The sequence below is a fragment of the Pseudaquabacterium pictum genome (assembly GCF_005403045.1).
Taxonomy (GTDB): domain Bacteria; phylum Pseudomonadota; class Gammaproteobacteria; order Burkholderiales; family Burkholderiaceae_C; genus Pseudaquabacterium; species Pseudaquabacterium pictum.
In genome coordinates this window covers 508928-564730 of sequence record NZ_BJCL01000001.1, presented here as the reverse complement: position 1 = coordinate 564730, position 55803 = coordinate 508928, and the positions used below count along the sequence as shown (strand labels likewise).

The 55803-nt window shown below is 71.9% G+C and carries 51 protein-coding genes and 1 riboswitch (2 of these 52 only partly in view); of the genes, 24 read left to right on the top strand and 27 right to left on the bottom strand.

What is annotated here, in order from left to right; all coding sequences use genetic code 11:
* Window positions 1-1244, bottom strand: partial view of a DNA-3-methyladenine glycosylase 2 family protein gene (locus tag FFT10_RS02475; protein WP_137731173.1) — the 5' portion only. The gene continues 217 nt to the left of window position 1, outside the view; 1244 of the gene's 1461 nt are visible here — the first part of the coding sequence; it begins with the start codon at window positions 1242-1244; its stop codon lies beyond the left edge, outside the window.
* Window positions 1245-1409: 165 nt separating this feature from the next.
* Between FFT10_RS02475 and FFT10_RS02470 the strand changes: the two genes are divergently transcribed.
* Window positions 1410-2798 carry a phosphomannomutase/phosphoglucomutase gene (locus FFT10_RS02470; RefSeq protein ID WP_137731172.1) on the top strand — a complete coding sequence of 463 codons (1389 nt, stop codon included), beginning with the start codon at window positions 1410-1412 and terminating at the stop codon, window positions 2796-2798.
* Window positions 2770-4104 carry a 3-deoxy-D-manno-octulosonic acid transferase gene (locus tag FFT10_RS02465; protein ID WP_137731171.1) on the top strand — a complete coding sequence of 445 codons (1335 nt, stop codon included), beginning with the start codon at window positions 2770-2772 and terminating at the stop codon, window positions 4102-4104. The genes FFT10_RS02470 and FFT10_RS02465 overlap by 29 nt, the downstream gene beginning before the upstream one ends.
* Window positions 4105-4131: 27 nt before the next feature.
* Here FFT10_RS02465 and FFT10_RS02460 read toward each other — a convergent pair whose 3' ends face one another.
* From FFT10_RS02460 to FFT10_RS02435, 6 genes are read right to left on the bottom strand one after another with little or no spacing between them, the layout of a single operon-like run.
* Window positions 4132-5475 (bottom strand): TolC family outer membrane protein, encoded by a 1344-nt coding sequence (locus FFT10_RS02460; protein ID WP_137731170.1) that lies wholly within the window; start codon window positions 5473-5475, stop codon window positions 4132-4134.
* Between the two features lie 53 nt (window positions 5476-5528).
* Window positions 5529-5864: a rhodanese-like domain-containing protein gene (locus FFT10_RS02455; protein WP_373282457.1), complete on the bottom strand. Its 336-nt coding sequence runs from the start codon at window positions 5862-5864 to the stop codon at window positions 5529-5531.
* A gap of 14 nt (window positions 5865-5878) precedes the next feature.
* Window positions 5879-6532: a protein-L-isoaspartate O-methyltransferase family protein gene (locus FFT10_RS02450; protein ID WP_137731168.1), complete on the bottom strand. Its 654-nt coding sequence runs from the start codon at window positions 6530-6532 to the stop codon at window positions 5879-5881.
* A gap of 49 nt (window positions 6533-6581) precedes the next feature.
* On the bottom strand, window positions 6582-9746 hold the full coding sequence (locus FFT10_RS02445; RefSeq protein ID WP_137731167.1) for an efflux RND transporter permease subunit: 3165 nt from the start codon (window positions 9744-9746) through the stop codon (window positions 6582-6584).
* Between the two features lie 12 nt (window positions 9747-9758).
* Window positions 9759-10943 (bottom strand): efflux RND transporter periplasmic adaptor subunit, encoded by a 1185-nt coding sequence (locus tag FFT10_RS02440; protein ID WP_137731166.1) that lies wholly within the window; start codon window positions 10941-10943, stop codon window positions 9759-9761.
* Window positions 10943-11614: a TetR/AcrR family transcriptional regulator gene (locus FFT10_RS02435; RefSeq protein ID WP_137731165.1), complete on the bottom strand. Its 672-nt coding sequence runs from the start codon at window positions 11612-11614 to the stop codon at window positions 10943-10945. Before FFT10_RS02435 ends, FFT10_RS02440 begins: the two co-directional genes overlap by 1 nt.
* A gap of 132 nt (window positions 11615-11746) precedes the next feature.
* Between FFT10_RS02435 and FFT10_RS02430 the strand changes: the two genes are divergently transcribed.
* Window positions 11747-12604 (top strand): undecaprenyl-diphosphate phosphatase, encoded by an 858-nt coding sequence (locus tag FFT10_RS02430; RefSeq protein WP_137731164.1) that lies wholly within the window; start codon window positions 11747-11749, stop codon window positions 12602-12604.
* Window positions 12605-12616: 12 nt separating this feature from the next.
* Here the strand turns inward: FFT10_RS02430 and trmB are convergent, their stop codons facing one another.
* From trmB to nirB, 9 genes are all read right to left on the bottom strand, one after another.
* Window positions 12617-13351, bottom strand: a complete 735-nt coding sequence (gene trmB, locus FFT10_RS02425) for a tRNA (guanosine(46)-N7)-methyltransferase TrmB (protein WP_137731163.1) — start codon at window positions 13349-13351, stop codon at window positions 12617-12619.
* A gap of 35 nt (window positions 13352-13386) precedes the next feature.
* A complete protein-coding gene (locus FFT10_RS02420) occupies window positions 13387-13734 on the bottom strand; it encodes a protein tyrosine phosphatase family protein (RefSeq protein WP_137731162.1) in 348 nt (115 codons plus the stop codon).
* A 10-nt stretch (window positions 13735-13744) separates the two neighbouring features.
* Window positions 13745-14191: a GatB/YqeY domain-containing protein gene (locus tag FFT10_RS02415; protein WP_137731161.1), complete on the bottom strand. Its 447-nt coding sequence runs from the start codon at window positions 14189-14191 to the stop codon at window positions 13745-13747.
* Between the two features lie 86 nt (window positions 14192-14277).
* Window positions 14278-14490: a 30S ribosomal protein S21 gene (gene rpsU, locus FFT10_RS02410; RefSeq protein ID WP_007833691.1), complete on the bottom strand. Its 213-nt coding sequence runs from the start codon at window positions 14488-14490 to the stop codon at window positions 14278-14280.
* Window positions 14491-14692: 202 nt separating this feature from the next.
* Window positions 14693-15931 carry a BaiN/RdsA family NAD(P)/FAD-dependent oxidoreductase gene (locus FFT10_RS02405; protein ID WP_228026914.1) on the bottom strand — a complete coding sequence of 413 codons (1239 nt, stop codon included), beginning with the start codon at window positions 15929-15931 and terminating at the stop codon, window positions 14693-14695.
* Window positions 15932-15965: 34 nt separating this feature from the next.
* On the bottom strand, window positions 15966-16919 hold the full coding sequence (gene ybiB, locus FFT10_RS02400; RefSeq protein WP_137731160.1) for a DNA-binding protein YbiB: 954 nt from the start codon (window positions 16917-16919) through the stop codon (window positions 15966-15968).
* Between the two features lie 86 nt (window positions 16920-17005).
* Window positions 17006-19798 carry a nitrate reductase gene (locus tag FFT10_RS02395; RefSeq protein ID WP_137731159.1) on the bottom strand — a complete coding sequence of 931 codons (2793 nt, stop codon included), beginning with the start codon at window positions 19796-19798 and terminating at the stop codon, window positions 17006-17008.
* Between the two features lie 13 nt (window positions 19799-19811).
* Window positions 19812-20210: a nitrite reductase small subunit NirD gene (nirD, locus tag FFT10_RS02390; protein WP_137731158.1), complete on the bottom strand. Its 399-nt coding sequence runs from the start codon at window positions 20208-20210 to the stop codon at window positions 19812-19814.
* A 20-nt stretch (window positions 20211-20230) separates the two neighbouring features.
* Window positions 20231-22693 (bottom strand): nitrite reductase large subunit NirB, encoded by a 2463-nt coding sequence (nirB, locus tag FFT10_RS02385; RefSeq protein ID WP_137731157.1) that lies wholly within the window; start codon window positions 22691-22693, stop codon window positions 20231-20233.
* A gap of 347 nt (window positions 22694-23040) precedes the next feature.
* Between nirB and FFT10_RS02380 the strand changes: the two genes are divergently transcribed.
* Window positions 23041-24357, top strand: coding sequence for a type IV pili methyl-accepting chemotaxis transducer N-terminal domain-containing protein (locus FFT10_RS02380; RefSeq protein WP_162520676.1), 1317 nt, complete (start codon window positions 23041-23043; stop codon window positions 24355-24357).
* A 174-nt stretch (window positions 24358-24531) separates the two neighbouring features.
* Window positions 24532-25560 (top strand): GGDEF domain-containing protein, encoded by a 1029-nt coding sequence (locus tag FFT10_RS02375; protein WP_137731155.1) that lies wholly within the window; start codon window positions 24532-24534, stop codon window positions 25558-25560.
* Window positions 25561-25581: 21 nt separating this feature from the next.
* Here FFT10_RS02375 and FFT10_RS02370 read toward each other — a convergent pair whose 3' ends face one another.
* The 4 genes from FFT10_RS02370 to FFT10_RS02355 all read right to left on the bottom strand — a co-directional run bounded on the left by FFT10_RS02370 (window position 25582) and on the right by FFT10_RS02355 (window position 27662).
* Window positions 25582-26400, bottom strand: a complete 819-nt coding sequence (locus FFT10_RS02370) for a sulfite exporter TauE/SafE family protein (RefSeq protein ID WP_174246067.1) — start codon at window positions 26398-26400, stop codon at window positions 25582-25584.
* Window positions 26400-26864: an EVE domain-containing protein gene (locus tag FFT10_RS02365; protein ID WP_137731154.1), complete on the bottom strand. Its 465-nt coding sequence runs from the start codon at window positions 26862-26864 to the stop codon at window positions 26400-26402. The genes FFT10_RS02370 and FFT10_RS02365 overlap by 1 nt, the downstream gene beginning before the upstream one ends.
* Before the next feature lie 232 nt (window positions 26865-27096).
* Window positions 27097-27426: a cell division protein ZapA gene (locus tag FFT10_RS02360; protein WP_137731153.1), complete on the bottom strand. Its 330-nt coding sequence runs from the start codon at window positions 27424-27426 to the stop codon at window positions 27097-27099.
* Window positions 27423-27662, bottom strand: coding sequence for a DUF904 domain-containing protein (locus FFT10_RS02355; RefSeq protein WP_137731152.1), 240 nt, complete (start codon window positions 27660-27662; stop codon window positions 27423-27425). The genes FFT10_RS02360 and FFT10_RS02355 overlap by 4 nt, the downstream gene beginning before the upstream one ends.
* 118 nt (window positions 27663-27780) lie before the next feature.
* A riboswitch (cobalamin riboswitch) is annotated at window positions 27781-28031 on the top strand.
* A gap of 206 nt (window positions 28032-28237) precedes the next feature.
* Here FFT10_RS02355 and FFT10_RS02350 point away from each other — a divergent pair.
* The 16 genes from FFT10_RS02350 (at window position 28238) to FFT10_RS02275 (ending at window position 43679) form a co-directional block, all read left to right on the top strand.
* The gene (locus tag FFT10_RS02350; protein WP_228026913.1) at window positions 28238-29980 is read left to right on the top strand and encodes a TonB-dependent receptor domain-containing protein; all 1743 of its coding nucleotides are present in this window, start codon (window positions 28238-28240) and stop codon (window positions 29978-29980) included.
* Window positions 29965-31332: a cobyrinic acid a,c-diamide synthase CobB gene (locus tag FFT10_RS02345; RefSeq protein ID WP_373282456.1), complete on the top strand. Its 1368-nt coding sequence runs from the start codon at window positions 29965-29967 to the stop codon at window positions 31330-31332. Before FFT10_RS02350 ends, FFT10_RS02345 begins: the two co-directional genes overlap by 16 nt.
* Window positions 31326-31898, top strand: coding sequence for a bifunctional adenosylcobinamide kinase/adenosylcobinamide-phosphate guanylyltransferase (locus FFT10_RS02340; RefSeq protein WP_137731150.1), 573 nt, complete (start codon window positions 31326-31328; stop codon window positions 31896-31898). Before FFT10_RS02345 ends, FFT10_RS02340 begins: the two co-directional genes overlap by 7 nt.
* Window positions 31895-32773, top strand: a complete 879-nt coding sequence (locus FFT10_RS02335) for an ABC transporter substrate-binding protein (RefSeq protein WP_137731149.1) — start codon at window positions 31895-31897, stop codon at window positions 32771-32773. The genes FFT10_RS02340 and FFT10_RS02335 overlap by 4 nt, the downstream gene beginning before the upstream one ends.
* An 83-nt stretch (window positions 32774-32856) precedes the next feature.
* A complete protein-coding gene (locus FFT10_RS02330; protein ID WP_137731148.1) occupies window positions 32857-33882 on the top strand; it encodes a FecCD family ABC transporter permease in 1026 nt (341 codons plus the stop codon).
* Window positions 33879-34649: an ABC transporter ATP-binding protein gene (locus tag FFT10_RS02325; RefSeq protein ID WP_137731147.1), complete on the top strand. Its 771-nt coding sequence runs from the start codon at window positions 33879-33881 to the stop codon at window positions 34647-34649. Before FFT10_RS02330 ends, FFT10_RS02325 begins: the two co-directional genes overlap by 4 nt.
* Window positions 34650-34665: 16 nt before the next feature.
* On the top strand, window positions 34666-35232 hold the full coding sequence (gene cobO, locus FFT10_RS02320; RefSeq protein ID WP_137731146.1) for a cob(I)yrinic acid a,c-diamide adenosyltransferase: 567 nt from the start codon (window positions 34666-34668) through the stop codon (window positions 35230-35232).
* A 5-nt stretch (window positions 35233-35237) separates the two neighbouring features.
* Complete coding sequence (locus FFT10_RS02315; RefSeq protein WP_137731145.1) at window positions 35238-35672, top strand: DUF1636 family protein; 435 nt, start codon at window positions 35238-35240, stop codon at window positions 35670-35672.
* Window positions 35673-35755: 83 nt separating this feature from the next.
* Window positions 35756-36667, top strand: a complete 912-nt coding sequence (cbiB, locus tag FFT10_RS02310) for an adenosylcobinamide-phosphate synthase CbiB (protein WP_137731144.1) — start codon at window positions 35756-35758, stop codon at window positions 36665-36667.
* Window positions 36664-37671 (top strand): aminotransferase class I/II-fold pyridoxal phosphate-dependent enzyme, encoded by a 1008-nt coding sequence (locus FFT10_RS02305; protein ID WP_137731143.1) that lies wholly within the window; start codon window positions 36664-36666, stop codon window positions 37669-37671. Before cbiB ends, FFT10_RS02305 begins: the two co-directional genes overlap by 4 nt.
* On the top strand, window positions 37668-39146 hold the full coding sequence (locus FFT10_RS02300; protein WP_137731142.1) for a cobyric acid synthase: 1479 nt from the start codon (window positions 37668-37670) through the stop codon (window positions 39144-39146). Before FFT10_RS02305 ends, FFT10_RS02300 begins: the two co-directional genes overlap by 4 nt.
* Window positions 39143-40207, top strand: coding sequence for a nicotinate-nucleotide--dimethylbenzimidazole phosphoribosyltransferase (gene cobT, locus FFT10_RS02295; RefSeq protein WP_137731141.1), 1065 nt, complete (start codon window positions 39143-39145; stop codon window positions 40205-40207). Before FFT10_RS02300 ends, cobT begins: the two co-directional genes overlap by 4 nt.
* On the top strand, window positions 40204-41046 hold the full coding sequence (gene cobS / locus FFT10_RS02290) for an adenosylcobinamide-GDP ribazoletransferase (protein ID WP_162854843.1): 843 nt from the start codon (window positions 40204-40206) through the stop codon (window positions 41044-41046). Before cobT ends, cobS begins: the two co-directional genes overlap by 4 nt.
* Window positions 41039-41608: a histidine phosphatase family protein gene (locus tag FFT10_RS02285; protein ID WP_137731140.1), complete on the top strand. Its 570-nt coding sequence runs from the start codon at window positions 41039-41041 to the stop codon at window positions 41606-41608. The genes cobS and FFT10_RS02285 overlap by 8 nt, the downstream gene beginning before the upstream one ends.
* Before the next feature lie 125 nt (window positions 41609-41733).
* Window positions 41734-42165: a DUF2141 domain-containing protein gene (locus tag FFT10_RS02280; RefSeq protein ID WP_137731139.1), complete on the top strand. Its 432-nt coding sequence runs from the start codon at window positions 41734-41736 to the stop codon at window positions 42163-42165.
* A gap of 8 nt (window positions 42166-42173) precedes the next feature.
* The gene (locus FFT10_RS02275) at window positions 42174-43679 is read left to right on the top strand and encodes a carotenoid oxygenase family protein (RefSeq protein WP_137731138.1); all 1506 of its coding nucleotides are present in this window, start codon (window positions 42174-42176) and stop codon (window positions 43677-43679) included.
* A 19-nt stretch (window positions 43680-43698) separates the two neighbouring features.
* Here the strand turns inward: FFT10_RS02275 and nth are convergent, their stop codons facing one another.
* The 4 genes from nth to FFT10_RS02255 are packed head-to-tail and all read right to left on the bottom strand — an operon-like array spanning window position 43699 to window position 46658.
* Complete coding sequence (gene nth, locus FFT10_RS02270) at window positions 43699-44337, bottom strand: endonuclease III (protein ID WP_137731137.1); 639 nt, start codon at window positions 44335-44337, stop codon at window positions 43699-43701.
* Between the two features lie 26 nt (window positions 44338-44363).
* Window positions 44364-45278 carry a DMT family transporter gene (locus FFT10_RS02265; RefSeq protein ID WP_137731136.1) on the bottom strand — a complete coding sequence of 305 codons (915 nt, stop codon included), beginning with the start codon at window positions 45276-45278 and terminating at the stop codon, window positions 44364-44366.
* Window positions 45275-45943, bottom strand: a complete 669-nt coding sequence (gene rsxB, locus FFT10_RS02260; RefSeq protein WP_228026942.1) for an electron transport complex subunit RsxB — start codon at window positions 45941-45943, stop codon at window positions 45275-45277. Before rsxB ends, FFT10_RS02265 begins: the two co-directional genes overlap by 4 nt.
* A gap of 16 nt (window positions 45944-45959) precedes the next feature.
* Window positions 45960-46658, bottom strand: a complete 699-nt coding sequence (locus FFT10_RS02255; protein WP_228026911.1) for a Crp/Fnr family transcriptional regulator — start codon at window positions 46656-46658, stop codon at window positions 45960-45962.
* A gap of 140 nt (window positions 46659-46798) precedes the next feature.
* On the opposite strand from FFT10_RS02255, the gene FFT10_RS02250 reads away from it, so the two are divergent.
* Window positions 46799-49165 carry a xanthine dehydrogenase family protein molybdopterin-binding subunit gene (locus tag FFT10_RS02250; RefSeq protein ID WP_137731134.1) on the top strand — a complete coding sequence of 789 codons (2367 nt, stop codon included), beginning with the start codon at window positions 46799-46801 and terminating at the stop codon, window positions 49163-49165.
* An 11-nt stretch (window positions 49166-49176) separates the two neighbouring features.
* Window positions 49177-49659, top strand: a complete 483-nt coding sequence (locus tag FFT10_RS02245; protein WP_137731133.1) for a (2Fe-2S)-binding protein — start codon at window positions 49177-49179, stop codon at window positions 49657-49659.
* 31 nt (window positions 49660-49690) lie between these two features.
* Here the strand turns inward: FFT10_RS02245 and FFT10_RS02240 are convergent, their stop codons facing one another.
* On the bottom strand, window positions 49691-51133 hold the full coding sequence (locus FFT10_RS02240; protein ID WP_137731132.1) for a polyhydroxyalkanoate depolymerase: 1443 nt from the start codon (window positions 51131-51133) through the stop codon (window positions 49691-49693).
* A gap of 276 nt (window positions 51134-51409) precedes the next feature.
* On the bottom strand, window positions 51410-52618 hold the full coding sequence (locus FFT10_RS02235) for an amino acid aminotransferase (RefSeq protein ID WP_137731131.1): 1209 nt from the start codon (window positions 52616-52618) through the stop codon (window positions 51410-51412).
* Between the two features lie 201 nt (window positions 52619-52819).
* On the opposite strand from FFT10_RS02235, the gene uvrB reads away from it, so the two are divergent.
* Window positions 52820-54949, top strand: coding sequence for an excinuclease ABC subunit UvrB (gene uvrB / locus FFT10_RS02230; protein ID WP_137731130.1), 2130 nt, complete (start codon window positions 52820-52822; stop codon window positions 54947-54949).
* Window positions 54950-54956: 7 nt separating this feature from the next.
* Here the strand turns inward: uvrB and FFT10_RS02225 are convergent, their stop codons facing one another.
* Window positions 54957-55803 carry the 3' portion of a methyl-accepting chemotaxis protein gene (locus tag FFT10_RS02225; RefSeq protein WP_137731129.1) on the bottom strand. 710 nt of this gene lie beyond the right edge of the window, so the window shows 847 of its 1557 coding nt (coding positions 711-1557); the start codon falls outside the window, past its right edge; its stop codon occupies window positions 54957-54959.

Here is a 55803-nt window from a genome sequence, read left to right as displayed (position 1 = left end):
CTGGTCAGCGTGGCGAGCGTCGCCGCGACGTCGTCACCGGGCTGCAGCGTCAGCCGGCCCGCTGCCACCGCCTGGGCCAGGGCCTGCAGCGCGCGCACCCGCTGCCGCACGATGCCCAGGGTGCCGATGTCGGCCGGATCGGCCGCGGCGAGCACCGCGGCGCTGGGAAACAGCCGGTCGAGCCCGGGAAAGGGCGTGTCGATTGGCGCACCGAAGCGCTGCACCAGGCGCTGGCACAGCGTGCGCGCCGCGGCCACGCTGACCTGCTGGCCCAGCACCACCCGCACCGCGGTCTCGAAGCCGTCCCAGCTGCCGGGCAGGCGCAGTCCGGGCCGTGCCGGGCCGGGCACGCTGGCCAGCACCGGGTCGATGACGGCCGGGTCGGCGTCCAGGTCGAAGGCGTGGCGGGCGCGCTGCAGCAGCGCGCCCAGCGCCGGGCGCAGGCCGGGGGCGGCGGCCAGATGCAGCTCGCACCGCTGCGGCAGGAAGCGGGCTTCGATCCAGCCGGTCAGCACCTGGCCCTGGTGCGGCACGGCCAGCGTGCGGCGCAGCACCTGCCCATCCACCTGTTCCTGCCCGGGCACGGCGCGGCGGGCGGTGAAGCCCAGCAGGCCGTCCAGGTCATATGGCGGTCGCCAGGCCAGCCGCAGCGCACCGGGTTCGGCCGCGCCTTCGCGCCGCAGCGCGCTGGGGCTGAGCCGGTAGCGCTCGGCAAACGCGGCGTTGAAGCGCCGCAGGCTGCCGAAGCCGGTGCTCAGCGCCACCTGGGTGACCGGCAGCGCGGTGTCGGTCAACAGCTGCTTGGCCAGCAGCAGGCGCTGGGTGGTTAGCCAGGCCAGCGGCGTGACGCCATGGCGGCGGGCGAAGATGCGGCGCAGGTGCCGGTCGGTCACGCCCAGGCGGGCGGCGATGGCCGGCAGCGGTGGATCCTGCCCTTCATGCGCGGCCTGGGCCAGCCAGCGCGCCGCCTGGTCGGCCAGCACGTCTGACGAATCGGCCAGCGACAGCCCCGGCGCCAGCTCGGGCCGGCAGCGCAGGCAGGGGCGGAAGCCCTGGGTCTCGGCTTGCGCGGCATTCGGGAAGAAGCGGCAGTTCTCCCGCCGCGGCGGCTTCACCCGGCACACCGGCCGGCAGTAGATGCCGGTGGAGGTGACGCCGATGAACAGCCGGCCGTCGAAGCGCGCGTCATGCGCCCGCAGCGCCTGGTAGGCGGCGTCGTCGTGCAGGGCGTCGGGGCTGGACATGGGCGCATGATAGGCAGCCGCCGCCAGCCGACTGGCCGTTTTCGGACCTGTGCCTGCCGGCTGGGTCCGCCGGCGCCGGCAGGCACCCCGTCGCCGTGCAGGCGCTGCCTACAATGCTTTGCAATCCTTCGGTCGTCCACCTCCACCACAGGTTCCACCCCACCCATGCAAGTTCCTGCCTCTGCGTTCAAGGCCTATGACATCCGCGGCATCGTCGGCAAGGGCATCGACGAGAACTTCGCCGAGCACCTGGGCCGCGCCTTCGGCAGCGAAGCCCGGCTCACCGGCCAGAAGGCGGTGGTGGTGGGCCGCGACGGCCGCCTGTCGGGCCCCGGCCTGGTGGCCGGCCTGATCCGCGGGCTGAAGTCGACCGGGCTGGACGTGGTGGACATCGGCGCCGTCACCACGCCGATGCTGTACTACGTGGCCGCCACCCGCGGCGCCCATGGCTGCAACTCCGGCATCCAGGTCACCGGCAGCCACAACCCCAAGGACTACAACGGCTTCAAGATGGTGATGGCCGGCCGCGCCATCTACGGCGAGGACATCCAGCGCCTGCGCCAGCGCATGCAGAGCGAGACCTATGCCCGCGGCAAGGGCCGCAGCGCCACGATGGACATCGTGCCCGAGTACACCGCCCGCATCGTCAACGACGCCAAGCTGGCCCGGCCGATGAAGATCGTGGTCGATTCCGGCAACGGCATCCCGGGTGCCACCGCGCCGGCCATCCTGCGCGCACTGGGCTGCGAGGTGATCGACCTGTACTCCAAGGTCGACGGCGACTTTCCCAACCACCACCCCGACCCCAGCAAGCCCGAGAACCTGGCCGACCTGATCAAGGTGGTGCATGCCACCGATGCCGAGCTGGGCATCGCCTTCGACGGCGACGGCGACCGGCTGGGCCTGGTCACCAAGGGCGGCAACATCATCTACCCCGACCGGCAGCTGATGCTGCTGGTGCGCGATGTGCTCTCGCGCAACCCGGGCGGCACGGTGATCTTCGACGTGAAATGCTCGCAGCGGCTGCCGGTGGTCATCCGCGAGGCCGGCGGCGTGCCGATGATGTACAAGACCGGCCACTCGCTGATCAAGGCGAAGATGAAGGAGATGAAGGCGCCGATCGCCGGCGAGATGAGCGGCCACATCTTCCTGGGCGAGCGCTGGTACGGCTTCGACGACGCGATGTACACCTGCGCCCGGGTGCTGGAGATCCTGTCGCGCAGCGCCGACCCCAGCGCGGTGCTGGATGCGCTGCCCACCTCGTTCTCCACCCCCGAGCTGAACGTGGCCTGCGCCGAGGGCGAGCCGCACAAGCTGGTGGCCGAACTGCAGGCCACCGCCAAGTTCCCGGGCGCCGAGGTCAACACCATCGACGGCCTGCGGGCCGACTACGACGACGGCTTCGGCCTGATCCGCGCCTCCAACACCACGCCGGTGCTGGTGATGCGCTTCGAAGGCCACACGCCCGAGGCCCTGGCCCGCATCGAGCACGACTTCATGGCTGCGCTGCGCGTGGTCAAGCCCGATGCGCAGGTCGCCCAGGCCGCACATTGACACCGGCGCGCCGCGGCCCGCGCTGCCGGCGCGGCTGTGGCAGGGCCTGGTGTTGGGGGCCTACACCAGCGCACTGCGGCTGGCCACGCCGCTGTACCTGCTGCGGCTGTGGCGCCGCGGCAAAGCCGAGGCCGGCTACCGCTTCCGCCTTCTGGAGCGCCTGGGTTTCTACCCGGGCCGGCCGCCGCTGCCTGGCGCCATCTGGCTGCATGCCGTCTCGCTGGGCGAGACCCGTGCCGCCCTGCCGCTGGTGGAGGCGCTGCGCCGCGCCCAGCCCGACATCCGCCTGCTGCTGACCCACGGCACCGCCACCGGCCGCACCGCCGGCCGCAAGCTGATGCAGGAAGGCGACGGTCAGGTCTGGCTGCCCTACGACACGCCGGGCGCTGCGCGGCGCTTCCTGCGCCACTTCCAGCCCAGCGTCGGCATCCTGATGGAGACCGAGCTGTGGCCCACGATGATGCGCGAGGCCCAGCGCCACGGCGTGCCGATGGTGATGGCCAACGCCCGACTCAGCGAGCGCAGCGCGGCCAAGGGCCAGCGGCTGTCCGCGTTGCTGCACCCGGCGGCGGCGCGGCTGTCGATGGTGCTGGCGCAGACGGTGGACGACGCCCGCCGCCTGCGCGAGGCCGGTGCGCCGCGGGTGATGGTCAGCGGCAACCTGAAGTTCGACATGACACCCTCGCCGCGGCTCACCGCCCTGGGCCTGCAGTGGCGCCAGGGCCTGCACCGGCCGGTGGTGCTGGCCGCCAGCACACGCGAAGGTGAGGAAGGCCCGCTGCTGGCCGCCTGGGCCAAGCTGCCGGTGCCGCGGCCGCTGCTGCTGGTGGTGCCGCGGCATCCGCAGCGCTTCCAGGAAGTGGCGGCGCTGGCCCGCATGCAGGGCCTGACGCTGCACTGCCGCACCGAATGGGACGACGAGCCACCGCTGGAGGCCGCGATGGCCGACGTCTGGGTCGGCGACACCATGGGCGAGATGCCGCTGTACTACGCCTGCGCCGACGTGGCCCTGCTGGGCGGCAGCTTTGCGCCGCTGGGCGGGCAGAACCTGATCGAGGCGGCCGCCTGCGGCTGCCCGGTGGTGATGGGCCCGCACACCTTCAACTTCGCCCAGGCCAGCAAGCAGGCGCTGCTGGCGCGGGCGGCCCAGCGCGTCGACGACATCCAGGCCGGCGTGAAGGTGGCCACCCAGCTGGCGACCGACCCCGACCGCAATGCCTGGGTGCAGCGTGCGCTGGGCTTTGCCAACGCCCACCGCGGTGCGGCAGCGCTGATCTCGCAGCAGGTGCTGAAGCTGACGAAGTAGCGCCGGCCGGTCGCGGTCGGCGCGCCGTCAGGGCGCCAGCAGCGCGTCAACGTTGCGCACATCCTGCGGCTGCAGCTGGCCCGAGGCCTGGCGCAGCTTCAGGCCGTTGACGATGACGTCGTAGCGGGCCTTGGACAGGTCGCGCCGGGTGTCGAACAGCTGGCTCTGGGCATTCAGGACATCCAGGTTGACGCGCACGCCCACCTTGTAGCCCAGCTCGGTGGCCTCCAGCGCCAGCTTGGTGGAGGCCTCGGCGGCCTCCAGCGCCTTCACCTGGCCCAGGCCCGACTGCACGCCCAGGAAGGCGCTGCGCGTGCCCAGCGTGACGCCGCGGCGGGCGGCTTCCAGGTCCTGGCGGGCCTTTTCTTCCAGCACCACGGTTTCCTTGATGCGGTTCTGCACCGCGCCGCCGGTGTACAGCGGCAAGTTCAGCTGCACGCCCACGCTGCCGGTGGTGGCGGTGCCGCGGTTGGCGTTGACGGTGGTGCCCGAGCCGCTGGCCTTGCTGGTGCTGACCGCGCCGACCAGGTCGACCGTGGGCAGCGCGCCGGCGCGGGCCTTCTCGGTCTCCAGCCGGGCCACGTCCTGGCCCAGCAGGGCCTTGCGGATGGTGGGGTGCTGGGCCTCGGCCGTGGCCACCCAGGCGTCCATGTCGGCCGGCAGCACCGGCGGCAGGGCCACCGGCAGGGCCAGGCCCCTGGGCGCCACGGCCTGGCGGCCGACCAGCTGGTCGAGCACGGTGCGCTTGGTGCGCAGGTCGTTGTCGGCCACCAGCTCGCGGGCGGTGGCCAGGTCGAAGCGGGCCTGGGCCTCGCGTGAATCGGTGATGGTGGCGGTGCCCACCTCGAAGTTGCGCTTGGCCGAGGCCAGCTGCTCGGCCACCGCCTTCTTGAAGGCCTGGGCCGCCGACAGCGCATCCTGCGCGGCCAGCACGTCGAAGTAGGCTTGGGCCACGCGCACGATCAGGTCCTGCTCGGCCGCGGCCAGGTCGGCCTTGGAGACCTCCAGCGCCCGCTTGGCCTGCTCGATGGTGGCGGTGTTGCCGCGGTTGAACAGCGGCTGGCGGCCCTGCACGCCCAGCGTGGCGGTGCGGCTGCCGACATTGGCACCGGTGACGGTGCTGACCTCGGCCGCCGAGGCCGATCCGCTGAGGCTGGCGCTGGGCAGGCGCAGCGCATCGGCCTGGGCGGCCTTGAATTCGGCGGATTCGGCCAGGCTGCGCGCGGCCAGGTAGGTGGCGTCGTAGGCGCGGGCGGCTTCGTAGACCGTGTTCAGGTTCTGCGCCGATGCCGCGCCGCTGGCCAGCAGCAGCGCCAGCAGGCTGGCGCACCGCAGGCGCGAAGGCAGGAAGCGCGGGGTCGGGCTGGACATGGACAGTGATCCTCGGGTGGGGGCTGAAATGGCGGATGAGCGACAGGGCGGATTCAGTAGCGCGGCACCGCGGCATCCACCTCGCGGGACCAGGCATCGATGCCGCCGGCGACGTTGTACACGGCGGTGTGGCCCTGCTGCTGCAGGAATGCGACGCACTGCAGGCTGCGTGCGCCGTGATGGCACAAAACCAGGACAGGCTGCGTCGGCGGCAATTCGCCGCGGCGCGCCGGCAGGCTGTGCATCGGGATGTGCACCGTGGTGGCGCCGGGCAGGTCGAGCCGGGCGGTCTGCAGTTCCCAGTCTTCCCGCACATCCAGCAGCAGCGGCGCCGGCGCGGTGTGGCCGGCCACGAAGGCGGCCAGGTCCTGCACGGCGATCTGGGGCAGCGTCATCGGTGCCGTCAGAAGTGGAAGCGGGTGGGCTCGCCGAAGCCGGCCAGCCGCGGCGCCACGGTGTCGAACAGGTCCTGCGATTGCAGCGCCGTGGCCGACAGCCGGGTGATGCGCACCGCGCGCATCACCGGCTCCTGGCCGACGATGGTCAGCAGCCGGCCACCGATCTTCAGCTGGTCGAGCAGGGCCTGCGGCACCTCGGCCACCGAGCCCGACAGCATGATCACGTCGAACGGGCCGTCGCCAGGCAGGCCGGCCTGGCCGTCCATGTCGCGCACGCTGGCATTGAGCACGCCGCCGCGGCGCAGGTTGGCGGTGGCCATGGCGGCCAGCGCGCCGATGCGCTCCAGCGCGATCACCGACTGCGCCCGGTGGGCCAGCAGCGCGGTCATGAAGCCCGAGCCGGCGCCGACTTCCAGCACCCGCTCATGGCGCTGCACCTGGGCCTCCTGCAGCAGGCGGGCCTCGACCTTGGGCGCCAGCATCACCTGGCCATGGCCCAGCGGCACCTCGGCATCGACGAAGGCCAGGGCCTGGTAGGCCGGCGGCACGAAGTCTTCGCGGCGCACGCGGGCCAGCAGGTCCAGCACGTTCAGGTCCAGCACATCCCAGGGGCGGATCTGCTGCTCGATCATGTTGAAGCGGGCTTGTTCGATGTTCATGGGCGTTCCGTGGAGCAGGGCGGCGGTGATTGCGGGTTAACCCAGGATTCTATTTCGGGGGGATGGCGGCAGGCTGACGTGGCGCAGCCGGCGGCTGGCCGAACAGCCGGCGTGATGCCCAGGCACCCAGGTCGTCCAGCCAGCAGTAGATGACCGGCACCACCACCAGCGTCAGCAGCGACGAGGTGATGACGCCGCCGATCACCGCCTGGCCCATGGGCGCGCGCTGCTCCGAGCCTTCGGTCAGCGCCAGGGCCAGCGGCAGCATGCCGAAGACCATGGCCAGCGTGGTCATCAGGATCGGCCGCAGCCGCACCTTGGCGGCCATCAGCAGGGCGGCGCTGCGCTCCATGCCTTCATCGCGCGCGCGGATCGCGAAATCCACCAGCAGGATGGCGTTCTTGGTCACCAGGCCCATCAGCATGATCACGCCGATCACCGAGAACATGTTCAGCGTGCTGCGCCACAGCAGCAGCGCGCCCACCACGCCGATCAGCGTGAGCGGCAGCGAGCTCATCAGCGCCAGCGGCTGCAGGAAGCTGCGGAACTGGCTGGCCAGGATCATGTAGATGAAGACCACGCCCATCACCAGGGCCGAGATGGCGTAGCCGAAGCTGTCCTGCATGTCCTTGGTGCTGCCGCCGAAGCGGTAGGTGTAGCCTGGCGGCAGCGGTGTGTCGGCCAGGATCTGGCGGATCTCGGCCGACACCTCGCCCAGCGCCCGGCCGCTGGTGTTGGCGGTGATCTCGCTTTCGCGGTTGAGGTCGCGGCGGTTGATCTGTGTGGGCCCCAGGCCAGCGCGCACATCGGCCACCTGGCCCAGACGCACGGTGCGCATGCTGCCGTCCGTGTTCGCGCCCAGCACCAGGCCCAGGCGGGCCAGGTCGTCGGGGTTGTCGCGGGCCTCGGGCGTCAGCCGCACCTTGACGTCGTAGGTCTGGTCATTGGCGGCGCGCCAGTCGCCCACCGTCTGGCCGGCCACCAGGGCGCGCAGCGTGCTGGTGATGCTGCCCACGCTCAGGCCCAGGTCGCTGGCGGCGTCGCGCTTCACGTCCACCACCACCGTGGGCTTGGGCGGCTTCATGCTGGTGTCCAGGTCCACCAGGCCGGGCACGGTGGCCATCCTGGCCATCAGCGTGGCGGTCAGGCGCTGCAGCTCGGCGATGTCGCTGCCCTGGATCGACAGCGAGATCGGCTTGTTGCCGCCGATGGCATCGAGCAGGCCCACGTGGGTGACGGTGATGCCGGCCACCTGGCGCAGCCGCTCGCGCAGCGGCACGGACATCTGGTCGACGCTGCGGCTGCGGTCTTTCCGGTCGACCAGACGCACGAACACGCTGGCGTAGTTGCGGCCCGCTGCATTGCCGCTGTTGATGGTGGTGAGCGTGTAGCGCACCTCGGGCATCTCGCGCAGGATGGCGTCGACCTGCCGCGCCCGCGCCTCGGTGGTGGCCAGGCTGCTGCCCACTGGCGTGTAGAACTGGATGCTGGTCTCGCTGAAATCGGCCTTGGGCACGAACTCGGTGCCCAGCCGCGGCACCAGCACCAGCGCCGCCACCAGCGAGGCCAGCGCGATCAGCACGGTGATGCCCTTGTGCACCAGCGACCAGCGCAATGCCGCCACGTACACATCGCCCAGCTTGTGCGAGGCGCGGTCCACCCAGTGCGTCAACCGGCCCAGCGTGTGGTCGTAGAAGCCCTTGGGCTGGAACGGCTGCCCTTCGCGGTCGATCGCCGGGTCATGCCAGACCGAGCTGAGCATCGGGTCGAGCGTGAAGCTGACGAACATCGAGATCAGCACCGCCGCCACGATGGTGATGCCGAACTCGTGGAAGAACTTGCCGATGATGCCGCTCATGAAGCCGATCGGCAGGAACACGGCCACGATGCTCAGCGTGGTGGCCAGCACCGCCAGGCCGATCTCGTTGGTGCCGGCCAGTGACGCATCCCTGGCGCCCTTGCCCATCTGCACATGGCGCACGATGTTCTCGCGCACCACGATGGCATCGTCGATCAGCAGGCCCACGCACAGGCTCATCGCCATCAGCGTGATCATGTTGATCGAGAAGCCGAACATGTCCATGAACAGGAAGGTGCCGATCAGCGCGATCGGCAGCGTCAGCCCGGTGATGACGGTGGAGCGCCAGCTGTTGAGGAACAGGAAGACGATGCCCACCGTCAGCACCGCACCCTCGATCAGCGTGCGCTTGACATTGGCCACCGAGACGCGGATCGGCCGCGAGCCATCGCGCACCACCTCCAGCGCCACGCCGGGCGGCAGCCGCGGCTTGAGCTGTTCGGCCGCCTGCAGCAGGCCGTCGACCACGTCGATGGTGTTCTCGCCCTGGCTCTTCTTCACCTCCAGCGCCAGCATGCGCTTGCCGTTGTAGAGCGCCAGGGTCTCCACTTCCTCGGGTCCGTCGACGACCTGCGCCACCTGCTGCAGCTTGACGGGCTGGCCGCCCCGGCGGGCCACCACCACCTGGTTCAGCTCGTCGGGCCGCTTCACCCGGCCGTCGATCTGCACCGTGCGCTCGGCCTCGGCCGAGCGCAGGCTGCCGGCCGGCAGGTCCTGGTTCTCGGTGCGCACCGCGCCCATCACGCTGTCCACACCGACGCCGAAGGCCTCCAGCGCCGCGGGCTTGAGGTACACGTTGATCTCGCGCTTGACACCGCCGACCAGCGCCACCGAGCCGACGCCGCGCACGTTCTCCAGCCGCTTCTTGGCCACCTGGTCGGCCCAGGTGGTCAGCGCCTGCACGCTGACGCTGCCGTCGGGCGAGGTGACGGCCAGCGAGAAGATCGGCACGCTGGCGGGGTCGAAGCGGGAGATGCGCGAATCCTTCACCTCGTCGCGCAGCGTGGGCTTGATCAGCGCCAGCTTCTCGCGCACATCGTCGGCGGCGCGCCGGCCATCCATGTCCAGGTTGAACTGGATGATGACGACCGACGCACCCTCGTAGCTGCGCGAGTACAGCTGGTTGATGCCGGCGATGGTGTTGACCGTCTCCTCGATCTTCTTGGTGACCTCGCTCTCCACCACCTCGGGCGCGGCACCGGGGTACTCGGTCTGCACCACCACGGTGGGGAAGTCGATGTCGGGGAACTGGTCGACCTTCAGCCGCTGGTAGGAGAACAGCCCCAGCACCACGAAGGCCAGCATGACCATCACGGCCATGACCGGGTTGGCGATGGAGACGCGGGTGAACCACATGGCAGCAGCCGGTCAGCGCGAGGCGGCGGAAGCGGCCAGGGCCGCGGCCGGCGCCTTCAGCCGCACGCCGTCGGCCACCAGGCCGGCGGTAGCGGTCAGCACCTGGTCGCCGGTCGCCAGACCGCTGCGCACTTCCACCCAGTCGCCGCTGCCGGCCGTGGCCTGCGGCGCCCGGCCCTGGGCGCCCAGGGTCAGCACCCGGCGTTCGGCACGGCCGTCGCGCAGACGGATGGCGTAGGGCTGGGCCTGGTCCATGCGCACCGCCGACAGCGGGATCGCCAGCGCCGTGGTCTGGCCCAGTTCCACGCTGCCGCGGGCGAACAGGCCGTGGCGCAGGCCCGGGTGCGGGTCCACCGCCAGGTAGGCCGCCACGGTGCGGGCCCCGGCGGTAGCGCTGGGGTTGATGCGCACCACGCGGGCGGCCACCTGGGCGCCGCTGCCGTCCAGCAGCAGGCTGGCCGGCGCACCCACCTGCAGCGCCGGCAGGTCCTGCGGCGCCACGGCGGCTTCCAGCTCGATGCGCGACAGGTCGACGATCTCGACGATGCGCCCGTCCACCGGCACCCGCTCGCCGGGCTGGGCCAGGCGCTGGGCCACCAGGCCGCTGATCGGCGCCACCAGGGTGGCATCGCCACGGCTCTTGCGCGCCAGCTCCACAGCGGCCAGCGCCGCCTGCAGCGTGGCCTGGGCACCGGCCTCGTTGCTGGCCGAGGTGTCCAGCGCAGTGGGCGAGATGAAGCCCTGGGCCACCAGCGCCTTGTTGTTGGCCAGCTGGCGCTGGGCGATCTCCAACTGCGCGCGGGCGGCGGCGCCCTGCTGCTCGGCCTGGCGCAGACGCAGGTCGAACTCGGTGGCGTCGAGCTGGCCGATCACCTGGCCGGCGCGCACCGCATCGCCCTCGCGCACCGTCAGCGTCTTCAGCTCGGCCGCCACGCGGGCCTTGACGAAGGCGGTGTTCACCGCCTTCAGGCTGCCCGAGACCTCCAGCCGGCGGCTCAGCGTGGTGGGCTGCACCGTCAGCAGGTCCTGCGGGCCCAATTCCAGCTGGGGCTGCGGGGCGCTGGCGGCGCCCATGGCAGGCTTGGGTGCAGCGCTGCGGTTGGCCAGCCACTGCCGGCCGGCCAGCAGCACGGCGAGCAGCACCAGCGCGGCCAGCAACCAGCGCAGCCAAGGTTTCTTCTTCGGGGTGTCGGACATCAGGCGGTGGGGCGCGCAGCCGGCGCCGGTTCGGGTGGACGCACGCACAGGCCGGCCAGCACCAGCTGCACATGCTGGGCGATGAAGGCGCGCCCATCGAGGTGCCAGTCGGCCGGCGTGCAGGCGCCGAAGGAGTGGCGGTGCAGGCAGATCATCACCAGCGGCAACACCAGCGAGTGCACTGCATGGTCGACATCGACCGGGCGGAACTCGCCTTGGGCGATGCCCTGGCTGACCACGCGGCCCAGCAGATCGTGGGCGCGTTCCACCACCTCGCGGTGGTAGAACTCGGCGATTTCGGGGAAGTTGCGCACCTCGGTGATCACCAGCTTGAACACGCCCGAGGCGGGGCTGTCGTACAGCTGGGTCCACCAGTCGATCAGGATGCCCTGCAGCAGGGCGGTGGCGGTGCCGGAATGCTCGGCCGCCTGGGCGGCGCCGGCGGCGATCCGGGCCGACAGGTAGTGCGCGATCACCGCCTTCAGCAGCTCTTCCTTGCTGGGGTAGTAGAGGTAGAGCGTGCCCTTGGACACGCCGGCCAGCGCGGCCACTTCCTCGGCGCGGGTGGCGGCAAAGCCCTTCTGCACGAACAGCGCCAGCGCGGCATCGAGCAGTTCCTGGGGGCGGGCCTCCTTGCGGCGTCGCCGGTGGGCGGTGTCGGTGTGTGGCATTTAATGACTGACTGGTCAGTAATGTAGCCGCCGCACCGCGCCGGGGCAAGCCGGGGCAACCCGGCACAGCCGTTGCCGAAAGACCCGCCATGTTGCGCGGCTATCATCTGCGGCTTTGGCTGGAGAGCGTGCGTGGACCTTGTGCTGTTGCTGAAGGCGGCCGTCATGGGCGTGGTGGAGGGGCTCACCGAGTTCCTGCCGATCTCGTCCACCGGCCACCTGATCCTCGCGGGGTCGCTGCTGAACTTCACCGGCGACATGGTCAAGGTCTTCGAGATCGCGATCCAGACCGGTGCCATGCTGGCCGTGGTGTGGGAATACCGCCAGCGGCTGGGCGAGACGGTGGCCGGCATCACCAGCCAGGCCAAGGCCCAGCGCTTTGCGCTGAATGTGCTGGTGGCCTTTCTGCCGGCGGTGGTGTTCGGTCTGGCGCTGGGCAGCGTCATCAAGAAGCACCTGTTCGCCCCGGTGCCGGTGGCCATGGCCTTCATCGTGGGCGGCGTGCTGATCCTGTGGATCGAGGCGCGCCACAAGCGCCTGTACGGCGCCATGGACCTGCAGGGCGGCCGGCGTGCACGGGTGGAGACGGTGGACGACATGACCGTGGCCGATGCGCTGAAGGTGGGCCTGCTGCAGTGCCTGGCCCTGGTGCCGGGCACCAGCCGCTCGGGCGCCACCATCATGGGCGCGCTCGTGCTGGGCTTCTCCCGCAAGGCGGCGGCCGAGTTCAGCTTCTTCCTGGGCATTCCCACGCTGATGGGCGCCGGCGCCTATTCGGTGTGGAAGCAGCGCGATCTGTTGAGCCTGCAGGACGTGCCGGTGTTCGCGGTGGGCACGGTGATGGCCTTCTTCAGCGCGCTGCTGTGCATCCGCTGGCTGATCCGCTATGTGTCGACGCACGACTTCACCGTCTTCGCCTGGTACCGCATCGTCTTCGGCTGCCTGGTGCTGCTGACGTCCTACACCGGCTGGGTCACCTGGGCGGCGTGACTGCCCGCAACGTCAGGTGCGGCGGGTGAACAGCAGGTCCCACACCCCGTGGCCCAGCTTGAGGCCGCGGGCCTCGAACTTGGTCAGCGGGCGCATCGCCGGCCGCGGCGCGTAGCCCTCGGCGGTGTTGGCCAGGGCCGGACAGTCGCCCAGCACCTGCAGCATCTGCTGGGCGTAGTCTTCCCAGTCGGTGGCGCAGTGCAGCCAGCCGCCGTGGGCCAGCCGGCCGGTCAGCAGATCGACCAGCGGCGGCTGGATCAGCCGGCGCTTGTGGTGGCGCTTCTTGTGCCAGGGGTCGGGAAAGTACACATGCACGCCGGCCAGTGAAGCCGGCGCCACCATCTGGCGCAGCACCTCGACCGCGTCGTGCTGCAGGATGCGGATGTTGGTCAGCCCGCGTTCGCCGATCTCGCGCAGCAGCGCGCCCACGCCGGGCTGGTGCACTTCCACACCGATGAAATCCAGGTCGGGCCGCGCCGCGGCGATGGCCGCCGTGGCCTGGCCCATGCCGAAGCCGATCTCCAGCACCCGCGGCGCGCTGCGGCCGAAGACCGCATCCCAGTCGGGCACGGCCGGCTGGAAGGGCAGCATGTACTGCGGCCCCAGTTCGGCCAACGCACGCGCCTGACCGGTGCCCAGGCGGCCGGCCCGCAGCACGAAGCTGCGCACCGGGCGGTGGCGGTGGGGATGTGTCACCGGCGTGGCGGTGCTGTCGTCCGCCGGGGCGGCGGGCTCGGGTGTCGGCATGGCGGGCAGGCGGCCGCGGCCGCCCGGATCAAGGGTCAGCCGGCGGTGGCCTGCTGGAAGAGCCGGGTCGAGCGGGCGCCCGAGCGGCAGAAAGCCAGCATCGGCTGCGGCAGGGTCTTCAGCAGGTCGGCAAAGGCGGCGATCTGCTCGGGCGATTGCCAGCCGCCGTCCACCGGCAGGTGGCGGTATTCCAGGCCCGCGGCCACCGCGGCAGCCTCGATGGCGGCGCTGGTCGGCTGGTCGGGACCGTGCTCGAAGTCCGGTCGGTTGTTGACCACGCTCTTGAAGCCCAGGCGGGCCAGCTCGGCCATCGCCTCGGGCGCGAGTTGCGGGGCCACACACACGGTGTCGGCGATCTGGCGCAGGGGCAGGTTGGTGCTCATGGCGCGCAGCTTACTTCGCCAGGGCGGCCTTCACCGCCGCCGATACCGCGCCCATGTCGGCCTTGCCGGCCAGCTGGGCCTTGACGGCGGCCATCACCTTGCCCATGTCACCGGGGCCGCTGGCCCCCAGCGCCGACACGATCGCGCCGACCGCCGCAGCCACTTCCTCGGCCGACAGCCGCGCCGGCAGGTAGGCCTGCAGCACGGCCAGTTCGGCGCTTTCCTGGTCGACCAGGTCGGTGCGGCCGGCGCTCTGGAAGGCGGTGATCGAATCCTTGCGCTGCTTGATCAGCTTGTCGACCACGCCGACGATGGCGGCGTCATCGAGCGTGATGCGCTCGTCCACCTCGCGCTGCTTGATGGCGGCCATCAGCAGGCGGATGGTGCCCAGGCGCGCACTGTCCTTGGCGCGCATGGCCGTCTTCATGTCGTCGGAGATCTGGTCTTTCAGGGGCATGCGGGCCTCGGGCAGTTGCAATCGGTGGAACCATGAAAAACGCCCGCTGCGGCGTCCCGCGCGGGCGTTTCTTCAAGCGGGGAAGCTCAGTACAGCTTCTTGGGGAGCTGCATGCTGCGCACGCGCTTGTAGTGACGCTTGACCGCGGCGGCCTTCTTGCGCTTGCGCTCGGCGGTGGGCTTCTCGTAGAACTCGCGGGCGCGAAGATCGGTGAGCAGGCCCAGCTTCTCTATGGTGCGCTTGAAGCGGCGCAGTGCAACGTCGAACGGCTCGTTTTCCTTGACGCGAATCGTGGTCATGTAATCCAAAAATCCCAGGGTTGGTGTGCACGGCGTGGTTCTGGACCGGCTGCTGGCTTCTCCACCCCCGGGCACCCGCCCTGAGACTGATCCATCCAACATTCCGGAATTGCCGGTTCCATGCCGCCGCGCGGTTTGCCAGCAAAGCGGGGATTCTACTTCGAAAACAGGGATATCGGCAAGATTCCCGTTGCATCGGTTTTCAGGCTGGTGCTGGCGCCATTGCCAACGATTGCGCGCAGGCCGCCGCACTGGCCCAGGCCCACTGGAAGTTGTAGCCGCCCAGCCAGCCGGTCACGTCGACCACCTCGCCGATGAAGTAGAGCCCCGGCTGGCGCTGGCTGGCCATGCTGCGGCTGTCCAGCTCGCGGGTGTCGACGCCGCCGGCGGTCACTTCCGCCTTGCGCCAGCCCTCGGTGCCGGTGGGCGTGATCTCCCAGCGCGCCAGGCTGTCGGCCAGGCGCTGCAGGTCTTTGTCGCGCACCTCGGGCAGCGGGCGGGTGGCGTCCAGGTCCAGCCGGGCCAGCCAGGCATCGGCCAGGCGCTGCGGCAGCAGGCCGGCCAGGGCATTGCCGAGCTGCCGACGCGAGCCGGCCTTGGCCTGGCGCAGCTGCTCGGCGATGTCGTCGGCCGGCAGCAGGTTCAGCCGCAGCGGCTGGCCGGGCTGCCAGAAGCTGGAGATCTGCAGCACCGCCGGGCCGCTGAGCCCGCGGTGGGTGAACAGCAGGTCTTCGTCGAACCGGCCAGCCGCCTTGCCGCTGCCGGTGGCCACCTGCACCGGCAGCGATGCACCGGCCAGTGGCACGAACGGTGCCCACAAGCTGGCATCGAAAGTGAGCGGCACCAAGGCCGGGCGTGGCGGCACGATGGCATGGCCGTACTGGCGCGCCAGCCGGTGGCCGATGTCGGTGGCGCCGATCTTCGGAATCGACAGCCCGCCGCTGGCCACCACGAATTGCGTGCAGCGCACCGGGCCGGCGCTGGTGTCGAGCTCGAAGCCGCCTTCGACCGCCCGCGCGGCGGCCAGGCTGCAGGGCTGCCAGCGCTGCACGCCGCCGGCCTCGCACTCGGCCACCAGCAGGTCGATGATCTGCTCGGCCGAGTCATCGCAGAACAGCTGGCCCTTGTGCTTCTCATGGAAGCCGATGCCGTGGCGCCTGACCAGGGCGATGAAGTCGGCCGGCGTGTAGCGGGCCAGGGCAGACCGGCAAAAATGCGGGTTGGCCGACAGGAACTGCGCCGGCGTCGCATCGCGGTTGGTGAAGTTGCAGCGGCCGCCGCCGGAGATGCGGATCTTCTCGGCCAGTTTCTCGGCGTGGTCGATCACCAGCACCTTCAGGCCGCGCTGGCCGGCGATGCCGGCGCAGAACAGCCCGGCCGCACCGGCGCCCAGGATCGCGGCGTCGAAGTGGAGCGGGGATGGGGGCAGGGCGGTGGGCACGGCGCGCGATGATAGGCGGGCCCTGGCCCGCCGATCAGGCGCGCTTGACCTGCGGCGTGCTGCTGCCCAGGCGCGCCAGTGCGGCCAGCAGCAGTTCCACCTGGCGGTCCAGCGGCGCCGGGCCCGGCTTCTCGCCGGCCAGCACGCCCTGGATGTAGACCGCCACAGTGGCCGCGTCGATCTGGCGCGGCAGCAGCGGCAGCTCGGCCAGCACGCCTTCCTGCACCGGGCAGGACAGGTCGGCCTGCCAGATGCCGCCCAGCCAGGTGTCGAGCTTGGGGCAGCGGCGCGGGTCGGCGACCGGTTCGCCCTCGGTGCCGCGCAGCAGCATCAGGTCGGCGGCGCTGCGCTGGGCCAGGTCGGCCATCAGGATGCCGAATTCGGGGTGGGTGTGGCTGGCCAGGCGCAAGGCCGGCGCATCGACCACCGGCTGCAGCAGCTTGGCCACGGTGTGGCCGGAATTGCGCAGACCGACCACCCAGCGCACGTCCAGCAGGCGCTGCAGCGCAGGGCTCAGGGTGTCGGTGGCGATGAAGGCCGGCTCGCGGCGCTGCCAGCGCTCCTGCACCGTGGCCACATCCTCGGCCGGGGGCAGGGCCAGGGCCTGGAAGATGTCGGCGGTGTTGACGCGGGCCGGGTCGTGCCGCGGGCCGTGCACCAGCACCCGGGCGCCTTCCTGCGCCAGGCGCAGCGCCAGCAGCGGCGTCAGGTTGGGCAGGCGGCGGGCGCCGTTGTAGCTGGGGATCACGATCACCGGCTTGTCGCTGTGCAGCGCCAGGCAGCGGGTCTGGGTGGCCTGGGCAAAGCCCAGCAGCTCGTCGACCGTCTCGCCCTTGATGCGCATGGCCAGCGCAAACGCGCCCACCTCGAGGTCGGTGACCTGGCCGTCCAGCACCTGGCCCATCAGATCCGCGGCCGCGTCGATGCCCAGGGACCGCGCGCCTTCATGGCCGCGGCCGATCTCCTTGATGTACTGCGCAATGCCCATGGCGAAACCCTTGCGTGTGTTGCGTCAGCCGATCGCAAGTTTCGGGCCGATTCGGCCACAGCACTGGCGATGGCACACGAAATGTTTCAAGCCGCCTGGCTGGCCAGCGGTTGCGGCGTGGCCGCGACCAGGCGCTGCAGCGTTGGCAGGCAGGATCCACATTGCGTGCCGCAACCCAGCCGCTGCTGCAGCTGCTGCAGGCGCTGGCCGTCGCTGCCACTGCAGCCTGCCAGCACGCCGACGATGGCCGGCTCGGCCACGTTCAGGCAGGTGCACACCTGGCGGCCGGCCGGCTGCAGCGCCACCGGCGCGGTGGCATCGGGCCGCAGCAGCTGGCGGCCGAAGGCCTGGGCCGGCAGCTGCTGTTGCAGCAAGTCCTTGATCCAGGCCTCGGCCCGGATGTCGCCGGCCAGCACAAAGGATTGCAGCCGGGTGTCGCTGCCCGCGATCTCCAGCCCGATGGCGCGGCGCTGGCCGCGGCGGGCATCGGCGTAACGCAGCGCATCCCGGCGGGTCGGGCCCAGGCCGAACAGGTTCTCGATCGTGGCGATGGTCTCGGCCGACGCCGGCTCGGCGGCCGCCAGCCGCAGCAGCACCCCATGCCGGGTGTGGCCGAAGGGCACGGCGCTGGCGTAGCCGAAGCCGGCCATCAGCGGCTGCAAATTCTGGCGCAGGTCCAGCGCATCGTCCTCCGGCAGCCAGGCGGCAGCCAGCAGGCGCCAGGGCAGCATCGCCTTCTGCAGCCGCACGGCGGTGTGCTTCAGCTCGGGCTGCTTCGACAGCGGGCAGAACGCCGGATTCGTCAGCGTGTTGATGCCGCCCGCCCCCCCGGCCCCCAGCACCTCGCCGCCCCAGTGCATCGCCACATGGGCCTGCGTGGGCGCCACGCTGTCGCTGGTGACCGCCGGCAGCACCAGATCGCCGCGGCGGCTGTGCACCTGCACCAGGTCGCCGTCCTGCAGCCGCAGGCGGGCCATGTCCTGCACATGCAGATCGATGCTGGGCTCGGCCTGGTGGCCGAACAGCCGGCCCAGGGTGCCTGTGCGGCTGCCGCCATGCCACTGGTCACGCAGCCGGCCGGTGGTCAGGCTGAACGGAAAGCGGGCATCACGCGGCTCGGCCAGCGGCAGCGCTGCGGTGTCGAAGAAGCGTGCGCGGCCGTCGGGTGTCTCGAAGCGGCCGTCTTCGTACAGCCGGGCGCGGCCGCTGGCGGCGCCAGCCGGCATCGGCCATTGCTGCGGGCCCTGTGAATCCAGGATGGGGTAGCTCAGGCCGGTGATGTCGAGATCCCGCCCGCGGGTGGTGGCGCGGTGCTCGTTCCAGATCGCCTCGGGGCTGTCGAAGCCGAACAGCGTGGGCGCGCCGGGGCGCAGCCGCGCCTCCAGCCGGCGGGCGATGTCCAGCGCGATGGCCCAGTCGTGGCGCGCGGCACCGGCCGGCGGGATGGCCGGGCGCACACGGCTGATGCGCCGCTCGCTGTTGGTGACGGTGCCGTCCTTTTCGCCCCAGGTGGTGGCAGGCAGCAGCCAGTCGGCGTACTTCGCGGTGGCGGTGGTGGCGAAGGCCTCCTGCACCACCACCAACTCGGCGCGCTGCAGCGCGCGCTGCACCATGGCCTGGTCGGGCAGGCTCTGGGCGGGGTTGGTGCAGGTGATCCACAGCGCCTTGATCTCGCCATCGGCGGCGGCCTGGAACATCTCCACGGCCGTCTTGCCGGGCTTGTCCGGCACCGACGGCAGGCCCCACAGCGCGGCCACCTCGGCCCGGTGGGCCGGGTTGGCCAGGTCGCGGTGGGCGCTGAGCAGATTGGCCAGGCCGCCCGCCTCGCGCCCGCCCATGGCATTGGGCTGGCCGGTCAGCGACAGCGGCCCGGCGCCGGGTTGGCCGATCTGGCCGCAGGCCAGGTGCAGGTTGATCAGCGCGGCATTGCGGGCGGTGCCGCTGCGGCTCTGGTTCAGGCCCTGGCAGTACAGGCTGAGGGTGGGCAGCCGCTGGCCGGTGGCCGCATCCACATTGGCGAACCAGCGCGCCGCCTGCAGGATGTCGGCTTCCTGCAGGCCGGTCATGCGGGCGGTTTCCTTGGGCGTGTACTCGCGCACCCGGGCCTTCAGCGCCTCGAAGCCGCTGGTGTGGGCGGCGATGTAGGCGTTGTCGGTCCAGCCCTCCCACAGCATCAGGTGCAGCAGGCCGTGGCACAGCGCGATGTCGGTGCCGGGCAGGATCTGCAGGTGCAGATCGGCCATGGCCGCAGTCTCGGTGCGGCGCGGGTCGACCACCACCAGCTTCTGCTGCGGGTTGGCGCGGCGGGCGTCTTCCAGCCGGCGCACCAGCACCGGATGGGCCCAGGCCGGGTTGGCGCCGGTCACCCAGACAGTGGCGGCATCGTTGAAGTCGTCGTAACAGGCCGGCGGCGCGTCGGCCCCTAGCGTGGCCTTGTAGCCGGCCACCGCGCTGCTCATGCACAGGCGGCTGTTGGTGTCGATGTTGTTGGTGCCGATCAGGCCCTTGGCCAGCTTGTTGAAGACGTAGTAGTCCTCGGTCAGCAGCTGGCCGGAGACGTACAGCCCCACCGCATCCGGGCCGTGGTGTTCGATGATGTCGGCCAACTGGTTGGTGATGGCCGGCAGCGCCGCATCCCAGCTGCTGGCCTGCGGCCCCTGGCCGCGCTGCAGCCGCTGCATCGGCTGCAGCAGCCGCGCCTGGCGGGTGATGGCGGCGCTGGCCGTCAGGTGCAGGGTGCTGCCCTTGCTGCACAGGCGGCCGAAGTTGGCCGGATGGTCGGGATCGCCGCGCACGCCGGTGATCTGCGCGCCCTCGCTCTCGATCACCACGCCGCAGCCGACGCCGCAGTAGGGGCAGGTGCTCTTGGTCTCGGCCATGGCGGTGGACGGTTCAGGCGCAGCTGGCCTGCTGGCGGCAGGGCCCCGCCACCGGCGCGGGCAGGTCCAGCGCCTTGGTGGCCAGTTCCTGCGCATCCAGCCACACCTGGCCGTCGTGCACCCGGCAGGCGAAGGCGGGGGTGCAGCCTTCGTCCGGCGCGCGGGCGTTGCCGTCCACCAGCGCGATGGTCCAGTTGTGCAGCGGGCAGGCCACCGCATCGCCATGCACGATGCCCTGGCTCAGCGGCCCGCCCTTGTGCGGGCAGCGGTCGAGCAGGGCGAAGACCCGGTCGTCGGCGGTGCGGAACACCGCCACCGGCATGCCCTGCGGGCGGGCCACGCGGCGGGCGCCGAGCGGGGGGATGTCGTCGACCGCGCAGACAGCGGTCCAGCCAGGGGCAGCGGGGGTCATGGGCAGGTTCTCGCGGTGCATCAGGCGCTCACCGGCAGACTGGGGGTGATGGCGCTGAACTGCCGCAGGTCGACCTGGGCCTTGGCATGCTCGAACCAGGGATCGGGCTCGCCATCCAGGCTGAACTGCAGCTTGGCCCACAGGGCACGCCGGCCCTCGTGGTCGTCGAGGATCTTCTTCTTCACGTGGTCCAAACCGACCCGATGCACATAGTGCACCGTGCGCTCCAGGTACCAGCCTTCTTCGCGGTAGAGCTGGCAGAAGGCGCCGGTGTACTCCAGCACCTCCTCGGGCGTCTTCAACTTGGTGAAGAACTGCGCCACCTCGGTCTTGATGCCGCCGTTGCCGGCCACGTACATCTCCCAGCCCGAGTCCACGCCGATGATGCCCACGTCCTTGATGCCGGCCTCGGCGCAGTTGCGCGGGCAGCCGCTGACCGCGAACTTCACCTTGTGCGGCGCATACATGCGCCACATGGCGCGTTCCAGGTCCTTGCCCATCTGCGTGCTGTCCTGCGTGCCGAAGCGGCACCACTCGCTGCCCACGCAGGTCTTCACCGTGCGCAGCGCCTTGGCATAGGCATGGCCGCTGGGCATGCCGATGTCCTTCCACACGCCCGGCAGGTCTTCCTTCTTCACGCCCAGCAGGTCGATGCGCTGGCCACCGGTGACCTTGACGGTGGGGATCTTGTACTTGTCCACCGCGTCGGCGATGCGGCGCAACTCGTCGGCGGTGGTCTCGCCGCCCCACATGCGCGGAATCACGCTGTAGCTGCCGTCCTTCTGGATGTTGGCGTGGCTGCGCTCGTTGATGTAGCGGCTCTGCGGATCGTCCTGCGCCTCCTTGGGCCAGGTGCTGATCAGGTAGTAGTTGATGGCCGGCCGGCAGCTGCTGCAGCCGTTGGGCGTGCGCCAGCCCAGGGCCTTGTAGACGCCATCGATGGTCAGCAGCTTGTCGCGGCGGATGGCCTCGCGGGCCTCCTGGTGGCTGGTGTCGGTGCAGCCGCACATGGCCTTCTTCTTCGGCGCGGCCGAGTAGTCGCCGCCGGCGGTGAACATCAGCAGCTGTTCCACCAGACCGGTGCAGCTGCCGCAGCTGGCGCTGGCCTTGGTGTGCTTGCGCACCTCTTCGAGGGTGAACAGGCCCTTGTCCTTGATGGCCTTGCAGATGCTGCCCTTGGTGACGCCGTTGCAGCCGCAGACTTCGTCCGAGTCGGCCATCGCCGCCGCCTTGTTGTGGCCCTGGTGGCCCACGTCGCCGATGTTGCTCTCGCCGAACATCAGCTTGTCGCGGATGTCGGCGACCGAGCGGCCGTCGCGCAGCAGCTTGAAGTACCAGCTGCCGTCCACGGTGTCGCCGTACAGGCAGGCGCCGACCAGCTTGTCGTCCTGGATCACCAGCTTCTTGTAGACGCCGCCGAAGGGGTCGCTCATCACGATCTCCTCGGTGCCGGCGCCGCCCATGAAGTTGCCGGCACTGAACAGGTCGATGCCGGTGACCTTGAGCTTGGTGCTGGTCTGGCTGCCGGTGTAGCGGCCGATGCCGAACTGCGCCAGGTGGGTGGCGCAGACCTTGCCCTGCTCGAACAGCGGCGCCACCAGGCCGTAGGCGATGCCGCGGTGGGCGGCACATTCGCCCACGGCGTAGATGCGCGGGTCGGTCACCGTCTGCAGCGTGTCGCTGACGACGATCCCACGCTGGCAGTGCAGGCCCATCGCCTCTGCCAATCGGGTGTTGGGGCGGATGCCGGCGGCCATCACCACCAGGTCGGCCGGGATCTCGCTGCCGTCCTTGAACTGCACGGCCATCACGCGGCCGCCTTGGCCACTGTCTGCGTCGCCGATCAGCGCCTGGGTCTGCGCGCCGATCAGGAACTTCAGGCCGCGCTGCTCCAGCGATTGGCGCAGCAGGCCGCCGGCCACATCGTCGAGCTGGCGCTCCATCAGCCAGGGGGCGATGTGCACCACCGTCACCTGCATGCCGCGCAGCATCAGGCCGTTGGCGGCTTCCAGCCCCAGCAGGCCGCCGCCGATGACCACCGCATGCCGGTGCGTCTGCGCAGTGGCGATCATGGTCTCGGTGTCGGCGATGTCGCGGTAGGCGATCACGCCGGCCAGGTCCTTGCCCGGCACCGGCAGGATGAAGGGCAGGCTGCCGGTGGCGACCAGCAGGCGGTCGTACTCTGCCGTCGTGCCATCGTCGGCGATCACCAGCCGCCGGGTGCGGTCCACCTGGGTCACCGTCTTGCCCAGGTGCAGGGTGATGCCGTGCTCGGCATACCAGCTCAGCGGGTTGAGGATGATCTGGTCGATGGTCTGCTCGCCGGCCAGCACCGGGCTCAACAGGATGCGGTTGTAGTTCGGGTGCGGCTCGGCGCCGAACACGGTGATGTCGTACAGGTCGGGGGCGATCTTCAGCAGCTCTTCCAGCGTGCGCACGCCGGCCATGCCGTTGCCGATCAACACCAGTTTCATCTTCTTCATGCTCAGGCTCCTGCGGACAGGTGGGCTGCGGGCCACGGCGCGGCAGGTCGTGTGGCGGGGCAGCTGGGGCGCAGCAGGCGGGGCGTGGGAGCGCGCGTGGGCGCAGATGGAGAGGCCCTGGGCCTGCCGGGGCGGGCAGCGCGGCGCGCGGCCCCTGGCGAGGTGCACCGCCCCGGGCGGGGCAGGCGGCCGGCGTGACCGGCCCGGGTGCATCGTCACACCCGACGCGTGGTGCAATGCAGCATCCGTGCCAGCGGGCTGGCATGGTCGCTGCCTGCGGTCGGCCCGGAACGATCCGCCGGCCCGCCGCCGCCCGCCTTGCCCTGCCACCTGTTGCCCGTCACCCGATGCCCCTGCTGATCGCCTGCCCCGATGCGCCCGCCGACCTGACCGAGGCCCAGGCCCTGGCCGGCCGCCTGCAGGCCGCCGGTGTGCTGGTGGCCGGTCCGGTGCCCTGCCACATGTTGGTGCGTGAGGTGGTTCGCGTCGCACCGGAAGCGGTCCTTCTGCTGGCGCCGGCGCTGGGCGAACCCGTGCAGCAGACGCTGACCCTGCTGGCCGGCAGCGCCGCCAAGCCCGTGCTGCTGGCCACGGCCGCAGCGCCGCCGGCCGATCTTCAGCCCTGGCTGGACCTGAACCTGGTGGCCTGGCTGCCGGCGCCGCCCGATCCCGCCGCCGTGGCCGCGGCCTTGCCGCTGGCCCGCGCCCGCTTCGCCCGCGACCAGGCCCAGCAACAGGCCCTGGCCGGCGCCCTGGCCCGGCTGGACGAGCGCAAGTGGGTCGACCGCGCCAAGGGCGTGCTGATGCGTGCCCAGCAGCTCAGCGAGGACGATGCCTTCGCCCTGTTGCGCACCGCGTCGATGCAGGCCAATCTGCGGGTGGGCGAGGTCTCGCGCAGCCTGATCGAGGCCGCCCAGGCGGCCGAGGCCATCAACCGTGCCGGCCAGCTGCGCATGCTGTCGCAGCGCCATGTCAAGGCGCTGGCCCTGCGCGCGGTGGCCCGCGGCCGGGTGGAGGACACGCTGGCCGAGACGGCGCAGCGGCTGCAGCGCCACCTGGACTGGCTGGAGCGCCTGCCGCTGCCGCCGGCCGTGGCCGCGCTGCTGGCTGCCACCCGCAGCGCCTGGGCCGACCTGCAGCACACCGCCGGACCGGGCGCCGCACCCGGTGCGCCGCGGGCCGGCCTCGCCTGGCCGGCGCTGCTGGCCGAGACCGACGCCCTGGCCGAGCAGCTGCTGGAGCGCGCCGATGCGCTGACCGGCGCGCTGGAGGCCACCAGCGGCCGCCGCCACTTGCAGGTGGTCAATTTGAGCGGCCGCCAGCGCATGCTGGCGCAGCGCCTGGCCAAGCAGGCCTTGCTGGCCGGGCTGCTGCCGGCGCCGCAGGCCGGCATGCAGGCCCAGGCTGCCGCCCGCACGGTGCGCGAGTTCGAGACTGCGCTGGCCACCCTGGAACGCGCGCCGCTGGCCAGTGACGCCATCCGTGCCGCACTGGCCCAGGCGCGTGGCCAGTGGCAGCGGCTGCTCGACGGCCTGCGCCGCAGCGACGGCCCCGACGCCAGCGCTGCCCGCGCCACCCTGGCCCGCGAGAGCGAGGCCCTGGTCACCAGCTTCGACGAGCTGACCTCGCTGTACGAGCACAGCATGCAGGTTTTGCTGGGTTGAACAACGCCACCACCCTGCCGCTGTTCCGGTGATTCGTGCCCGGTGGGGCCGCCCGTGCTGGATATCATCGAATCTAGGGAGTGCGCCCTGGTTCAGCTTGCCGATCCAGGGGGGGCTGCCCAGAATCAAGCCATGGCGACACCCGGCCCGGCCGACCCCACAACCTCCATGACCATGCCCATCGCCACCGAGCGCAGCACCATCGCCACGACCCGGGTCGATGTTGCGCCGCCGGACTTGCCGCCCGTCGCACTGCTCGCCCAGGCCCTGCTGGCGCTTGCGGAGCAGCAAGGGCTGGCGGTCGCGGTCAAGGCCGTGGACGACGGCCGTTATCTGCAGGCCAGCCCGGCCTTCACCAGCCTGCTGGGCACCGACCCGGCCAGCCTGGTCGGCCGCACCGATGCCGACTGGCTGGACACGGCCACCGCCGCCTTGCTGCGCGCTGCCGACCACACCGCGCTGGCCCAGGGCGCGGCGCTGGCCAGCGAGCACCGCTTCGATTGGCGCGGCGAACGGCGCGAGTTCAAGGTGCTGCGCGTGGCCACCACCCAGGGCGACCGGCGGCTGCTGTGCTGCATCTGGCAGGACCTGGCGCCGCAGCGCCAGCGCGAGGCGCAGCTGCGCGTCGCGCTCGACCAGCTGGAGCAGCAGCAGAAGGCCAACGACGCCCTGCGCCAGGAACTGTCCGAACAAGGCCTGCGGGACCAGGCCAGCGGTCTGAACAGCCGCGCCCATTTTGACGACCAGATGCGCCGCGAGCTGGACCTGTCCACCCGCGAGCACCGCGAGTTCGCCCTGGTCTACATGGCGCTGGACCCATTCAACGACAAGGCCGGCGCCTTGGGCGCCCGCGCGCAGGAGCGCATCTGCGAGGCCATGGGCCGGCTGCTGCGCGGCAACACCCGGGCGATGGATGCCAGCTGCCGCATGGACGACCGCCACTTCGCGGTGCTGCTGTCGGGGGTGGGCCTGGCCACCGCCCACAGCCGCATGGAAGGCCTGCGCCGCCAGTGCGCCACCCAGATCGTGATGCTCGACGGCGAGGAACTCGGCTTCACCGTGGCCATGGGCGTGGCCAGCTTCCCGCACACCGCCCACGGGCATGACGAGCTGATCGCCGCCTGCTCGGCCGCATTGGCCGAGGCCAAGCGCCGCGGCGGCAACACCGTGGCCCTGGCCAGCATCCGCTTCGAAAGCGCCTGAGCGTTCTTGGCGCAGGCGCGGTCAGCCGCGCAGCATGCGCCAGACCATGAAGCCGGCCAGGCCGTACAGCAGCACCGCAAACACCTTCTTCAGCGGCTTGGTGTCCAGCCGGTGGGCGGTGCGCGCGCCCAGGGGCGCCATCGCCACGCTGGCCAGCGCCAGCACACCCAGCGCCGGCAACGACAGGTAGCCCAGCGTGCCCGGCAGCGGCGGTGGCAGGCCCCAGCCGGCAATCACGTAGCCGGTGGTGTTGGCCAGTGCGATCGGGAAGCCCAGCGCCGCGCTGGTGGCCACCGCGTGGTGGATGGCCACGTTGCACCAGGCCATGAACGGCACCGAGATGAAGGCGCCGCCGGCGCCCACCAGGCCCGAGACCAGGCCGATCAGGCCGCCCGCGGCGGTGGCGCCCACCGGGCCGGGCATCTGGCGGCCTGGCTTGGGCTTGCGGTCCAGCAGCATCTGGGTGGCCGAGAAGCCGACGAAGCCGGCGAACAGCAGGCCCAGCGCGTGGCCCTTGATCAGCGCGAACAGCCCCGCGCCCGACAGCAGACCGCCCAGCACGATGCCCGGCGCCAGCGTCTTCACCAGGTCCCATCGCACCGCGCCGCGGGCATGGTGGGCGCGCACGCTGCTGATGGAGGTGAACAGGATCGTCGCCATCGCGGTGGCCACCGCCATCTTCAGCGCCAGGCCGGCCTCGACGCCGCGGTTGCTGAAGATCACCGTGAGGAAGGGCACCATCAGCATGCCGCCGCCGATGCCCAGCAGCCCGGCCAGGAAGCCGGTGCAGCAGCCCAGCAGCAGCAGTTCCAGGACCAGGGTGGTGTCGAGCAGCCCCATCAGCCTGGCACGCCCAGCAGCCGCAGCACCGCATCCCACTCGGGGCGGCTGACCGGCGTGATCGACAGCCGGCTGCCGCGCTGCAGCAGGCCCATGGTGGCGAGTTCGGGCCGTTCACGCATGGTGCGCAGCGGCAGCAGCGGTGTCTTCTGCACCAGGGCCACGTCGACCAGCAGCCAGCGCGGCGTCTCGCGGGTGGCCTTGGCGTCGAAGTAGGGGCTGGCGGGGTCGAACTGGGTGGGGTCGGGGTAGGCGGTGCTGGCCACACGGGCCAAGCCGGCCACGCCAGGCTCGGCGCAGGACGAGTGGTAGAACAGCACGCCATCGCCCACCCGCATCGCGTCACGCATGAAATTGCGCGCCTGGTAGTTGCGCACGCCCACCCAGGGCACGGTGGCCTGGGGCGCGGCGGCGAGGTCGTCGATCGAGCACTCGGCCGGCTCGCTCTTCATCAACCAGAACATGAGGGGGTGTCCGTTGCAGAACCGTGGACCGCATTCCTGATCCCAAGGGGGAGATCAGGTGGGCGAGGTCAGCGAGGCTTCGGGTTCATCTGACGCGAGACGATCACACCAGCTTCGCGATGTTCCAAGCCCTGGCTCAATGAGCATCGGATCAAGGAAATATAAAGCCCACAGCACGCAACGGACGGGTCCATTCTAGGCACGACCGATGGCCCTGGTGGCGTGTCATTTCTCACAGCAGCTGGCCGTCCTGGCCCAGCACGCCATCGATGCGCCGGATCAGGTGCTCGACGTCGATCTCGCCGTCAGCCACGGCCAGTGCCGGCGCGGGCACCGGGGCGGGGGTTCGTGCGGCGACCTGGGCCTGCTCGGCCCGCTGGTAGGCCAGGTTCAGCGCGGTCAGCACGGCGATGCGTTCACGCGCCTTCACCTTGCCGGCATCGCGGATGGCGCTCATCTCGCGGTCGACGATGGCCACGGCCTCGCGCAGCAGGGCCTCGCCGTCGGGCGGGCAGGCCAGCATGTAGCTCTGGCCCAGGATGGTGGCTTCGATCTGCTTCATGCGGCGTCGGTCTTGCGGGCCACGGCGGGCGTGGCGGCGGCCACCGGTTCGGCCGGCAGGCGGTCGAGCAGGGCGTCGATGCGGGCGCGGGCGGCGGCAAGGCGCGAGCGCAGGCTGTCGCGCTCGCCGGTCACCAGGCCCAGCTGGGTCTGCAGCAGGGCATTGGTGCGCTGCAGTTCCTCGTGGCGCAGCACCAGCCGTTCGATCCGCTCGGCAAGGTCATCGAGTCTTGACATGGGCTGGCGCCGCCTCCTGTTGAAGGCGAGGATTGTAGGTGCCGGGGGCTGGCTGCCCATCCTGCGCACCGGGGGCCGCGCTGTCCGCCAGGTGCCAGCCTGGTGTCAGGGGTGCTGGGTTAGGATGCCCGTCGTTGGTGCTCTGGCCGCCCGTCGTGACGGCCAGGTTAAACGGGAAGCAGGAAGGCGAGGGCCCCACGGGCCATCACCCAACCTGCGCTGCCCCCGCAACGGTAAGCGGACGTGGCCGATCCCCTCGGGGTGGGGCCACCGCTCCTGTGTCTGACGCCACTGGTCGCGCAAGCGCTCGGGAAGGCCACAGGGGTTGTCTCCGCCAGCCCGGATACCGGCCAACGAGGTGGTGTGCGCCCCCGGGCGTGCGCCGTGCGGTGGCCGGTTGCGGGGAAGCAGCGGGCCACGATCCTGGGTTCCTGCTTCCAATGACGTTTCCTTCTTCCGGCCTCCGCGCCCGTCGGCGTGCGCCTGCCGTGGCCGCTTCGCTTTCTCTGCTGGCCTGCGTGCCGGCGTTGTCCCAATCCCAACCCGCTGCACAGCCCGCGACCGTGCTGGTGGCCATGGCCGACCCCGTGGTGGTGACCGCCGCCCGCCGCGCCCAGCCGTTGTCTCAGGTGCTGGCCGATGTGTCGGTGGTTGACCGCACTGCCATCGAGCGCAGCGGCGCCACCAGCCTGGCCGACCTGCTGGTGCAGCTGCCCGGCATCGAGATGTCGCGCAACGGCGGGCCGGGCAACACCACCAGCGTGTTCATCCGCGGCGGCGAGAGCCGCCATGTGGCGGTCTACATCGACGGCCTGCGGGTCGAGTCCCAATCCACCGGCGGCGCGGCCTGGGAGATGCTGCCGATCGAGGAGGTCGACCGCATCGAGGTGCTGCGCGGCCCGGCGGCGGCGCTGTACGGGTCCGATGCGATCAACGGCGTGGTGCAGCTGTTCACCCGCCGCGGTGGCGGCCCGCTGCAGGCCGGCGCGTCGCTGTCCTACGGCAGCCATGCCACGGTGCAGGCGCGGGCTTCGGCCAGCGGCACGGCGGGTCCGGTGGACTATGCGCTGTCGGCCTCGCACGGCCGCAGCGACGGTTTCAACGCCCGCACCACCGCCACCGCCAACCCCGACGATGACGGCTGGCGGCGCAGCGGCGCCACCGCCCGCATCGGCACCCAGCTGGCGCCCGGGCACCGGGTCGACCTGTCGTGGCTGGGCGCCAACCTGCGCTCCCAGTACGACAGCAGTCCGGCGGCCGATGACACCAACCACCACACCCTGCGGGGGGTGAACCTGCAGTGGGAGGGCGCCTGGTCGGCCAGCAGCAACACCCGGCTGCAGCTCGGCCAGTCGGCCAGCACCTACGAAGCCCGGCCGTTCTTCTACCGCACCGAGACCACGCTGCGCACGGTCCTGCTGCAGCATGGCCTGCAGCTGGGTGCGCACCACCTCGACCTGGCGCTGGAGCGCCGCGAAGACAAGCTGCGCAACCCCGCGACCACCTACGCGGCCACGCTGCGCGGCGCGCGTCACCAGGACGGCATCAGCCTGGGCTGGCGCATGGACATCGGCAACCACGGCCTGCAGGCCAACGTTCGGCATGACCGCGACAGCGAGTTCGGCAGCCAGCCCACCGGCAGCCTGGCCTGGGGCTGGCAGCTGCTGCCGGCCTGGCGGCTGGTGGCCTCCGCCGGCACCGCGTTCCGCGCGCCCACGCTCTACCAGCGCTTCAGCGAGTACGGCAACCCGGCGCTGGAGGCCGAGCGCAGCAGCAACCTGGAGCTGGCGCTGCGCTGGTCGGCCGGCGACAGCACCGCGTCGGCCACCGCCTGGCGCAACCGGGTGCGCAACCTGATCGACTTCGACGTGCCCGGACCCTGCGCGTCCACCGATGGTTGCTACGACAACGTCGGCCGGGCGCGCTACGAAGGCATCACCTTCGCCGGCAGCACCCGCTGGGCCGGCGTGGCGCTGCAGGCGTCGGCCACCTACCAGGAGCCGCGCAACCTCGACCTGGACCGCCAGCTGCGCCGGCGCGCCCGCGTGCTGGCCACGCTGGGGGCCGACGGGCAGTGGGGCGGCTGGGGCTGGGGCGTGGCGGTGCGCGGCAGCGGCGGCCGCTTCGACGATGCCGCCAACAACCAGCGCCTGGGCGGCTATGTGCTGGTCGACCTGCGGCTGGAGCGCGCGCTGCTGCCGGGGCTGACGCTGGAAGCCCGCATCGACAACGCCACCGACAAGGCCTACACGCTGGCCCGCACCTACGCCACCGACGGCCGCACCGCGCAGCTGGGCCTGCGCTGGGCGCTGCAGTGAGCCAGGCGACGGGCCAGGCCGCCGCGGTGCTGGTGGCCGCGCCGGCCTCGGGCCAGGGCAAGACCACCGTGGCCTGCGCGCTGGCGCGGCTGCATGCCCGTGCGGGCCGGCGGGTGCGGGCCTTCAAGTGCGGGCCGGATTTCCTCGATCCGCAGTGGCTGGCCCTGGCCAGCGGCGGACCGGTGCACAGCCTGGACCTGTGGATCAATGGCGAGGCCGACTGCGCCGCCCGTCTGGCCGCCGCGGCAGCCGAGGCCGACCTGGTGGTGGTGGAAGGCGTGATGGGCCTGTTCGACGGCACGCCCAGCGCCGCCGACCTGGCCCGCCGCTTCGGCCTGCCGGTGCTGGCGGTGGTGGATGCCGGCGCCATGGCCGGCACCTTCGGCGCATTGGCCCACGGCCTGCAGCATTACCGGCCGGGCCTGCCCTGGCTGGGCGTGCTGGCCAACCGGGTGGCCGGCGCGCGCCATGCGCAGATGCTGCAGGACAGCCTGGCCACGCCGGGCGACTGGTGCGGCGCGCTGCCCCGCAGCGACGCCTGGGCGCTGCCCGAGCGCCACCTGGGTCTGGTGCAGGCGGCCGAGCTGTCCGATGCCGTGGCCCGGCTGGACGCCGCTGCCGATGCGCTGGCCACCACGCCGCTGGGCCGGCGCGCGCTGGCCGACTGGCCGCATTGGTCGGCGCCACCGGCCACACCGGCGGACAGCATCCAGCCGCTGCTGGCCGGCCGCCGCATCGCGGTGGCGCAGGATGCTGCCTTCCAGTTCATCTACCCCGCCAACCTGGCCACGCTGCAGGCGCTGGGTGCGCAGCTGCAGTTCTTCTCGCCGCTGGCTGGCGACGCCTTGCCGACCTGCGACGCCGTCTGGCTGCCCGGTGGCTACCCCGAGCTGCATGCCGCGACGTTGGCAGCCTGCGTGCCGCTGCGCGACCAGCTGCGGGCCCATGTGGCCGCCGGCCGGCCGCTGTGGGCCGAGTGCGGCGGCATGCTGGTGCTGTTCGATGTGCTGGTCGATGCCGACGGCCAGCACCATCGGATGTGGGGCCTGCTGCCCGGTACCGTCACCCAGGGCCGGCGGCTGGCCGCGCTGGGGCCGCAGCAGCTGGTGCTGGGTGGCCAGGCGCTGCGCGGCCACACCTTTCACCATTCCACCTGCGCGACGCCGCTGCCGCCGTGGGCCCATGCCCAGGCGGTGCGCGGTGGCGCGCTGGGCCTGGGCGAGGCGCTGTATGTGCGCGGCCCGGTGCGGGCCAGCTATGTCCACGCCTGGTTCCCGTCGAACCCGGCGCTGGCCGCGGCACTGCTGTCGCCCGCCGCGCTGCCGGCACCCACCGAGCACGTGCCATGCTGACACCACCCCAGCACGGCCTCATCCTGGGCGGCCAGAAGAGCGGCAAATCCCGCCTGGCCGAGCAACAGGCGGCTGCCTGGCTGGCCGCCGCGCCTGGCCACCGTGCCACCCTGGTGGCCACGGCGCAGGCCGGTGATGCCGAGATGGCTGCGCGCATCGCCCGCCACCAGGCCGACCGTGCCGCCCGCGTGCCGGGCCTCGCCACGCTGGAGGAACCGGCCGACCTGGCCGGCGTGCTGCAGCGGCACGGTGCATCCAACCACATGCTGGTGATCGACTGCCTGACACTGTGGCTCACCCAGCGGCTGATGCCGCTGCACGGCGACGGCCTGGACGATGCCGCACTGGCCGCTGAGTCGGCGCGTCTGCTGGCCGCGCTGCAGCAGGCGCCGGGGCCGGTGGTCTGGGTGTCCAACGAGATCGGCCTGGGCGTCAGCCCGCTGGGCCGCGAGGTGCGCCGCTTTCTCGACGCGCTGGGCCTGCTGCACCAGCAGATCGGTGCGCATTGCGGCCGGGTGCAGCTGATGGTGGCCGGCATTCCGCTCACCGTGAAGGGACAGCCATGATCCGCCGCCTTCTGGTCTGGTGGATGGCGGCGTGGGCCCTGGCCGCCGCGCCGTCGTGGGCCCAGCCGCTGGTGGTGCAGGACGACCGCGGCAGCAGCCACCGCTTCGCCGCGCCGCCGCAGCGCATCATCAGCCTGCTGCCGTCGCTGACCGAGAGCATCTGCGCGCTGGAAGCCTGCAACCGCCTGGTGGGCGTGGACCGCTGGAGCAACTGGCCGGCCCAGGTCAACCAGCTGCCGCGCCTGGGCGGCATGGACGATGCGCTGATCGAGGCCATCGTGCAGCTCAAGCCGGATGTGGTGCTGGCCTCCACGTCGTCGCGGGCGCTCGACCGGCTCGATGCGCTGGGCCTGCGGGTGGTCCGTCTGCGCTCGGAAACCCATGCCGACGTGCAGCGCACGTTGCAGTTGCTGGCCGGCTTGCTGGGCACGCCGGCGCAGGGCGCCCGTGCATGGGCCCGCATCGAGGGCGAGCTGGCGGCGGCCGCCGCGCGCGTGCCGCCGGCGCTGCGCGGCCAGCGGGTGTACTTCGAGATCGGCGGCGGGCCGTATGCGGCCGGCATCAGCTCGTTCATTGGCGAGACGCTGCAGCGCCTGGGGATGGCCAACATCGTGCCGGCCAGCCTGGGGCCGTTCCCCAAGCTGAACCCCGAGTTCGTGCTGCGCGCCCAGCCCGACATCCTGATGGGCGCCGCCAAGGAGGCGCAGGCCATGGGCGGCCGCTCGGGCTGGTCGGCGCTGACGGCATTGCAGCGCGGCCGGCGCTGCGGCTTCGACACCGACAGCTACGAGGCGATGATCCGCCCCGGCCCGCGCCTGGGCCTGGCTGCAGGCCAGATCGCCGACTGCTTGCAGAAGCTGGGGGCCGCGAAGTGAGCGCGGTGCAGCCACCGGCCGGGGAGGGCGCCAGTGCCGTCGGGGACTGCGGCAGCATTGCAGCTGCAGCCGCCCGCCCCGCCATGCCTGCCGCGTCCACCGACCACCAACGCCGCCGCCGCCTGGCCTGGCTGCTGCTGGCCGCCGGCCTGCTGGCGCTGCTGGCCGGCCTGGTGACCGGCAGCAACGGCGTGGCGCCGCTGGCCACCTGGGCCGAGCTGCAGGGCGACCAGGCCGGCCTGATCCTCGGCCAGATCCGCGCCCCGCGCACCCTGGGCGCGCTGCTGGTGGGCGCGCTGCTGGGCCTGGGCGGGGCGCTGGCCCAGGGCCTGTTCCGCAATCCGCTGGCCGACCCGTACCTGCTGGGCAGCGCGGCCGGCGCCGGCCTGGCGGTGGTGCTGGTGCTGGCCGGCGCCAGTGTCGGCGGCCTGGCCATCAGCCTGGCCACCGCCGCCTGGCTGGAGCGGCTGGGCCTGGTGGTGGCGGCCTTTGCCGGCGCGCTGGCCGGCGTGCTGCTGACGCTGACGCTGGCCCAGGGCGCGGTGCAGACCCTGCGCCTGCTGCTGGCCGGCGTGGTGGTGTCGGTGCTGCTGGGCGCGGTGTCCGACCTGGTCACCGTGGTCTCGCCCGATGCGCTGCGCGGCAAGCAGGCCTTCATGCTGGGCAGCACCAGCTTTCTGGGCTGGCCGGCGCTGGCCATGATGGCCGGCGGCCTGGTGGTGCTGCTGGCGCTGGCGCTGCGCCATGCCCGCGCGCTGGACGCGCTGACACTGGGCGAGGACAGCGCCGCCAGCCTGGGCCTGCACTTGGGCCGGGTCCGCTTGCTGCTGGTGCTGCTGCTGGCCGCCAGCACGGCGCTGGCGGTGTCGCAGGCCGGGCTGGTGGCCTTTGTCGGCCTGGTGGCGCCGCACCTGGTGCGCCGCCACGCGCCCGGTGCCCATGCCTGGCTGCTGGGCGCCAGCGCCGCCATGGGGGCCGTGCTGCTGGGCGTGGCCGATGTGGTCTCGCGCGCGCTGATCCCCCCGCAGGAGCTGCCGGTGGGCGTGGTCACCGCGGTGCTGGGCGGGATCTACCTGTTCGTGCTGCTGCGGCGGCGGGGCTTGTCATGACGGCGGCACCCAGCCTGCGCACCGACAGCCTGCGCATCGACCTCGGCGGCCGCCCGGTGCTGCGTGGCGTGTCGGTCGGCCTGCAGCCGGGCTGGACGGCCATCGTCGGACCCAACGGCGCCGGCAAGTCCACCCTGCTGCGGGCGCTGGCCGGCCTGCTGCCGCCGCAGGCCGGCACGGTGTGGCTGGGCGACCAGCCGCTGGCCGCGGTGCCGCCGGCATTGCGGGCCCGGCAGATCGCCTGGCTGGCCCAGCAGGGCGAGACCAGCGGCGACCTGACGGTGCGCGAGACCGTGGCCCTGGGCCGCATCGCCCACCTGGGCCTGCTGGGCACGCAGGGCCCGGCCGACCAGGCCGCGGTCGATGCCGCGATGAACCAGACCGAATGCAGCGCCTGGGCCGATCGCCGGCTGCAGGCCCTGAGCGGCGGCGAGCGCCAGCGGGTGCTGCTGGCCCGCGCCCTGGCCACCGGCGCGCCGGTGCTGCTGCTCGACGAACCCACCACCCACCTCGACGCGCCGCACCAGGTGGCCCTGGCCCGGCTGTTCCGCCGGCTGGCGTCCAGCCACACCGTGGTGACGGTGCTGCACGACCTGCCGATCGCCGTGCATGCCGACCGCCTGCTGCTGCTGCGCGACGGCGCCCTGGTGGCCGACGGCCCCGCCACCCAGCCAGCGCTGCAGCAGGCGCTGGCGGCGGTGTTCGGTGGTGCGGTGCGGCTGCTGGCCACCGGCGGCGTGCCGCGGGTGGAGCTGGTGCTCGATTGATTGAACAGGACGCCCCATGGACATCGTCACCCCACCCACAGCACCCAGCCCGCGGCCCGACGGCGAGCGCCGCGGCCTGGTGCTGGTGCACACCGGCAACGGCAAGGGCAAGAGCACCGCCGCCTTCGGCCTGGCATTGCGTGCCCACGGCCGTGGCAAGGCGGTCAAGATCTACCAGTTCATGAAGGTGCCCAGCGCGCGCTTCGGCGAGCACCGGGTCTTCGCCCAGCTGGGCGTGCCGATCGAGGGCCTGGGCGACGGCTTCAGCTGGAAGAGCCAGGACCTGGAGCACAGCGCCCAGCTGGCCCGCGACGGCTGGGCCCGGGCCGAGGCCACCATCCGCGCCGGCGAGCACTTCCTGGTGGTGCTGGACGAGGTGATGTACCCGCTGCGCTACGGCTGGGTGCCGCTGGCGCCGGTGCTGGCCTGCCTGCGCGAACGGCCGCCGCATGTGCATGTGGTGCTGACCGGCCGCAACGCGCCCGAGGAATTGGTGGCCCTGGCGGACACGGTGACCGAGATGGCGCTGGTCAAGCACCACTTCCAGGCCGGCGTGCCGGCGCAGCGGGGCATCGAAGACTGAGACCCATGACCGCCAACCCCACCACGCCCCGGACCGAACTGTTGGTTTGCACCACCTGCCGCCCGGCCGATGCGCCCCGCGACGGGCCGCCTGCCGGGCAGGCCTTGTTCGACCAGATCGAGGCGGCGCTGGCGTTCGACCAACCCGCCGATGGCGCCGCAGCAGCCGCCCCGCGCCTGCGCGGCATCGCCTGCCTGGCCGCCTGTTCGCGCAGCTGCACCGTGGCGCTGCAGGCGTCGGGCAAGGCCTGCTATGTGTTCGGCGGCCTGGCGGCGGACGACGACAGCCTGCAGGCCGTGCTGGACGTGGCAGGCCAGCATGCCGCCAGCACCGACGGCATGCTGGCCTGGGCGGAGCGCCCGCAACGCCTGCGCCAGGGCCTGCTGGTGCGGCTGCCGCCGCTGGTGCATGGGGCCGCCGATGGCGATCTGCCCACCTGACGCGCCCGCGGGAGACGCGCCATGGCGTTGAAGCAATCCATTGACCGCAGCCCCGCCGCCCGTGCGGCGGGGCCTGGCGACGCGTGACCGCCGTGCTGGCCCTGTGGCTGGCCTGGCTGGCCGACGCGGCCTTCGGCGAGCCGCGTTCGGCCTGGCATCCGGTGGCCTGGTTCGGCCGTGCCGCCGCGCCGGTGGGGCACTGGGCCCGGTCGCTGCGTCCTGCATGGGCCTTGGGTGCAGGTGCCTTCGGCTGGTGTGCGCTGGTTGGCGCGGCGGCGGCTGCAGCCTGGTGGTTGCAGCAGGCCTTGGCCGATGCGCCGGCCTGGCTGGCCGTGCCGCTGCTGGCCCTGGCGCTCAAGCCCAGCTTCGCCTGGCGCATGCTGGCCGACGAAGTGCATGCGGTCGATGCCGCCCTGTCGCAAGGCCTGGCCGAAGGGCGTGCCCGCCTGGCCTGGCTGTGCAGCCGCGATGTGCAGCAGCTGGATGCGGCCACCGTGCGCGAGACTGCCATCGAGACCCTGGCCGAGAACCTGAACGATTCGCTGGTGGCGCCGCTGTTCTGGTTCGTCGTCGCCGGCCTGCCCGGCGCCTGGGCCTGGCGCACCGCCAACACCCTGGATGCGATGTGGGGCTACCGCGGCCGCTGGGAATGGGCCGGCAAGGTGGCGGCGCGGGCCGACGACCTGCTGGCCTGGCTGCCCGCCCGCATCACCGCGGTCCTGCTGTGGCGGCCGGGCGTGGCCTGGATCCGGCTGCGCGCCGAGGCCCGGCGCACACCGTCGCCCAACGGCGGCTGGCCGATGGCGGCGATGGCCCTGCACCTGGGCGTGCGCCTGCACAAGCCGGGTGTCTACATGCTGAATGCCGACGCGCCGCCACCGCAGGCGCCACAGGTGCAGCAGGCGCTGCGGCACGGCCGGCAGGCGGCCTGGGCAGCGGTGCTGCTGGCCGGCCTGGCCCTGCTGGCGCTGGCTGCCTGGCAGGGGGTGCCATGACGGCGCTGCGGTTGCATGGCGGCCCCGGACCGGACGGGCCGGCGCGCTGGGACTTCTCCAGCAACGGCCACCCGGCCGGGCCGTGCCCCGATGCCCTGGCCGCGGTGCAGGCAGCAGACCCTTGCCGCTATCCCGACCCCAGCCACCAGGCACTGCGGGCGGCGCTGGGTGCCTTCCACGGTGTCGACCCCGACCAGGTGCTGATTGCCGCCAGCGGCAGTGAGTTCATCCAGCGCATCAGCGCCATCGGCGCCCGCCTGGCGCCGGGCCCCGTGCAGGTGCCGCCCACCGCTTATGGCGACTACGCGCTGGCGGCGCGGGCGCATGGCCGCACGGTGGTGACCGCGGTCGACGGGCCGGCGCCCACGCTGCGCTGGTGGGCCGAGCCGTCCAGCCCGCTGGGCCGCGATGCTGCGCCGCCTGCGGCGCCCGGTGCCTGCCCCACGGTGCTGGACTGCGTCTACGCGCCGCTGCGGCTGGACAGCACCGGCCGTTGGACCGACGCCGACCGCGCCGCCGCCATCACCCTGCACAGCCCCGGCAAGGCGCTGGGCCTGCTGGGCGTGCGGGCAGCCTATGCGCTGTTGCCGGCCGCCGATGCAGTGGCCTGGGATGTGGCCGCCTGGCGCCACGCGCTGCTGGCGGCCGAGCCGTCGTGGCCGCTGGGCGGGCAGGGCGTGGCGCTGCTGCAAGCCTGGTGCCATCCCGCTGTGCAGCAGTGGCTGGACCAGAGCCGCCCGCAGCTGCGCGCATGGCGCGACAGCCTGCGCCAGCAGCTGGCCGACCGCGGCGTGGTGCTGGCCGACAGCGTGACGCCGTTCTTCGGCGCCCTGTTGCAGCTGGACGCCCAGGCGCTGCGCCGGCATGGCGTGGCGGTGCGTGATGCCGCATCGTTCGGCCTGCCCGGCTGGGTGCGGCTCAATGCCCTGCCACCGCCGGCCCAGGCCGCGCTGCTGCACGTGGTCGACCACGCCCGATCCGCCACGCCGGAGCCCGCCCGATGACCGCAAGGGATTCAACCAACGCCCGCGCGGTTGCCGTGCTGGGCTGCACCAGCGGCGCCGGCAAGAGCTGGCTGGCCACTGCGCTGTGCCGCTGGTACGCCCGCCGCGGCCTGGTGGTCAAGCCGTTCAAGGCGCAGAACATGAGCAACCACGCCCGCGTGGTGGCCGATGCCGACGGCCGCATGGGCGAGATCGGCAGCGCCCAGTATTTCCAGGCCCTGGCCGCCGGCGCGGTGCCGGAGCCGCGCATGAACCCGGTGCTGCTCAAGCCCGAGGCCGACACCCGCAGCCAGGTGGTGCTGATGGGCCAGGTGCGGCGCGATCTGGCGGCCATGCCCTGGCGCGAGCGCAGCGCGCTGCTGTGGCCGGTGGCCCAGCAGGCGCTGCTGAGCCTGCGGCAGGACTGCGAGGTGCTGGTGATCGAAGGCGCCGGCTCGCCGGCCGAGATCAACCTGGCGGCCAACGACTATGTGAACACCTTCACCACGCTGGACGCTGAGGCCGCTGCGATCCTGGTGGCCGACATCGACCGCGGCGGCGCCTTCGCCCACCTGTTCGGCACCCATGCGCTGATGGACGACCGGGTGCGCGCCCAGGTGCGCGGCTTCGTGCTGAACCGCTTCCGCGGCGATGCGGCGCTGCTCGCGCCGGGCCCGCAGATGCTGCAGGACCGCACCGGCGTGCCGCTGCTGGGCGTGCTGCCGATGCTGCGCGGCCACGGCCTGCCCGAAGAGGATGCCGTGCCGATGGGGCAGGGCGGCGGCGGTGCTGGCGTGGTGGTGCTGGCCACGCCGCATGCCAGCAACCTGGACGAGTTCGAGCCCCTGGCCCGCGCCGGCGTGCCGGTGCATTACGCCCGCAGCCCGGCCGAGCTGGCCCAGGCCACCTGGCTGGTGCTGCCCGGCAGCAAGCACAGCCGCGCCGATGCCGACTGGGTGCAGGCCCAGGGCCTGGCGCCGGTGATCGCCGCCCACATCGACGCCGGCAAGCCGCTGCTGGCGGTGTGTGGCGCGCTGCAGTGGCTGGGCGCGGCCATCGACGACCCGCTGGGCCTGGAAGGCGCTGTGCCCGGCCGCACCGCCGGCCTGGGCCTGCTGCCGTTGACCACCCGCTTCGCCCCGGCCAAGCAGCTGGCCCAGGCCACCCACCGCCTGGGCGCTCTGCAGGGCCCCTGGGCGCCACTGGCCGGGCTGGATGTGCAGGGCTACGAGATCCACCTCGGCCAGACCACGCCGCTGCCCGGCACGGCGCCGCTGCCGGCCTTCGCCCACAGCCCCGGCCTGGGCTGGCAGCACGGCCCGGTGCTGGCGCTGTACCTGCACGGCCTGTTCGAGAACCCGGCGGTGGTGCAGGCCCTGTTCGGCCGCCACCTGCCGGCGCTGGCCGATGTGTTCGACCGCCTGGCCGATGCGGTCGATGCCCACCTGGGCGAGCGGCATCTGATGGACCTTCTTCGACCTTCGAATCCCCCATGACCGACACCCTGCCCGACGACCTGCTGGCCCTCATCGCCCGTGTGCAACCCCGCGCCGACAGCGCCCTGGCCCAGCGCCTGCAGCACCGCCTGGACCGCCTGACCAAGCCCACCGGCGCGCTGGGCCGGCTGGAGGCGCTGGCGCTGCAGATCGGCCTGCTGCAGGGCACCGACCGCCCGCAGCTGCAGCAGCCGCAGCTGATGGTGTTTGCCGCCGACCACGGCCTGGCGCGCCAGGGGGTGTCGGCCTACCCGCAGGAGGTGACCTGGCAGATGGTGGCCAACATGCGCGCCGGCGGCGCCGCCGTCAACGTGCTGGCGCGCCAGCATGGCCTGGCGCTGACCTTGGTGGATGCCGGCGTGGCGCATGACTTCGGCGCCGCTGACGGCCTGGTGTCGGCCAAGCTGGGCTGGGGCACGGCGGATGCCAGCAGCGGCCCGGCGATGGCGCCTGACACCGCCGCCGAGGCCCTGCGCACCGGCGCCCGCCTGCTGGCCGCGCGGCCGGGCAACGCCGTGCTGTTCGGCGAGATGGGCATTGCCAACACCGCCAGCGCCAGCCTGCTGCTGGCCCGGCTGGCCGGCGTGCCGCTGGCCCAGGCCACCGGCCGCGGCACCGGGCTGGACGATGCCGGCCTGGCGCACAAGCAGGCGGTGCTGGCGCGCTGCCTGGCGCGGGCGCCGCAAGCCAGCACGCCTCTGGCCGTGCTGGCCGAGTTCGGCGGCTTCGAGATCGGCATGATCGCCGGCGCCATGCTGCAGGCCGCGGCCGAGCGGCGGTTGATCGTGGTGGACGGCTTCATCGTCGGCGCGGCCCTGCTGCTGGCCGCGCGCCTGGCGCCGGCGGTGTTGGATGCCTGCGTCTTCGCCCACCACGGCGCCGAGGCCGGCCATGCCGCGCTGCTGGCGGCGCTGGGCGCGCAGCCGCTGCTGGGCCTGGGCCTGCGCCTGGGCGAAGGCTCGGGCGCGGCCCTGGCCTGGCCGCTGGTGCAGTCCAGCCTGCTGCTGCTGGACCAGATGGCCAGTTTCGACAGCGCCGGCGTCAGCGACCGCCCGGCATGAACCCGATTCGCCAGCTGGGGCATGAAGTCCGCCTGGCGGCGGTGGCGCTGCAGTTCCTGACCCGGGTGCCGGTGCGGTTCAACCGCTTCGATCCGCAGTGGCTGCAGGACTGCACCCGGCACTTTCCGCTGGTGGGCGCGGGCGTGGGTGCCTTCGGCGCCGTGGTGCTGCTGGTGGCGGTGCAGGCCTGGCCGCCGGTGGTGGCGGTGGCGCTGGCCATGGCCACCACCGTCTGGCTGACCGGCGGCTTCCATGAAGACGGCCTGGCTGACACCTGCGATGGCCTGGGCGGCGCGGTCGACCGGGCGCGGGCGCTGGTGATCATGAAGGATTCGCGCCTGGGCAGCTATGGCGCGCTGGGCCTGGTGCTGACGCTGGGCACCAAGGCGACGGTGCTGACGGTGCTGGCCCAGCGCCAGCCGCTGCTGGCCGCCGCCGCCCTGGTGCTGGCCCATGCCTGGAGCCGCACCGGCGCGGTGGCCCTGCTGGCCTGGCTGCCGTATGCAGGTGATGCCGAACATGCCAAGGCCAAGCCGCTGGCCCAGCACATCGGCCCGGCGTCGCTGGCCGCGGCCCTGGCCTGGTGTGCGCTGCTGGCCTGGGCGGTGCCGGCGCTGCTGGCCGGGCTGGCGCCGTGGCTGGATGGCGCCGCCGCCGCGTTGGCCGGTCTGCAGCCTGCCCGCCTGGTGCAGGCGGCGCTGGCCGCTGCCGCGGTGGCGCTGTGGTGCGGCCGCTGGCTGCGCCGGCGGCTGGGTGGCTTCACCGGTGACGGCCTGGGCGCCACCCAGCAGTGGTGCGAGCTGGCCGTCTACCTGGCGCTGGCCGCCGGCCATGGCTGAACAGCGTGCCGATTCGCCCGGCGTGGCCGGGCTCTGGCTGTGGCGCCACCCCCGCGCCCAGGGCGCCGCCGGCCGCTGCATCGGCCGGACGGATCTGCCGGTGGACCGCCGCCGCGCCAAGCGCCTGGCCCACCGCATCCGCCGCACTGCGCGCCAGCAGGGCCTGCCGCGGGTGGTGTGGACATCGCCGCTGCAGCGCTGCGCCGATGTGGGCCGCTGGCTGGCGCGCTGGGGCTGGCAGCACCGCACCGATGCCCGTCTGCTGGAGCTGGATTTCGGCCGCTGGGACGGCCAGCCCTGGACGGCCATCGCCCACGCCGACGTGGCGGCCTGGGAAGCCGACTTCGCCCACCACGCCCCGGGCGGTGGTGAAGCGCTGGCCGCGCTGGTGGCGCGCTGCCGGCAGTTCATCGCCGAGCAGGGCGGCGCCACGCCGCTGCTGCTGGTGGCCCATGCCGGCTGGATGCAGGCCAGCGGCCTGGGCAGTGCCGATGGCCTGCGCGCCAGCGCCTGGCCACCTGCGCCGCGGCACGGCGCGCTACTGCGGCGCAGCGGGCCGTAGGCGCTCGCATCTCGCGCCGCGCCGGCGGCATTTTGCGGCGCCGGGCGGCGGGTTGTCGCAGCCGGCTGTCGGTGGGCACAGGGCGTTCCTAGAGTGCGGCCCATCCCCACCAACCGGAGCCACCGATGGCCCACTTCCCAGCCCACCCCCTGCGCGCCGCCGCCCTGGCGCTGGCCCTGGCCGCCACCGGCAGCGCCCAGGCCCTGGACCTCACCGTCGAGGTCGTCAACCCCAAGGCGCACCAGGGCACCATCCTGGCCGCGCTCTATGCCGGCAACGACGGCTGGCTGCAGGCCAGCAAGGCGGCAGCGGCCCAGCGTGTGCCGGTGGCCGAGACCACGGTGCTGGTGTTCCGCAACCTGCGCCCGGGTCTGCATGCCATCTCGCTGTTCCATGACGAGAACGGCAACGGCGTGATGGACACCACCGTGATCGGCCTGCCGATCGAGCGCTACGGCTTCAGCCGCGACGCCCGCGCCAGCATGGGCCCGCCCGGCTTTGCCGATGCGGCCGTCGACCTGCAGGCCGACACCACCATCCGCATCACCCTGAAGTGAGCACCGCCATGCAACGCCGAGATGTCCTCCGCGCCGCGCTGTCGGCCGCCGCCCTGGCCGCCACCGGCGCCCGTGCCCAGGGCCGGCCCGATGCCGTGCAGGCCGCGTTCGACGCCCAGCGCGCCAGCACGCCCTGGACGCTGGCCTTTGCCGGCCTGCAGGCCGATGCCGCACCCATGCCACTGCGCCTGCACGGCCGCCTGCCGGCCGGGCTGCAGGGCAGCCTGCTGCGCAACGGCCCGGCCCGCCACAGCCTGGGCGGCCAGCGCTACCACCACTGGTTCGACGGCGACGGCATGCTGCAGCGCTACACCCTGGGTGCGCGCGGCATCGTGCACGAGGGCCGCTTCGTGCGCACCGCCAAGTTCGAAGCCGACAGCGCCGCCGGCCGCCCGGTGCGCCAGGCCTTCGGCACCGTGCCGCCCGACAGCGAGCCGGTGACCAGCCCCGACGACCTGAACGTGGCCAACACCAGCGTGGTGCAGCATGGCGGCAGGGTGATGGCGCTGTGGGAGGGCGGCTCGGCCTACGCGTTGGACCCGCAGACCCTGGCCACCCGCGGGCCGGTGGCCTGGTCGCCGACCTATGCCGGCGTGGCCTTCTCGGCCCATCCGAAGATCGAGCCCGACGGCACGCTCTGGAACTTCGGCGTCACCAGCTTCCGCGGCCTGCTGTCGGTCTACCGCATCGATGCCCAGGGCGCGCTGGCGCAGGCGGTGACGCTGCCGGTCAAGGACATCGCGATGGTGCATGACTTCGCCGTCACCGAGCGCCACCTCGTCTTCCTGCTGCCGCCGCTGGTGTTCGACCTGGCGCGGGCGCGCAGCGGCAGCAGCTTCCTGGATGCCCATGTCTGGCGGCCCGAGCTGGGCATGCGGGTGCTGGTGCTGCCGAAGGACCAGCTGGACAAGCCGCAGTGGTTCGAGCTGCCGGCCGGCTTCGTCTTCCACCTGGGCAATGCCTGGGAGGACGCGGCCGGCGTGATCACGCTGGACTACATCCGCAGCCCCAGTGCCTGGCATGCCAACGAGGGCCTGAAACTGCTGATGCGCGGCGTGCACGAGGAGCGCGACGTCGCCACCATCACGCTGCTGCGGCTGGACACCCGCAGCGGCCGCGCCCACCAGACCCTGCTGCCGCTGGTGGCCGAGTTTCCGCGGGTGGACCCGCGGGTGGTGGGCCGCCGGCACCGCCAGCTGTTCGTGGCCGCGCGCCAGGCCCCGGGCGACCGCCCGGGCTGGGATGCAGTGCAACGCCTGGACCTGGATTCAGGCCGCACCGACAGCTACCGCTACGGCCCTGGCGTGATGGTGGAGGAGCATGTCTTCGTGCCGCGCCCCGGCAGCACCCGCGAGGGCGACGGCTGGCTGTTGGGCACGGCGCTGGACCTGGCCAAGCAGCAGATGCTGTGTTCGGTGTTCGACGCCAGGAACCTGGCCGCCGGTCCGCTGGCCCAGGGCACGCTGGACCGGCCGATGCCGCTGGGCCTGCACGCGATCTTCGTGCCGGCCTGAACTGGCCGGACACCGGGGGTCAATCCAGCTTCAGCTTGCGGCCGGTGCTGCACTGCAGCCGCACGGTGCAGTCGCCACATTTCGGCGACCGGGCGGTGCACACGTAGCGGCCGTGCAGGATCAGCCAGTGGTGGGCATCCTGCCGGTAGGCCGGCGGCACGCGGGTGTCCAGCTGCTGCTCCACCGCCAGCGTGGTCCTGCCCGGCGCCAGGCCGGTGCGGTTGCTGACGCGGAACACATGGGTGTCCACCGCGTTGGTGGGCTCGCCGAAGGCCACGTTCAGCACCACGTTGGCGGTCTTGCGGCCCACGCCGGGCAGGGCTTCCAGCGCATCGCGGCTGCGCGGCACCTGGCCTCCATGCTGGTCGACCAGGATGCGGCAGGTCTGCAGCAGGTGCTTGGCCTTGTTGCGGTACAGGCCGATGGTCTTGATGTGATCGGCCACCTTGGCCTCGCCCAAATCGAGCAACTGCTGTGGCGTGTTGGCCACCAGGAACAGCCGCCGCGTGGCCTTGTTGACGCTGACATCGGTGGCCTGGGCCGACAGCAGCACCGCGGCCAGCAGCTCGAACACCGTGGTGTATTCCAGCTCGCTGGCCGGCTGCGGGTTGGCCGCGCGCAGCGTGGCGAAGAAGCTGGCGATGTCGGCCGGCTTCATGCGGGGGACCAGGGCGGTAGAGGGGCTCAAGCGGGCTCCGTGGGCGTTGAACGCAGGCGCTGCGCCAACATCGGCCAGCACTGCACCAGCAGGATACCGCCCAGGATCAGCGCGCAGCCGGCCAGGCCGCCCGGGCCCAGCCGGTCGCCCATCAGCCAGGCGCCGAACAGCGCGGCGAACACCGTCTCCGCCGACAGCACGATGGCGGCATCGGCCGGCGGCGCATGGCGCTGGCCCACCACCTGCAGCGTGAAGGCGATGCCCACCGACAGCACGCCGGTGTAGGCGATGGCGCCGGCGGCGGTGGCCAGGCCATCGAGGGTGATCGGCTCGGTGGCCAGGCCCAGCGCACCGCTCAGCAAGGCGCACACCGCAAACTGCCCGCAGGACAGCAGGTAGGCGCCACCCAGCCGGTTGGCCACTTGGCCCACCAGCAGCACATGGGCGGCACAAGCGGCTGCGCAACCCAGCATCCACAGGTCGCCCGGCTGCAAGGCCTGCCCGTAGCGGGCGCCGGTCAGCAGCGCGGTGCCGGCCAGGCACAGCGGCATGGCCAGCGCCACCGCCCAGCCCGGCCGCTGGCGCTGCAGCGCCCAGGCCAGCAGCGGCACCAATGGCACATACAGCGCGGTCAGGAAGCCGGCGTTGGTGACGCTGGTGGTCTGCAGGCCGATCTGCTGCATGGCCACGCCGGCGCACAGCAGGGCGCCCAGCAGGCCGATCCAGCCCAGCGCGGCGCGGCCTGGCGCCCGGCCCTGGCGGGCCAGCTGGCGCCATTCCCGCCAGGCCAGCGGCGCCACCACCAGCGCGCCCAGCGCGAAGCGGCTGCCGGTGAAGGTGAGCGGCCCCACGCTGTCCATGCCCCAGACCTGGGCCACGAAGGCCGAGCCCCAGATCAGCGCGGTCAGCAGCAGCAGGGCGTTGGCTTGCAGGCGGGTCATGCGCCGGAATCGTCGGCCGCGGCCCGGGCGCGGGCGCGGGCCAGCGCGGCTTCGATCACCGCGCGCTTGCGGTACAGCACCGCGGGGTCGGTGTGCTGGCTGTGGGCGGCCAGGTCGGCCAGCTTGGCCTCGGCCTTGGCGGCCTGGCGGGCCTCATGGTCACGCGTGGTGCGGGCCACGCGCTGCTGGTGGAAGCGGTAGCGGGCCAGCGAATCGGCCGCCTGTGCGGCGCTCCAGGCCTGCCAGCCGGTGGCGCTGCCGCTGACCGGTTGCATGCTGATGCAGTCCACCGGGCAGGCCGGCAGGCAGAGTTCACAGCCGTTGCAGGCGTCGGTGATGACCGTGTGCATGCGCTTGTGCGCGCCCAGGATGGCATCGACCGGGCAGGCGTCCAGGCACAGGGTGCAGCCGATGCACCAGGCTTCATCGATCAACGCCACGCCGCGCGGTGCTTCGGTGCCGCAGTCGGCATCCAGCGGCTGCACCGGCAGGCCGGTGAGGGCGGCCAGCCGCACGATGCCCTCGGCACCGCCGGGCGGGCAGCGGTTGATGGCGGCCTGGCCCGCGGCGATGGCCTCGGCATAGGCGCGGCAGTCGGGGTAGCCGCAGCGGGTGCACTGCGTCTGGGGCAGGGCGGCGTCGATGCGCTCGGCCAGGGTGGGCAAATGGGGCACGGCCGGATTATCGGCGCGGGCTGCTCTCCAGTTCGCCGCTGTAGCAGCGCAGGCCGGGCAGGTCGAGCACGGTGACGCTGCCGAACGCCACCCGCAACAGGCCGGCGCGTTCCAGCGCATGCAGGGCCTGGTTGGTGCGCTGCCGCGAGACGGCCGACAGCAGGCCGATTTCTTCCTGGCTGAGCTGCACCGTCTGGCCGGCGTGGGGGTACAGGTCGGGGTCGAACAGGCTGGCCAGACAGCGTGCCACCCGGGCATCGGGCCCCAGCAGCCGGTCGTATTCCACCAGGCCCACGAACAGGCTGAGCCTGGCATTCAGGTGCGACAGCAGGAAACGGTTGAAGCCCAGGCTGGTGTCGACCAGGTGTTCGAAGGCATGGCGCGGCACGCAGGCCAGGTGGGTGTCGCGCACCGCCACGCCGTCGTAGCGCCAGGCGCCGGGCTTGAGCAGCGAGCCCTCGCCGGCCCAGCCGCCACGGGTGACGCCGGTGAAGCTGGACACCCGTCCATCGGGCTGCGAGACCGACATCTTGACCAGCCCCTCGATCACGCCGATCCAGCAGTCAGCCGGTTCGCCGCGGCGTACCGCATAGCCGCCGGCGGGCACCCAGCGCTCGAAGGCATGGCGCAGCACCACGTCGAATGCATCGGGTTCGAGACTGGCGGCCCAGAGGCTGCCGCGGAGCATGGTTTCGAGTTTGGTCATGGTTGGTCCTGCGAAGCGCTACGCAGCGCCGGGCGGACCGGATGCAGCCGGAAACCCCGACCGCGCTTGTCGTTGCGACGACAACCCCGGACCGGGCGAGTCGGCACGATCGCCGCGGTCCGCAACCACAGGAGACACGGATGAGCGATCCGACAGCACGCCCAGACGACACCGGCGATGCCGCCACCCCGGCCGGGGGCCTGCGCCGGCGCAGCTTGTTGGCCTATGCCGTCTCGGCCCCGGTGGCCACGGTGGCCGCCGGCTTCGGCACCAACCTGGCGCTGACCGGCACGGCCGCGGCCCTGCCGCTGACACCGCCCGACACCGTCGACTACTACGACCTCGGCGACGCGGTGTTGCAGACATCGCTGCCGACCATGCCGCTGGTGCGGCTGTCGGTGGGCACCGACGGCCGCGTCAAGCTGGAACTGCCGCGCCTGGAGTCGGGCCAGGGCTTCGACACCGCCGCCGGCATGATGGTGGCGGAGGAACTGAGCGTGGCGCTGTCCCAGGTCGACGTGACCCTGTCGGACGCCCGGCCGGAGCTGGTCTTCAACCAGCTCACCGGCGGCTCCACCAACGTGCGGGTGTTCGACGCCTCCCTGCCGGTGATGGCCGCCGCGCTGCGGCTGCGGCTGATCGCCGCGGCGGCGAAGACCTGGGGCATCAGCACCAGCGGCCTGGTGGCGCGCGGCGGCATGGTGGTCGACACCCTGGGCCGCACGCTGTCCTACGGCTCGCTCACGGCACTGGCCGCGGCCCTGCCCATCCCCAGCGGCGTGCTGCCCAAACCGGTGTCGCAGAACACCGTGGTCGGTCAGCGGCTGGGCCGCATCGACGCACGTGCCATCGTCACCGGCCAGAAGAAGTTCACGATGGACCTGGCCGTGCCCGGCGCCAAGCCGGCCATGGTGCGGCGCCCGCCCACCATCCTGGGCACGGTGGTGTCGATCAACAACCGCGCCGCGGTGCTGGCGATGCCGGGCGTGCTGGCGGTGGTGGCCCTGCCGGCCGGCGGCAACATCACGCCCACGCCGCCGGGCGTGGCGGTGATGGCCGAGACCTTCGGCCAGGCCTGGACCGCGGTGAACGCGCTGGACGTGACCTGGGGCAAGGGCACCATCGACGCCGAGAGCAATGCCACGATCCACAGCAAGCTGAAGGCCTCGGTGCTGCCGTTCGCGCTGCCGCCGCTGGGCGCGCTGACGGTGGAAGGCGAGTTCGAGATGGCGCCGCTCAGCCACGCGCCGATGGAGACCGACTGCGCCATCGCCGATGTGCGGCGCGACGCCTCAGGCGTTGTCACCGGCTGCGAGATCTGGGCCGGCCTGCAGAGCCCGATCATCACCCAGCAGGACATGGCCGCCACGCTGGGCCTGCCGCTCAGCGCCGTGAAGGTGCACGTGATCTCGTCGGGCGGCAGCTTCGGCCGCCGGCTGTTCTGGGACCCGGTGCAGCAGGCGGTGCAGATCAGCAAGCTCACCGGCCGGCCGGCCAAGCTGATGTACCACCGTGCCGACGACATGCGCCACGGCCGCGGCCGGCCGCAGCAGTACCACCGTGCCCGCGCCACCCTGCTGCTGGGCCAGGTGACGGCCTTCGAGCACCGCATCGCCAGCCCGCGCATGGACACCCGCCACGGCTTCGGCGAAGCGCTGACGGCGGTGGCCGCCTCGGCGCCGGCCACGGTGCAGCAGAGCCTGGGCAACCTGGCGGTGGAAGAGGCGCTGTTCAAGACCATGGTTTCGGCGCCCTACAACTTCGGCGTCAACACCCGCACGCTGCAGCCCGCGCCCATTGCGATGAACACCGGCTCCTACCGGTCGGTGCACATCCAGCCCACCCGCCTGGTCGAGGAGATCCTGGTCGACGAGATGGCGGCCCGGCTGGGCCAGGATGCCGTGGCCTTCCGCCTGGCCAACCTGCGCCAGGCGCGTGCCAAGGCGGTGCTGCAGACGGTGGCCGCGGCCGCCGGCTGGGGCAAGGTGATGCCCAAGGGCTTCGGCCAGGGCATCGCGGTGCACCAGGAGACACGCTCCTACATCGCCGTGTGCGTGGAGGTCGACGGCCGTGCCCAGATCGCCGGCACCGGGCCGGCGCTGGTGACCCGCGCGACCATCGCCATCGACGTGGGCAAGGCCATCAACCCCAGCGGCATCGAGGCCCAGGTGGAGGGCGCGCTGGCCGAGTCGATCTCCATCGTGCTGATGGCCGGCCTGCATGTGCGCAACGGCCTGCCGCTGGAGGGCAGCTACTCGCAGTACCGCTATGGCCGCAACAAGCACTACCCCAGGAACGTCAACGTGATCATCACGCCCAACCAGGGCAACGCCATCGGCGGCCTGGGCGAGGTGGGCATGGCCGCCTGCAGCGGCGCCATCGCCAATGCCTGGGCGCGTGCCACCGGTCAGAAGCCGCGCAAGTTCCCGCTGTACTTCCCGGTGGACTTCACGCCCTTCCCGCCGGGCAAGCTGCCCGACCCCGTCATCAACCCCATCCCGGTCTGAGGAAACGCCCCATGCCTGCCCAGAATTTCACCGTCAACGGCCAGCCTGTCAGCGTCGACGCGCCGGACGACATGGCCACGTTGTGGGTGCTGCGCGACAAGCTCGGCATCACCGGGCCCAAGTACGGTTGCGGCATCAACGTCTGCAAGGCCTGCACCTGCCACATCAACGGCAAGGCCGCCACGGTCTGCTCGATCCCGGTCGCGTCGGTGCGCGGCCAGTCCATCACCACCATCGAGGGCCTGGCCGACACCGCCGTGGCGGCCGGCCGCGCGGTGGACGGGCTGCACATCGTGCAGAAGGTGTGGCTGGACATGGACGTGGCCCAGTGCGGCTTCTGCCAGCCCGGCCAGATCATGGCGGCGGTGGATCTGCTGCGCCGCACCCGCACGCCGACCGACGCCGACATCGACGCCATCGAGAACGTGTGCCGCTGCGGCACCTACGGCCGGGTGCGCGCGGCCATCAAGGCCGCCGCCGCGCTGATGCCCTGACGCGCAGGGCGGCCTGCGTCGCGGGCCGGACTCAGCCGCGGCGGCTGGTCTTGCGCGCTGCGGCCGGCTTGGCCGGCGCGGTGCGCGCCGCCTTGGGCGCAGCAGCCGGTTCGGCCTGGGCCGCCGTCTTCCTGGCGGGGCGCGGCTTGGTCGCCGTGCGGGCGGTGTCGGCCTGGGGCGCCAGTGCGCTGGCACTGGCCAGTGCCGGGATGACCGGCTCGGGCGTCACCGCCACCGGGTTGTAGCGGCGGATGAAGTCGCGCACCTGCGGGTAGGCCATGTCGCGCCAGCGGCGGCCCGAGAAGATGCCGTAGTGGCCCGCGCCCTGCACGTCATAGTGGAAGCGGCGGTTCTCCGGGATGCCGGTGCACAGATCATGGGCGGCGCGGGTCTGGCCCGAGCCGGAGATGTCGTCGAGCTCGCCCTCCACCGTCAGCAGCGCGCTGCTGGTGATGTCCTGCGGCCGCACCAGCGTGCCCTTGACGTTCCAGGTGCCGTTGACCAGGGCGAATTCCTGGAACACCGTCTTGATGGTCTCCAGGTAATACTCGGCCGGCATGTCGAGCACCGCGTTGTACTCGTCATAGAACTGGCGGTGCTGCTCGGTGGAGTCGTCATCCCCGCGGATCAGGTCGAGGAAGTAGTCGTAGTGCGCGGTCATGTGCCGGTCGGGGTTCATCGCCACGAAGCCGGTGTGCTGCAGGAAGCCCGGGTAGACGCGGCGGCCGGCGCCGGGGAAGTTGCTCGGCACGCGGTAGATCACGTTGTTCTCGAACCACTCGAAGCTCTTGTTCATCGCCAGGTTGTTCACCGCCGTGGGCGACTTGCGGGCGTCGATCGGGCCGCCCATCATCGTCAGCGTGCGGGGCGTGAACTCGCCGTGCGTGGCCAGCAGCGACACGGCCGCCAGCACCGGCACCGTGGGCTGGCAGACCGAGATCACGTTCACCTCGGGGCCGACGAAGCGGATGAACTCCTGCACGTATTCGATGTAGTCGTGCAGGTGGAAGGGGCCGGCTTCCACCGGCACGGTGCGGGCGTCGGTCCAGTCGGTGATCAGCACCTTGTGGTCGCGCAGCAGGGTGCGCACGGTGTCGCGCAGCAGGGTGCTGTGGTGGCCCGACAGCGGCGCCACCACCAGCACCGTGGGCTGGTTCTTCATCACGTCCAGCACCGCGGCGTCGTCGGAGAAGCGCTTGAAGCGCAGCAGCCGGCAAAACGGCTTGGTGATCGGCACCTGCTCCTGCACCGCCACTTCCACGCCATTGACCGGCACCGTGCGGATGCCGAACTCGGGCTTCTCGTATTCCTTGGCCAGGCGGTGCGCCAGGTCGAAGCCGGCCGACACGCGCTGGGCCATCGGCATCTGGCTGAACGGCGACAGCGGATGGTTGTAGAGCTTGGCCGTGGCGCTGGCGAACTCGGAGAACGGCGCCATCAGCGCGCGTTGGGTTTCATACAGCTGGTAAAGCATGGGCGTCTGGGCTCCGTGGGTGGGCGCGGGGTCTGACCGCGTGGGCGATCATGTGGCGTCGGCGCTGAATCGCAGCTGACAATCGGTTGAAATATTGTGCAGTGCAGCAATTATGCGCGCAATGAGGGCATGTTGCATGCACGCCGAGCTGTCAGAGTCCGTGAAAACACGCAATCAGTGGCTGCAAATCATCGGCCTGTCGCTGGAGCGACACGGCGGATGCCACCATGAAAACAGCCCGGCGTGGCCGGGCTGCAGGCTTGGGGCAGGGCGGGCTCAGACCACCTTGGCGATGGCGGCCACCACACCGTCGATGTTGCGGGTGTTCAGCGCGGCCACGCAGATGCGGCCTGAATCCACGCCGTACACGCCGAACTCGCTGCGCAGCCGCTCCATCTGCGCCTTGTTCAGGCCCGAGTAGCTGAACATGCCGCGCTGGCGGGTGATGAAGCTGAAATCCTGCTTGACGCCCGCGGCCACCAGCTTGTCGGCCAGCAGCTGGCGCATCTGCTTGATGCGCACCCGCATGCCGGCCAGTTCGTCTTCCCACTGGGCGCGCAGGGCGGGCGTGTCCAGCACCGTGGCCACCACCTGGGCGCCGTGGGTGGGCGGGTTGCTGTAGTTGGTGCGGATGGTGATCTTCAGCTGCGACAGCACACGCGCCGCCTCGTCCTTGCTGGCGCAGACCACGCTGAGCGCGCCGACCCGCTCGCCGTACAGGCTGAAGCTCTTGGAGAACGAGGTGGCGACGAAGAAGCTCTCCACGCCCGCGGCCAGGAACTGGCGGATCACCGCGCCGTCCTCGGCGATGCCGTCACCGAAGCCCTGGTAGGCCATGTCGAGGAAGGGCACCAGGCCGCGGGCCTTCAGCACCGCGATGACCTCGTCCCACTGGCTGGGGGTGATGTCGTAGCCGGTGGGGTTGTGGCAGCAGGCATGCAGCACCACGATGGTGCCGGCGGCGGCGGCCTGCAGATCGGCCAGCATGCCGGCGAAGTTCAAGCCACGGTTGGCGGCGTCGTAGTAGGCATAGGTCTCGACCGGGAAGCCGGCGTTGGTGAACAGCGCGCGGTGGTTCTCCCAGCTCGGATCGCTGATCAGCACCTTGGCGCCCGGGTTCAGCTTCTTCAGGAAATCGGCGCCCACCTTCAGGCCGCCGGTGCCGCCCAGGGCCTGCACCGTGGCCACGCGGCCGGCCGCCAGCGCGGCCTGGCCGTCGGCAAAGCTGCCGAACACCAGGCCCTGCACCGCCTTGTCGTAGGCGGCGATGCCGTCGATCGGCAGGTAGCCGCGCGGCTTGGCGGCGTCGGTCAGCTGCTGCTCGGCCGCCTTCACGCAGGCCAGCAGCGGCAGTTTGCCGGCGTCGTCGAAGTACACGCCCACGCCCAGGTTCACCTTGGCCGGGTTGGGGTCGGCGTTGAACTGCTCGTTCAGGCCCAGGATGGGGTCACGCGGGGCGAGTTCGACGGCGGAGAAGAGCGACATGAGGTGCAATCCTGAAGGGACGGTGTCAGCAGAAGAGCCCCGGGCGGGGCGGGCGGCGGACGCGGCTGCCAGCTGAAACCGGCCGGCTGCGCTACGCTGTCGGGTTGCTTGCGGCTGTGCCTGTCGGCGGCGCCGCTTGCGTGGAAACCCGCGATTTTAGGGCCAGCCCCCACCGCTGGCCGCATGCTGAAGGATTTGCCGATGACCGACCTCGCCGCCTTGCCCCCGCTGTCGGAACAGCCAGCCGATGACCTGCCCGTGCCGGCGCAGGGCGAGTTCGTCAGCTTCCCCGATTCACCCTTTCAGCTGTTCCAGCCCTATCCGCCGGCCGGCGACCAGCCAGAGGCCATCCGCCTGCTGTGCGAGGGCATCGACGACGGCCTGGCCTACCAGACCCTGCTCGGCGTGACCGGCTCGGGCAAGACCTTCACCATGGCCAACGTCATCGCCCGCATGGGCCGGCCGGCCATCGTGTTTGCGCCCAACAAGACGCTGGCGGCGCAGCTGTATGCCGAGTTCCGCGAGTTCTTCCCGCGCAATGCGGTGGAGTATTTCGTCAGCTACTACGACTACTACCAGCCCGAGGCCTATGTGCCGCAGCGCGACCTGTTCATCGAGAAGGACAGCTCGATCAACGAGCACATCGAGCAGATGCGGCTGTCGGCCACCAAGAGCGTGCTGGAGCGGCGCGACACGGTGATCGTCGCCACGGTCAGCGCCATCTACGGCATCGGCAAGCCCGAGGACTACACCCAGATGCGCTTCATCGTGCGGGTGGGCGACAAGATCGGCCAGCGCGATGTGATCGCCCAGCTGATCCGCATGCAGTACAGCCGCAACGATGTGGATTTCAGCCGCGGCAGCTTCCGGGTGCGCGGCGACACCATCGACATCTTCCCGGCCGAGCACAGCGAGCTGGCGCTGCGGGTGGAGCTGTTCGACGACGAGATCGAGACGCTCAGCCTGCTGGACCCGCTGACCGGCAAGGTGCGGCAGAAGATCCCGCGCTTCGTGATCTACCCCAAGAGCCACTACGTGACCCCGCGCGAGCGGGTGCTGGCGGCGGTGGAGACCATCAAGATCGAGCTGCGCGAACGGGTGGCGCAGTTCGTCAAGGACGGCAAGCTGGTCGAGGCCCAGCGCCTGGAGCAGCGCACCCGCTTCGACGTGGAAATGATGCAGGAGGTGGGTCACTGCAAGGGCATCGAGAACTACAGCCGGCATCTCTCGGGCGCCGCGCCCGGCGAGCCGCCGGCCACCCTGGTGGACTACCTGCCGCCCGACGCGCTGATGTTCCTGGATGAGAGCCATGTGCTGATCGGCCAGCTGGGTGGCATGTACAACGGCGACCGGGCGCGCAAGACCACGCTGGTGGAATATGGCTTCCGCCTGCCCAGTGCGATGGACAACCGGCCGCTGAAGTTCGACGAGTTCGAGCGCAAGATGCGCCAGGCCGTCTTCGTCTCGGCCACGCCCGCCGCCTGGGAGAACGCCCATGCCGGCGCGGTGGTGGAGCAGCTGGTGCGGCCCACCGGCCTGGTCGACCCGATGGTGGAGGTGCGCCCCGCCGGCCACCAGGTGGACGACGTGCTGCAGGAGATCCGCATCCGCGTCGACCTGCATGAGCGGGTGCTGATCACCACGCTGACCAAGCGCATGGCCGAGCAGCTGACCGACTACCTGACCGACAACGGCGTCAAGGTGCGCTACCTGCACAGCGACGTGGACACGGTGGAGCGGGTGGAGATCCTGCGCGACCTGCGGCTGGGCACCTTCGACGTGCTGGTGGGCATCAACCTGCTGCGCGAGGGCCTGGACATCCCCGAGGTGTCGCTGGTCGCCATCCTGGATGCCGACAAGGAAGGCTTCCTGCGGGCCGAGCGCAGCCTGATCCAGACCATCGGCCGGGCGGCGCGCAACCTCAACGGCCGCGCCATCCTCTATGCCGACAAGATGACCGACTCGATGAAGAAGGCCATCGGCGAGACCGAGCGCCGGCGCGAGAAGCAGATCGCCCACAACCTGGCCATGGGCATCACGCCGCGCAGCGTGAAGAAGGAGGTCAAGGAACTGATCGACGGCGTCGTCAGCGCCCAGGACGACAAGAGCAAGGTGCGCGGCCTGGTGGAAGCCGCCGAAGTCGAGGCGATGAGCGAGAAGGACCTGGCCAAGCGCATCAAGCTGCTGGAGAAGCAGATGCTCGAGCATGCCAAGAACCTGGAGTTCGAGAAGGCCGCCCGGGTGCGCGACCAGCTGGCCCTGCTGCGCGAGCAGGCCTTCGGCGCCGCCGGGCACGACAGCAACGTGGTGCCGCTGACCGGCACCCGCTGACGCGACTTCAGCCTGCGGTCCGGAAGATCCGCACCGCCTGGCTCACCACCTCGGCCTGCACATGCAGTGATGACGCGGCGGCCGACAGCTCTTCGACCATCGCCGCGTTCTGCTGGGTGATGCCGTCCAGCTCGGTGATGCCGGCGTTGACCTGCGAGACACCCTTGCTCTGCTCGGCCGCGGCCGTGCTGATCTCGCTGATCAGCGCATGCACCCGGCGCACCACGTCCTGCGTCTGGCGGGTGGTGTCGCCGGTGGCCTCGGCCAGGCGGGTGCCGGCTTCCACCTTGGTCGATGAATCCTCGATCAGCACCTTGATCTCGCGCGCGGCGCTGCTGGTGCGCTGGGCCAGGGCCCGCACCTCGGCCGCCACCACCGCAAAGCCGCGGCCGGCCTCGCCGGCGCGGGCGGCTTCCACCGCGGCGTTCAGCGCCAGGATGTTGGTCTGGAACGAGATGCCGTCGATGGTGCCGATGATCTCGGCAATGCGCTGCGACGACTGTCGGATCTCGCCCATGCGCTGGGCCACGTCATTGGCGGCCTGGCCGCTGCGCGCGGCCACCTCGGCGGCCTCGCCGGCCATCGCGGCGGCGGTGCTGGCGGTGTCGGCCGTCTGGCGGATGGTGCCGGTGATCTGCTCCATCGACGCGGCCGTCTGCTGCAGGTTGCTGGCCTGTGACTCGGTGCGCTGGCCGAGGTCGTGGTTGCCCTTGGCGATCTCGCTGGAGGCCAGGGTGATGCCCTCCACCTCGCGCCGCACGTCACCCACGATGGCCTGCAGGTTGACGTTCAGCTGGGTCATTCCGCGGAACAGCTGGCCCACCTCGTCCTGCCGGTCGGCCTGCAGCACCGCC

Coding starts and splice junctions, on each gene's coding strand:
- FFT10_RS02355 (WP_137731152.1), bottom strand. CDS start 27,662: ATGTCAAGACTCGATGACCTTGCCGAGCGGATCGAACGGCTGGTGCTG.
- FFT10_RS02415 (WP_137731161.1), bottom strand. CDS start 14,191: ATGCCCCTGAAAGACCAGATCTCCGACGACATGAAGACGGCCATGCGC.
- FFT10_RS02375 (WP_137731155.1), top strand. CDS start 24,532: ATGCCCATCGCCACCGAGCGCAGCACCATCGCCACGACCCGGGTCGAT.
- FFT10_RS02250 (WP_137731134.1), top strand. CDS start 46,799: ATGAGCGATCCGACAGCACGCCCAGACGACACCGGCGATGCCGCCACC.
- FFT10_RS02340 (WP_137731150.1), top strand. CDS start 31,326: ATGCTGACACCACCCCAGCACGGCCTCATCCTGGGCGGCCAGAAGAGC.
- FFT10_RS02420 (WP_137731162.1), bottom strand. CDS start 13,734: ATGAGCACCAACCTGCCCCTGCGCCAGATCGCCGACACCGTGTGTGTG.
- FFT10_RS02395 (WP_137731159.1), bottom strand. CDS start 19,798: ATGGCCGAGACCAAGAGCACCTGCCCCTACTGCGGCGTCGGCTGCGGC.
- ybiB (WP_137731160.1), bottom strand. CDS start 16,919: ATGGGCATTGCGCAGTACATCAAGGAGATCGGCCGCGGCCATGAAGGC.
- nirB (WP_137731157.1), bottom strand. CDS start 22,693: ATGAAGAAGATGAAACTGGTGTTGATCGGCAACGGCATGGCCGGCGTG.
- FFT10_RS02445 (WP_137731167.1), bottom strand. CDS start 9,746: ATGTGGTTCACCCGCGTCTCCATCGCCAACCCGGTCATGGCCGTGATG.
- rpsU (WP_007833691.1), bottom strand. CDS start 14,490: ATGACCACGATTCGCGTCAAGGAAAACGAGCCGTTCGACGTTGCACTG.
- FFT10_RS02315 (WP_137731145.1), top strand. CDS start 35,238: ATGACCGCCAACCCCACCACGCCCCGGACCGAACTGTTGGTTTGCACC.
- FFT10_RS02255 (WP_228026911.1), bottom strand. CDS start 46,658: ATGACCAAACTCGAAACCATGCTCCGCGGCAGCCTCTGGGCCGCCAGT.
- FFT10_RS02465 (WP_137731171.1), top strand. CDS start 2,770: ATGCGCAGGTCGCCCAGGCCGCACATTGACACCGGCGCGCCGCGGCCC.
- FFT10_RS02265 (WP_137731136.1), bottom strand. CDS start 45,278: ATGACCCGCCTGCAAGCCAACGCCCTGCTGCTGCTGACCGCGCTGATC.
- FFT10_RS02435 (WP_137731165.1), bottom strand. CDS start 11,614: ATGCCACACACCGACACCGCCCACCGGCGACGCCGCAAGGAGGCCCGC.
- nth (WP_137731137.1), bottom strand. CDS start 44,337: ATGAAGCCGGCCGACATCGCCAGCTTCTTCGCCACGCTGCGCGCGGCC.
- FFT10_RS02450 (WP_137731168.1), bottom strand. CDS start 6,532: ATGAACATCGAACAAGCCCGCTTCAACATGATCGAGCAGCAGATCCGC.
- FFT10_RS02460 (WP_137731170.1), bottom strand. CDS start 5,475: ATGTCCAGCCCGACCCCGCGCTTCCTGCCTTCGCGCCTGCGGTGCGCC.
- FFT10_RS02440 (WP_137731166.1), bottom strand. CDS start 10,943: ATGTCCGACACCCCGAAGAAGAAACCTTGGCTGCGCTGGTTGCTGGCC.
- trmB (WP_137731163.1), bottom strand. CDS start 13,351: ATGCCGACACCCGAGCCCGCCGCCCCGGCGGACGACAGCACCGCCACG.
- cobT (WP_137731141.1), top strand. CDS start 39,143: ATGACCGACACCCTGCCCGACGACCTGCTGGCCCTCATCGCCCGTGTG.
- FFT10_RS02275 (WP_137731138.1), top strand. CDS start 42,174: ATGCAACGCCGAGATGTCCTCCGCGCCGCGCTGTCGGCCGCCGCCCTG.
- nirD (WP_137731158.1), bottom strand. CDS start 20,210: ATGACCCCCGCTGCCCCTGGCTGGACCGCTGTCTGCGCGGTCGACGAC.
- FFT10_RS02280 (WP_137731139.1), top strand. CDS start 41,734: ATGGCCCACTTCCCAGCCCACCCCCTGCGCGCCGCCGCCCTGGCGCTG.
- FFT10_RS02240 (WP_137731132.1), bottom strand. CDS start 51,133: ATGCTTTACCAGCTGTATGAAACCCAACGCGCGCTGATGGCGCCGTTC.
- FFT10_RS02330 (WP_137731148.1), top strand. CDS start 32,857: ATGCCTGCCGCGTCCACCGACCACCAACGCCGCCGCCGCCTGGCCTGG.
- FFT10_RS02325 (WP_137731147.1), top strand. CDS start 33,879: ATGACGGCGGCACCCAGCCTGCGCACCGACAGCCTGCGCATCGACCTC.
- FFT10_RS02360 (WP_137731153.1), bottom strand. CDS start 27,426: ATGAAGCAGATCGAAGCCACCATCCTGGGCCAGAGCTACATGCTGGCC.
- FFT10_RS02285 (WP_137731140.1), top strand. CDS start 41,039: ATGGCTGAACAGCGTGCCGATTCGCCCGGCGTGGCCGGGCTCTGGCTG.
- FFT10_RS02370 (WP_174246067.1), bottom strand. CDS start 26,400: ATGGGGCTGCTCGACACCACCCTGGTCCTGGAACTGCTGCTGCTGGGC.
- cobO (WP_137731146.1), top strand. CDS start 34,666: ATGGACATCGTCACCCCACCCACAGCACCCAGCCCGCGGCCCGACGGC.
- FFT10_RS02350 (WP_228026913.1), top strand. CDS start 28,238: ATGGCCGACCCCGTGGTGGTGACCGCCGCCCGCCGCGCCCAGCCGTTG.
- FFT10_RS02335 (WP_137731149.1), top strand. CDS start 31,895: ATGATCCGCCGCCTTCTGGTCTGGTGGATGGCGGCGTGGGCCCTGGCC.
- FFT10_RS02245 (WP_137731133.1), top strand. CDS start 49,177: ATGCCTGCCCAGAATTTCACCGTCAACGGCCAGCCTGTCAGCGTCGAC.
- FFT10_RS02305 (WP_137731143.1), top strand. CDS start 36,664: ATGACGGCGCTGCGGTTGCATGGCGGCCCCGGACCGGACGGGCCGGCG.
- cobS (WP_162854843.1), top strand. CDS start 40,204: ATGAACCCGATTCGCCAGCTGGGGCATGAAGTCCGCCTGGCGGCGGTG.
- FFT10_RS02470 (WP_137731172.1), top strand. CDS start 1,410: ATGCAAGTTCCTGCCTCTGCGTTCAAGGCCTATGACATCCGCGGCATC.
- FFT10_RS02235 (WP_137731131.1), bottom strand. CDS start 52,618: ATGTCGCTCTTCTCCGCCGTCGAACTCGCCCCGCGTGACCCCATCCTG.
- FFT10_RS02380 (WP_162520676.1), top strand. CDS start 23,041: ATGCCCCTGCTGATCGCCTGCCCCGATGCGCCCGCCGACCTGACCGAG.
- FFT10_RS02365 (WP_137731154.1), bottom strand. CDS start 26,864: ATGTTCTGGTTGATGAAGAGCGAGCCGGCCGAGTGCTCGATCGACGAC.
- uvrB (WP_137731130.1), top strand. CDS start 52,820: ATGACCGACCTCGCCGCCTTGCCCCCGCTGTCGGAACAGCCAGCCGAT.
- FFT10_RS02300 (WP_137731142.1), top strand. CDS start 37,668: ATGACCGCAAGGGATTCAACCAACGCCCGCGCGGTTGCCGTGCTGGGC.